General features: G+C 72.2%; 44 protein-coding genes and 6 pseudogenes. 28 read left to right on the top strand and 22 right to left on the bottom strand.

The window, feature by feature from the left end; all coding sequences use genetic code 11:
* Nucleotides 1-107: pseudogene (locus tag ACWFR1_RS32890) on the bottom strand (IS982 family transposase); the annotation flags it as partial.
* A gap of 211 nt (nucleotides 108-318) precedes the next feature.
* On the opposite strand from ACWFR1_RS32890, the gene ACWFR1_RS32885 reads away from it, so the two are divergent.
* The 5 genes from ACWFR1_RS32885 to ACWFR1_RS32865 are packed head-to-tail and all read left to right on the top strand — an operon-like array spanning nucleotide 319 to nucleotide 5,417.
* Entirely contained in the window at nucleotides 319-1,101 is a 783-nt protein-coding gene (locus ACWFR1_RS32885; protein ID WP_453557724.1) for a 2-keto-4-pentenoate hydratase, read from the top strand.
* A gap of 4 nt (nucleotides 1,102-1,105) precedes the next feature.
* Nucleotides 1,106-2,059, top strand: coding sequence for an acetaldehyde dehydrogenase (acetylating) (locus ACWFR1_RS32880; protein ID WP_453557722.1), 954 nt, complete (start codon nucleotides 1,106-1,108; stop codon nucleotides 2,057-2,059).
* Nucleotides 2,060-2,071: 12 nt separating this feature from the next.
* Nucleotides 2,072-3,742 carry an FAD-binding protein gene (locus ACWFR1_RS32875; RefSeq protein ID WP_453557720.1) on the top strand — a complete coding sequence of 557 codons (1,671 nt, stop codon included), beginning with the start codon at nucleotides 2,072-2,074 and terminating at the stop codon, nucleotides 3,740-3,742.
* Nucleotides 3,742-4,506: a glucose 1-dehydrogenase gene (locus tag ACWFR1_RS32870; RefSeq protein WP_453557718.1), complete on the top strand. Its 765-nt coding sequence runs from the start codon at nucleotides 3,742-3,744 to the stop codon at nucleotides 4,504-4,506. The genes ACWFR1_RS32875 and ACWFR1_RS32870 overlap by 1 nt, the downstream gene beginning before the upstream one ends.
* Entirely contained in the window at nucleotides 4,503-5,417 is a 915-nt protein-coding gene (locus ACWFR1_RS32865; protein ID WP_453557717.1) for an alpha/beta hydrolase, read from the top strand. The genes ACWFR1_RS32870 and ACWFR1_RS32865 overlap by 4 nt, the downstream gene beginning before the upstream one ends.
* A gap of 74 nt (nucleotides 5,418-5,491) precedes the next feature.
* On the opposite strand, the gene ACWFR1_RS32860 is transcribed toward ACWFR1_RS32865, so the two are convergent.
* The 5 genes and pseudogenes from ACWFR1_RS32860 to ACWFR1_RS32840 all read right to left on the bottom strand — a co-directional run bounded on the left by ACWFR1_RS32860 (nucleotide 5,492) and on the right by ACWFR1_RS32840 (nucleotide 10,053).
* The gene (locus ACWFR1_RS32860) at nucleotides 5,492-6,733 is read right to left on the bottom strand and encodes a flavin-containing monooxygenase (RefSeq protein WP_453557730.1); all 1,242 of its coding nucleotides are present in this window, start codon (nucleotides 6,731-6,733) and stop codon (nucleotides 5,492-5,494) included.
* A gap of 254 nt (nucleotides 6,734-6,987) precedes the next feature.
* Nucleotides 6,988-7,035, bottom strand: a pseudogene (locus ACWFR1_RS32855) (hypothetical protein); the annotation flags it as partial.
* 82 nt (nucleotides 7,036-7,117) lie between these two features.
* Nucleotides 7,118-8,671, bottom strand: a complete 1,554-nt coding sequence (locus tag ACWFR1_RS32850) for a FadD3 family acyl-CoA ligase (protein ID WP_453557715.1) — start codon at nucleotides 8,669-8,671, stop codon at nucleotides 7,118-7,120.
* A gap of 153 nt (nucleotides 8,672-8,824) precedes the next feature.
* Nucleotides 8,825-9,418, bottom strand: coding sequence for an ankyrin repeat domain-containing protein (locus ACWFR1_RS32845; RefSeq protein WP_453557713.1), 594 nt, complete (start codon nucleotides 9,416-9,418; stop codon nucleotides 8,825-8,827).
* Between the two features lie 80 nt (nucleotides 9,419-9,498).
* Complete coding sequence (locus ACWFR1_RS32840) at nucleotides 9,499-10,053, bottom strand: GlcG/HbpS family heme-binding protein (protein ID WP_453557711.1); 555 nt, start codon at nucleotides 10,051-10,053, stop codon at nucleotides 9,499-9,501.
* 518 nt (nucleotides 10,054-10,571) lie between these two features.
* Between ACWFR1_RS32840 and ACWFR1_RS32835 the strand changes: the two genes are divergently transcribed.
* Nucleotides 10,572-11,189 carry a TOPRIM nucleotidyl transferase/hydrolase domain-containing protein gene (locus ACWFR1_RS32835; RefSeq protein WP_453557709.1) on the top strand — a complete coding sequence of 206 codons (618 nt, stop codon included), beginning with the start codon at nucleotides 10,572-10,574 and terminating at the stop codon, nucleotides 11,187-11,189.
* Between the two features lie 54 nt (nucleotides 11,190-11,243).
* The gene (locus ACWFR1_RS32830; protein ID WP_453557707.1) at nucleotides 11,244-12,014 is read left to right on the top strand and encodes a VOC family protein; all 771 of its coding nucleotides are present in this window, start codon (nucleotides 11,244-11,246) and stop codon (nucleotides 12,012-12,014) included.
* 182 nt (nucleotides 12,015-12,196) lie between these two features.
* Here the strand turns inward: ACWFR1_RS32830 and ACWFR1_RS32825 are convergent, their stop codons facing one another.
* Nucleotides 12,197-14,962, bottom strand: coding sequence for an FAD/NAD(P)-binding protein (locus ACWFR1_RS32825; protein WP_453557705.1), 2,766 nt, complete (start codon nucleotides 14,960-14,962; stop codon nucleotides 12,197-12,199).
* A gap of 214 nt (nucleotides 14,963-15,176) precedes the next feature.
* Between ACWFR1_RS32825 and ACWFR1_RS32820 the strand changes: the two genes are divergently transcribed.
* Nucleotides 15,177-15,638, top strand: coding sequence for an RrF2 family transcriptional regulator (locus ACWFR1_RS32820; protein ID WP_453557703.1), 462 nt, complete (start codon nucleotides 15,177-15,179; stop codon nucleotides 15,636-15,638).
* A 21-nt stretch (nucleotides 15,639-15,659) separates the two neighbouring features.
* On the opposite strand, the gene ACWFR1_RS32815 is transcribed toward ACWFR1_RS32820, so the two are convergent.
* Nucleotides 15,660-16,703, bottom strand: coding sequence for an ArsR/SmtB family transcription factor (locus ACWFR1_RS32815; protein ID WP_453557701.1), 1,044 nt, complete (start codon nucleotides 16,701-16,703; stop codon nucleotides 15,660-15,662).
* A 120-nt stretch (nucleotides 16,704-16,823) separates the two neighbouring features.
* Here ACWFR1_RS32815 and ACWFR1_RS32810 point away from each other — a divergent pair, with 120 nt between their 5' ends.
* From ACWFR1_RS32810 to ACWFR1_RS32800, 3 genes and pseudogenes are all read left to right on the top strand, one after another.
* A complete protein-coding gene (locus ACWFR1_RS32810; RefSeq protein WP_453557699.1) occupies nucleotides 16,824-17,897 on the top strand; it encodes a hypothetical protein in 1,074 nt (357 codons plus the stop codon).
* A gap of 298 nt (nucleotides 17,898-18,195) precedes the next feature.
* Nucleotides 18,196-18,807: pseudogene (locus ACWFR1_RS32805) on the top strand (delta-60 repeat domain-containing protein); the annotation flags it as partial.
* A gap of 110 nt (nucleotides 18,808-18,917) precedes the next feature.
* The gene (locus ACWFR1_RS32800; RefSeq protein WP_453557697.1) at nucleotides 18,918-20,234 is read left to right on the top strand and encodes a hypothetical protein; all 1,317 of its coding nucleotides are present in this window, start codon (nucleotides 18,918-18,920) and stop codon (nucleotides 20,232-20,234) included.
* Nucleotides 20,235-20,347: 113 nt separating this feature from the next.
* Here ACWFR1_RS32800 and ACWFR1_RS32795 read toward each other — a convergent pair whose 3' ends face one another.
* Nucleotides 20,348-21,493, bottom strand: a complete 1,146-nt coding sequence (locus ACWFR1_RS32795; protein WP_453557728.1) for an RNA polymerase sigma factor — start codon at nucleotides 21,491-21,493, stop codon at nucleotides 20,348-20,350.
* A gap of 8 nt (nucleotides 21,494-21,501) precedes the next feature.
* Nucleotides 21,502-21,909, bottom strand: coding sequence for a YciI family protein (locus ACWFR1_RS32790; RefSeq protein ID WP_453557695.1), 408 nt, complete (start codon nucleotides 21,907-21,909; stop codon nucleotides 21,502-21,504).
* 397 nt (nucleotides 21,910-22,306) lie between these two features.
* On the opposite strand from ACWFR1_RS32790, the gene ACWFR1_RS32785 reads away from it, so the two are divergent.
* The 3 genes from ACWFR1_RS32785 to ACWFR1_RS32775 are packed head-to-tail and all read left to right on the top strand — an operon-like array spanning nucleotide 22,307 to nucleotide 23,845.
* Nucleotides 22,307-22,648 carry an MFS transporter gene (locus tag ACWFR1_RS32785; protein WP_453557693.1) on the top strand — a complete coding sequence of 114 codons (342 nt, stop codon included), beginning with the start codon at nucleotides 22,307-22,309 and terminating at the stop codon, nucleotides 22,646-22,648.
* A complete protein-coding gene (locus tag ACWFR1_RS32780; RefSeq protein WP_453557691.1) occupies nucleotides 22,645-23,430 on the top strand; it encodes an MFS transporter in 786 nt (261 codons plus the stop codon). The genes ACWFR1_RS32785 and ACWFR1_RS32780 overlap by 4 nt, the downstream gene beginning before the upstream one ends.
* Before the next feature lie 4 nt (nucleotides 23,431-23,434).
* Nucleotides 23,435-23,845, top strand: coding sequence for a hypothetical protein (locus ACWFR1_RS32775; RefSeq protein WP_453557689.1), 411 nt, complete (start codon nucleotides 23,435-23,437; stop codon nucleotides 23,843-23,845).
* 56 nt (nucleotides 23,846-23,901) lie between these two features.
* Here the strand turns inward: ACWFR1_RS32775 and ACWFR1_RS32770 are convergent.
* A pseudogene (locus ACWFR1_RS32770) lies at nucleotides 23,902-24,142 on the bottom strand (winged helix-turn-helix transcriptional regulator); the annotation flags it as partial.
* A 12-nt stretch (nucleotides 24,143-24,154) separates the two neighbouring features.
* Between ACWFR1_RS32770 and ACWFR1_RS32765 the strand changes: the two are divergent.
* Nucleotides 24,155-25,332: pseudogene (locus ACWFR1_RS32765) on the top strand (MFS transporter).
* A gap of 5 nt (nucleotides 25,333-25,337) precedes the next feature.
* The gene (locus ACWFR1_RS32760) at nucleotides 25,338-26,546 is read left to right on the top strand and encodes a hypothetical protein (protein WP_453557687.1); all 1,209 of its coding nucleotides are present in this window, start codon (nucleotides 25,338-25,340) and stop codon (nucleotides 26,544-26,546) included.
* Nucleotides 26,547-26,583: 37 nt separating this feature from the next.
* Here the strand turns inward: ACWFR1_RS32760 and ACWFR1_RS32755 are convergent, their stop codons facing one another.
* A complete protein-coding gene (locus ACWFR1_RS32755; RefSeq protein WP_453557685.1) occupies nucleotides 26,584-27,117 on the bottom strand; it encodes a GNAT family N-acetyltransferase in 534 nt (177 codons plus the stop codon).
* A gap of 240 nt (nucleotides 27,118-27,357) precedes the next feature.
* On the bottom strand, nucleotides 27,358-27,573 hold the full coding sequence (locus ACWFR1_RS32750) for a DUF6243 family protein (protein WP_453557683.1): 216 nt from the start codon (nucleotides 27,571-27,573) through the stop codon (nucleotides 27,358-27,360).
* A gap of 579 nt (nucleotides 27,574-28,152) precedes the next feature.
* On the opposite strand from ACWFR1_RS32750, the gene ACWFR1_RS32745 reads away from it, so the two are divergent.
* The gene (locus ACWFR1_RS32745; protein WP_453557681.1) at nucleotides 28,153-28,635 is read left to right on the top strand and encodes a DedA family protein; all 483 of its coding nucleotides are present in this window, start codon (nucleotides 28,153-28,155) and stop codon (nucleotides 28,633-28,635) included.
* Nucleotides 28,636-29,130: 495 nt separating this feature from the next.
* Nucleotides 29,131-29,994: an RNA repair domain-containing protein gene (locus ACWFR1_RS32740; RefSeq protein ID WP_453557679.1), complete on the top strand. Its 864-nt coding sequence runs from the start codon at nucleotides 29,131-29,133 to the stop codon at nucleotides 29,992-29,994.
* Here the strand turns inward: ACWFR1_RS32740 and ACWFR1_RS32735 are convergent.
* A complete protein-coding gene (locus ACWFR1_RS32735) occupies nucleotides 29,991-30,119 on the bottom strand; it encodes a hypothetical protein (protein ID WP_453557677.1) in 129 nt (42 codons plus the stop codon). The two genes, ACWFR1_RS32740 and ACWFR1_RS32735, sit on opposite strands and share 4 nt — an antisense overlap.
* A gap of 77 nt (nucleotides 30,120-30,196) precedes the next feature.
* Here ACWFR1_RS32735 and ACWFR1_RS32730 point away from each other — a divergent pair, with 77 nt between their 5' ends.
* Complete coding sequence (locus ACWFR1_RS32730) at nucleotides 30,197-30,544, top strand: GYD domain-containing protein (RefSeq protein ID WP_453557675.1); 348 nt, start codon at nucleotides 30,197-30,199, stop codon at nucleotides 30,542-30,544.
* A gap of 546 nt (nucleotides 30,545-31,090) precedes the next feature.
* Here ACWFR1_RS32730 and ACWFR1_RS32725 read toward each other — a convergent pair.
* The gene (locus tag ACWFR1_RS32725; protein ID WP_453557674.1) at nucleotides 31,091-31,252 is read right to left on the bottom strand and encodes a hypothetical protein; all 162 of its coding nucleotides are present in this window, start codon (nucleotides 31,250-31,252) and stop codon (nucleotides 31,091-31,093) included.
* 128 nt (nucleotides 31,253-31,380) lie between these two features.
* Nucleotides 31,381-31,854, bottom strand: a complete 474-nt coding sequence (locus ACWFR1_RS32720; protein WP_453557672.1) for a hypothetical protein — start codon at nucleotides 31,852-31,854, stop codon at nucleotides 31,381-31,383.
* A gap of 126 nt (nucleotides 31,855-31,980) precedes the next feature.
* Here ACWFR1_RS32720 and ACWFR1_RS32715 point away from each other — a divergent pair.
* Nucleotides 31,981-32,399, top strand: a pseudogene (locus ACWFR1_RS32715) (metalloregulator ArsR/SmtB family transcription factor); the annotation flags it as partial.
* Between the two features lie 22 nt (nucleotides 32,400-32,421).
* Here the strand turns inward: ACWFR1_RS32715 and ACWFR1_RS32710 are convergent.
* From ACWFR1_RS32710 to ACWFR1_RS32690, 5 genes are all read right to left on the bottom strand, one after another.
* Nucleotides 32,422-32,904, bottom strand: a complete 483-nt coding sequence (locus ACWFR1_RS32710) for a hypothetical protein (RefSeq protein ID WP_453557670.1) — start codon at nucleotides 32,902-32,904, stop codon at nucleotides 32,422-32,424.
* 12 nt (nucleotides 32,905-32,916) lie between these two features.
* Entirely contained in the window at nucleotides 32,917-33,285 is a 369-nt protein-coding gene (locus ACWFR1_RS32705) for an ArsR/SmtB family transcription factor (protein WP_453557668.1), read from the bottom strand.
* Nucleotides 33,282-33,728 carry an SRPBCC domain-containing protein gene (locus ACWFR1_RS32700; protein WP_453557666.1) on the bottom strand — a complete coding sequence of 149 codons (447 nt, stop codon included), beginning with the start codon at nucleotides 33,726-33,728 and terminating at the stop codon, nucleotides 33,282-33,284. Before ACWFR1_RS32700 ends, ACWFR1_RS32705 begins: the two co-directional genes overlap by 4 nt.
* A gap of 142 nt (nucleotides 33,729-33,870) precedes the next feature.
* Nucleotides 33,871-34,458, bottom strand: coding sequence for a DinB family protein (locus ACWFR1_RS32695; RefSeq protein ID WP_453557664.1), 588 nt, complete (start codon nucleotides 34,456-34,458; stop codon nucleotides 33,871-33,873).
* A gap of 104 nt (nucleotides 34,459-34,562) precedes the next feature.
* The gene (locus ACWFR1_RS32690; RefSeq protein ID WP_453557662.1) at nucleotides 34,563-35,903 is read right to left on the bottom strand and encodes an MFS transporter; all 1,341 of its coding nucleotides are present in this window, start codon (nucleotides 35,901-35,903) and stop codon (nucleotides 34,563-34,565) included.
* A gap of 89 nt (nucleotides 35,904-35,992) precedes the next feature.
* Here ACWFR1_RS32690 and ACWFR1_RS32685 point away from each other — a divergent pair, with 89 nt between their 5' ends.
* The 6 genes from ACWFR1_RS32685 (at nucleotide 35,993) to ACWFR1_RS32660 (ending at nucleotide 40,222) form a co-directional block, all read left to right on the top strand.
* Complete coding sequence (locus ACWFR1_RS32685) at nucleotides 35,993-36,970, top strand: winged helix-turn-helix domain-containing protein (RefSeq protein ID WP_453557660.1); 978 nt, start codon at nucleotides 35,993-35,995, stop codon at nucleotides 36,968-36,970.
* A gap of 209 nt (nucleotides 36,971-37,179) precedes the next feature.
* The gene (locus ACWFR1_RS32680) at nucleotides 37,180-37,683 is read left to right on the top strand and encodes an N-acetyltransferase (protein WP_453557658.1); all 504 of its coding nucleotides are present in this window, start codon (nucleotides 37,180-37,182) and stop codon (nucleotides 37,681-37,683) included.
* Nucleotides 37,684-37,896: 213 nt separating this feature from the next.
* Complete coding sequence (locus tag ACWFR1_RS32675) at nucleotides 37,897-38,334, top strand: DUF3995 domain-containing protein (RefSeq protein ID WP_453557656.1); 438 nt, start codon at nucleotides 37,897-37,899, stop codon at nucleotides 38,332-38,334.
* Entirely contained in the window at nucleotides 38,321-38,836 is a 516-nt protein-coding gene (locus ACWFR1_RS32670; RefSeq protein ID WP_453557654.1) for an RNA polymerase sigma factor, read from the top strand. The genes ACWFR1_RS32675 and ACWFR1_RS32670 overlap by 14 nt, the downstream gene beginning before the upstream one ends.
* A complete protein-coding gene (locus tag ACWFR1_RS32665; protein WP_453557652.1) occupies nucleotides 38,833-39,270 on the top strand; it encodes a hypothetical protein in 438 nt (145 codons plus the stop codon). The genes ACWFR1_RS32670 and ACWFR1_RS32665 overlap by 4 nt, the downstream gene beginning before the upstream one ends.
* A gap of 295 nt (nucleotides 39,271-39,565) precedes the next feature.
* On the top strand, nucleotides 39,566-40,222 hold the full coding sequence (locus ACWFR1_RS32660) for a hypothetical protein (protein WP_453557651.1): 657 nt from the start codon (nucleotides 39,566-39,568) through the stop codon (nucleotides 40,220-40,222).
* Here ACWFR1_RS32660 and ACWFR1_RS32655 read toward each other — a convergent pair.
* Entirely contained in the window at nucleotides 40,204-41,094 is an 891-nt protein-coding gene (locus tag ACWFR1_RS32655; protein WP_453557649.1) for an alpha/beta fold hydrolase, read from the bottom strand. The genes ACWFR1_RS32660 and ACWFR1_RS32655 overlap by 19 nt on opposite strands.
* Nucleotides 41,095-41,498: 404 nt before the next feature.
* Between ACWFR1_RS32655 and ACWFR1_RS32650 the strand changes: the two genes are divergently transcribed.
* Nucleotides 41,499-42,272, top strand: coding sequence for a GNAT family N-acetyltransferase (locus tag ACWFR1_RS32650; protein ID WP_453557726.1), 774 nt, complete (start codon nucleotides 41,499-41,501; stop codon nucleotides 42,270-42,272).
* 386 nt (nucleotides 42,273-42,658) lie between these two features.
* A partial coding sequence (locus tag ACWFR1_RS32645; RefSeq protein WP_453557647.1) for an ISAs1 family transposase occupies nucleotides 42,659-43,287 on the top strand: 629 nt, incomplete at its 3' end.

Raw genomic sequence — 43,287 nt, 5'->3', positions numbered from 1 at the left:
TCGGAATCCGTCAGCCTCGGCGGTCTGCCCAGCCATCGGGTGCCTCCGATCTCGTCGTCGATCTTCACGTAGAGTGCGGTCAGCAGGGCGTCTAGGTTGTTCGTCACACAACGATCTTGGACGCCCTGTCTGCGTTCCCGAACGCATCGTCAACATTCGGAATGACTCGTCTAGGGTCCGTCTGACAATTCCCGCCGGGTCCGGCCCGCCCGGCACGCACGCTCGCACGCACCGAACGACCCGGCCTTTCCGACGCCAATTGTCAGACAGACCCTGGCCTCGCCGGACAGCCCCGACCGCCCGCAGGAGGGACCCGCCATGCTCACGGACCGCCAGAGACACGAGGCGGCCGAGCTGCTGCGCTCCGCCGAACACGGCGTCACGCCGATCGCCCCGCTGACCTCGGCCTTCCCCGGCATCGACACCGAGGACGCGTACGAGATCCAGCTCGTCAACATCCGCCACCGCCTCGCGGCGGGGGCCCGGGTGCGCGGCCACAAGGTCGGCCTGTCGTCCCCCGTCATGCAGCGGATGATGGGCGTCGACGAACCGGACTACGGCCATCTGCTCCACGACATGGAGCTCCGCCCCGACGTCCCGGTCCCCGTCTCCCGCTACTGCCGGCCGCGCGTCGAGGTCGAGGTCGGCTTCGTCCTCGGCGACGACCTGCCGGGCGAGAACTGCACCGCCGCGGACGTGCTCGCCGCCACCGAACGCGTCGTCCCCGCCCTGGAGCTGATCGACAGCAGGATCCGCGACTGGCGGATCACCATCGCCGACACCATCGCGGACAACGCCTCCTCCGCCGGCTACGTCATCGGAGAGGGCCGCGACCCCCGCGAGCTCGACCTGACGGCGATCGACGCACGGCTGACCGGCGGCGGCGAGCTGCTCGCCGAAGGGCGCAGCGACGCCGTGCTCGGCGACCCCACGCTCTCCGTCGCCTGGCTGGCCCGGACGGTCGCCCGCTTCGGGGTGTCCCTGAAGAAGGGACACGTCGTGCTGCCGGGCTCCTGCACCAGGGCCATCGAAGTGACGGCCGGAACGACCTTCACCGCCGAGTTCACCGGGCTCGGCTCGGTCTCCCTGCCCTTCATCTGAGGTGATGACCATCAACACCGCGACCACCGCGACCACCGCGACCACCAGTCCCGCCGGGGCCAAGGCGACAGCCGCCATCGTCGGATCCGGCAACATCGGCACCGACCTGCTCCACAAGCTGCTCCGCTCCGCACACGTCGAACCCCGCTGGATGATAGGCGTCGACCCCGACAGCGAGGGCCTCGCCCGCGCCCGCCGGGCCGGCCTGGAGGCCAGTCACGAGGGCGTCGACTGGCTGCTCGCCCAGGAGGAGAAGCCCGATATCGTCTTCGAGGCCACCAGCGCCTACGTCCACCGGGCCAACGCCCCGCGCTACGCCGAGCTCGGCATCAGGACGGTCGACCTCACCCCGGCGGCCGTCGGCCCCGCCGTCGTCCCGCCCGCCAACCTCCGCGAGCACCTGGACAAGCCCAACGTCAACATGATCACCTGCGGCGGACAGGCCACCATCCCCATGGTGTACGCCGTCTCCCGCGTCGTCCCCGTGGCGTACGCGGAGATCGTCGCCTCGGTGGCCTCCGTCTCCGCCGGACCCGGAACCCGCGCGAACATCGACGAGTTCACCCGTACCACCTCACGCGGCATCGAGACGATCGGCGGCGCCGCGCGCGGCAAGGCGATCATCATCCTCAACCCCGCGGAACCGCCCGTCATCATGCGGGACACCGTCTTCTGCGCGATACCCGAGGACGCCGACCGCGACGCCATCGCCGTCTCCGTCAAGGAGATCGCCGAGCAGGTCGCCGACTACGTCCCCGGCTACCGTCTGCGCGCCGAACCGCAGTTCGACGACCCCAGCCCCGAGAACGGCGGGATGGCGCGTGTCGCGATCTTCCTGGAGGTCGAGGGCGCGGGCGACTACCTGCCGCCCTACGCCGGAAACCTCGACATCATGACCGCCGCCGCCACCAGGGTCGGTGAGGAGTTCGCCAAGGCGCTCCTCGCGCCTCGCGCGTAAGGAGCCCGCCCCATGCCGTACTCGGACACCCCCTACTCGGACACCCTCGACATCCGGGTCACCGACTCCTCGCTGCGCGACGGCTCGCACGCCAAGCGCCACCAGTTCACCGGCGAGGACGTACGCTCCGTCGTCGCCGCCCTCGACGACGCCGGCGTCCCGGTGATCGAGGTGACGCACGGCGACGGACTCGGCGGATCCTCGTTCAACTACGGCTTCTCGAAGACGCCCGAACAGGAACTGATCAGGATCGCGGCGGAGACCGCGCGGCGGGCGCGGATCGCCTTCCTCATGCTCCCCGGGCTCGGCGTCAAGGACGACATCCTGGCCGCGCAGGACAACGGCGCGAGCATCTGCCGCATCGCCACCCACTGCACCGAGGCCGACATCGCCGTCCAGCACTTCGGACTCGCCCGCGAGCGGGGCCTGGAGAAGCTGGCCCCGGAACAGCGCGCCACCATGCGCCGCGCGGGACTCCCCACGTACGGCCTCACCATCACCTCCAAGGACTTCCGCCGGCTCAACATGGTCGGCCGCACCTGGTCCGGCCGGCGGACCGCCGCCAGGGTCGGCGGCCGGGCCGTCAAGGCCCTGCTCTCCGGGCAGCGACTGCTCTCCCTCGGCGAGGCGCTGATCGCCCGCATGCGGCACTCGCTGGACACCCTCGGCGGCGACCTCTGGCTGTCCGCGCCGCTGACCGGCCTGGTGGAGGAGGACGGGCGGGTCACCGGGGTCCGTGTCGTCCGCGGCGGCCGGGACCTCACGATCCGGGCGACCGGCGGCGTGGTCCTCGCCTCCGGAGGCTTCTCGCACGACCAGCGCCTGCGGGAGAAGCACCTGCCGGCGCCCACCTCCACCGAGTGGAGCGCCGCGGCCGAAGGCCAGACCGGCGACGCCCTGGAACTGGCCACGGCGCTCGGCGCCGGAACCGACCTGATGGACAAGGTGTGGGGCGCGCCGTCGGTCGTGGTGCCCGAAGGCAGACCGTTCTTCCTCGTCGCCGACCGGGGTGTCCCCGGCATGGTGATCGTCGACGGCGCGGGGGACCGGTACGCCAACGAGGCAGCCCCGTACCACGAGTTCGTGGACGCCATGTACGCCCACGACAAGCCCGGGGCGTCCACCGTCCCGTCCTGGCTGATCCTCGACGCCACCGCCAAGTCCCGCTACCTCTTCATGGGACTGTTTCCCGGCCAGCCGTTCCCCAAGGCGTGGCTGGAGACCGGATTCGTCAAGAAGGCCGCCACCGTCGAGGAACTGGCCGTACGGATCGATGTCGCCCCGGAGCGGCTGCGCGCCACGGTCGACCGCTTCAACGGCTTCGCACGCGCCGGCCGCGACGAGGACTTCCACCGCGGCGACAGCGTCTACGACCGCTACTACGGCGACCCGACGCTCCCCAACCCCAACCTGGCGCCCCTGGAGAAGGGGCCCTTCCACGCGATCCCCGTGCACCCGGGCGACATCGGCACCAAGGGCGGCCTCGTCACCGACGCGACGGCCCGCGTTCTCCGCGAGGACGGCACGCCGATCGACGGCCTGTACGCCTCCGGCAACGTCTCGGCGGCGGTCATGGGCGAGACCTACCCGGGGCCCGGCGCGACGATCGGCCCCGCCATGACCTTCAGCTGGCTCGCCGTCAACGACATCGCCCGCACCCGCGCCGACCGGGGGAACCGCTGATGGCCGTCGACCTCACCGGGAAGGTCGCCCTCGTCACCGGCGCGGCCCGCGGCATGGGCGAGGCCACGGCCCGCCTCTTCACCGTCCTCGGCGCGCGGGTCGTCCTCACCGACGTCCTGGAAGAGGAGGGCGGGACGACCGCCGCGTCCCTCGGCCCCGCCGCCCGCTTCGTACGCCACGACGTGACCGACGAGCACTCCTGGGCCGCCGCGGTGGCCACGGCCGTCGAGACCTTCGGCCGCCTGGACGTCCTCGTCAACAACGCCGCGATCTACTCCACCTCACCCATCGTCGACGAGGACCCGGCCCGGCTGGAGGCGATCCTCCGGGTCGACCTCATCGGCCCGTTCCTCGGCATCCGCGCCGCGGCCGGACCGATGCGGGCGAGCGGCGGGGGGTCCATCGTGAACATCTCCTCGCAGGCGGGCCTCCAGGGCATCTGGGGGCACGGCGCCTACGGCGCCGCGAAATGGGGACTGCGCGGCCTGACCAAGACCGCCGCGCTCGAACTCGGCGCGGACGGCATCCGCGTCAACTCCGTCCACCCCGGGGCCATCGCCACCGTGATGACCGCCCACCTCGGCACCACGGTCCACCCGGCGGCGCCGCTCGGCCGCGTGGGCGAGCCCGACGAGGTCGCCCGCCTCGTCGCCTTCCTCGCCTCCGACGAGGCCTCCTACCTCTCCGGCGCCGAACTCGCCGTGGACGGAGGGGCGTCCGCCGGCCGCATGCCGGCCCTGCCCCCGAAGGGAGCGGACGCGTGAACCGGCCCGCACCCGAGGTCCAGGCAGTCATCGACCTGGCGAGCGCCCACTTCCCGCCGCTGGGAACGGAGATGACGGACATCGCCGAGGTACGGGCCTTCTTCGCCGCCCGGCCGAGGTCCGCGGCCACCCCGGTCCCCGTCGCCCGCGTCGCGGACGAGGACGCCGACGGTGTGCCCGTACGCGTCTACGACCCGGCCGTCCAGGACGACGCCCCGGTGATCCTGTTCTGCCACGGCGGCGGCTTCGTCCTCTGCGACCTCGACAGCCACGACCGCTTCTGCCGGGCCATCGCCCTGGGCACGGGCGCCACCGTCGTCGCGGTGGACTACCGCCGCGCCCCCGGGCACCCGTTCCCCGCCGCCCCCGACGACGCCTGGACGGCGCTCCTGTGGGCGGCGAGGACCTTCCCCGGCAGCCGTCTCGCCGTCGCGGGCGACAGCGCGGGCGCCAACCTCGCCACCGGTCTCACCCTGCTCGCCCGTGACCGCGGCGGCCCCCGCATCACCTGCCAGGCGCTCTACTACCCGATGCTCGACCCCACCCGGTCGCAGCCCTCGCACCGCGAGAACGGCCAGGGCTACTTCATCACCGCCGACCATCTGCGCTGGTACTGGGACGGGTACCTGCGCCAGCCCGCGGACCGGACCGACCCCCGGGCGGCTCCGGCCGCCGCCGACCTGTCCGGACTCCCGCCCGCCCACGTCGTCACGGCGGGCTTCGACCCCCTGCGGGACGAGGGCCGTGCGTACGCGGCGGCCCTCGCGGCGGCCGGCGTCACCGTGGAGGCCCACCACTACGCCGGGATGTTCCACGGCTTCCTCTCCATGGCCGCCGACGCCCTGCCGGAGGCGGCCGAGGCCCGCGAGGCCGCGTTCGGCTTCCTGCGCACCGCACTCGACCCGCGCTGACCACCACGCACCGTAACGCCCCCGCCCCCTCCTGGTCCGGAAGGGGCGGGGGCGTTCTCGTCCGCCCGTGAGCCTCAGCCCGTCAGCAGGTCGAACCCCTTGTACCCCGAGTCCGCCACGCCCGCGATGATGTCCCCGTACACCCCGAATCCGCCGATGAACGGCATGAACACCCGTGGCTTCCCCGGGATGTTGGCCCCCAGGTACCAGGAGTTCGCCGCCGGGAACAGCGTGGCGGCCGCCCGGTCGCGGCACTGCGCGACCCACTCCTCCACGGCCTCCGGGCTCGCCTCGATGCCCCGGTAGCCGTACGCGTCGAGGTGGCGGAGACAGTCGCTGAGCCAGTCGCCGTGCTGCTCGGCGCACAGGACCACGTTGGCCATGACGGACGGGCTGCCGGCACCGGTGAGGTTGAAGAGGTTCGGGAAGCCGTCGATCCCGAGACCCAGGTAGGTGCGGGGGCCCTCGCTCCAGACGTCCCTCAGCCTCCGGCCGCCGCGGCCCCGGATGTCGATCCGGTCGATCGCCCCGGTCATCGCGTCGAAGCCGGTCGCGAAGACGATCGCGTCCAGCTCCACCAGTGTGCCGTCCGCCAGGACGACCCCGCCGGCCTCCACCCGCTCGATCGCGTTCTCGCGCAGGCTCACCAGGCGCACGTCGTCGCGGTTGAACGTCTCGTAGTAGTGCGAGTCGGTGACGATCCGCTTCGTGCCGATCGGATGGTCGGTGGGGACGAGCAGGTCCGCCGCGGCGGGGTCGTCGACGAGGGCGCGGACCTTCTCCTCCCAGAACGCGCGCGCCACGTCGTTGGCCGCCCGGTCGGTGAGCTGGTCGGGGAACGTCTTGGAGTACAGGACGCCGCCGAGCTCCCAGCGCTTCTCGAACGCGGCCCGCCGCTCGTCCTCGGACACCTCGAACGTCCGGGACGGGTGCGCCGCATGGGGCGAGCCGCCACCGCTGAGCCGGGACAGCCGCCGCCGCTCGGCGTAGCCGGCCTTCTGCCGACCGCGCGTCTCCTCGTCCAGCGGCGCGTTGCCCGCCGGGATGCTGTAGTTGGCGCTGCGCTGGAAGACGGTCAGGTGCGCCGCCTGCTCGGCGATCAGCGGGATGGCCTGGATGCCGGAGGAACCCGTACCGATCACACCGACCCGCAGGCCGGTGAAGTCCGCGCCCTCGTGCGGCCATGCCCCGGTGTGGAACGTGGCGCCGCCGAAGTCCGCGACGCCCGGGATGTCCGGCACGTGCGTGCTGGAGAGACAGCCGACGGCGTACACACAGAACCGCGCCGAGACCACCTCGCCGCCGTCTGTCCGCACCGTCCAGCGCAACGTCCTCTCGTCGAGCTCGGCCGAGGCACCGAGGTCGCGAAGGTGTAGCTCCGGTGGAGGGCGAAGCGGTCGGCGACATGGCGCAGATAGCGCATGATCTCCGGCTGTGTGGCGTACTTCTCGCTCCAGTCCCACTCCTGCTGGAGGTCCTCGTCGAAGGAGTACGAGTAGTCCACGGACTCCACGTCGCAGCGCGCGCCCGGGTACCGGTTCCAATACCAGACGCCGCCCACGTCGTCCCCGCGCTCGAAGCCGCGCACGCGGTAACCGAGGCCGCGCAGCTTGTGCACGGCGTACAGGCCGGTGACGCCTGCCCCGACGACCACGATGTCGACGGAGTCGGTGATGCTGTCGTTCACGTTCGTACTCTCCTCATCCGGTGGATGTCGTGCGAAGGGTGGTGCGCCGCCGCAGAGCGGCCTTGTCGACCTTCCCGGCGGCGTTGTGCGGGAGCATCGGCACGGAGTGGAAGGCCCGCGGGGCCTTGAAGTTGGCCAGACGTTCGCGCGTGTAGGCGGTCAGGTCAGCGGCGTCGATCCGCGCACCCGCCGCCGGTACGCAGTAGGCGACGCCGACCTCCCCGAGCCGCCCGTCGGGCGCGCCCACGACCGCCGCGTCCAGGACGGTGGGATGGCCGCGCAGCACCTGCTCCACCTCCGCCGGGTACACGTTGAACCCGCCCACGACGAACATGTCCTTGAGGCGGTCGGTGATCCGCAGGAACCCGCGCTCGTCGAGGACGCCGACGTCCCCGGTGTGCAGCCAGCCGTCCGCGTCGACGGCCTCGGCGGTGGCCTCGGGGTCGTCGAGGTAGCCGTGCATGACGTGGTCGCCGCGGGTGAGGATCTCCCCGGGCTCCCCGGGCGGCGCGTCGACCCGCAGCTCGGTGCCCTCCAGGGCCTTTCCTGAGGTGCCGGCCAGGGTCTCGGGGGACTCGTGCGGCGGGCAGATCGCGACCACGCCCGTCGACTCGGTCAGTCCGTACGCGGTGCTGATGTTCCGCGCGCCGATGTCCGTCCTGATCCGCTCGATGAGCGTCGTGGGGATGTTCGCCGCGCCCGTGACGGCCATCCGCATCGAGGAGAGGTCGTACGCCGCGCGCTCGGGGTGATGGACGAGCGAGGTGAAGACGGTCGGCGCGCCGGTGAGGACGGAGATCCGCTCCTCCTGCATGCGCCCGAGGACGGTCCCCGTGTCGAAGACCCGCTCGGGGACGATCGTGGCCCCGTGCAGCAGACAGGCGAGCACCCCCGCCTTGTAGCCGAAGGTGTGGAAGAACGGGTTCACGAGAAGGTAGCGGTCACCGCGCCGGAGGGTGACCGCGCGGGCCCACGCGTCGTACACGCGCAGGTTCTGCGCGTGGGTCGCGGGAACGCCCTTGGGCCGGCCGGTGGTTCCCGAGGTGAAGAGGATGTCGGCGGTGTCCTCGGGACGGACGGCGGCGCCGCGGGCCCGCCGCTCCTCACCGCTCACCCGGTCCGCGTCCGACAGGAACCGGTCCCACTCCGCGGAGTGCAGGGCCACGGTGCCTTCGAGCAGCGGGAGTTCCTCGCCCGAGGCCGTGAGCATCGCCCGGTAGTCCGTACCGAGGAAGTCCTGCTCGGTGAAGAGGAGCCGGGCGCGGGAGCGGCGCAGGATGTCGGCGGCCTCGGCGGCCTTGTAGCGGGTGTTCACCGGGACGAGCACCCCGCCCGCCGCCACCGCGCCCAGCGCGGCCACCACCCAGCGGGCGCTGTTGGGCGCCCACACGGCGACGGAGTCGCCGGTCCGCACCCCTCGCGCGATCACCGCGCGTGCCACCCGGTCGACCCGGTCCCGCAGCTCCGCGAACGTCCACCGGTCCTCGCCGAAGACGAGGGCCTCCTCGTCCCCGTACCTCTGCGCGGCCCAGTCCGCGAGCCGGGCGACCGTCTGCGCGCCTGTCATGATCCGTCACGTCCTCCCTGCCGCCCGGCCCCTCGTCGGGGTCGCGGGCCCGGAACCACAGCGGCCCGGAGCCTGGCAGGGAGAGGCGGGCGGGCGCAGGAGCCGGTTCCCGCTCACCGGGAAGGTGACGAAGGTTCTTCCCTCCGACGCATGTCAGGCCTCGGCGAGCAGCGCCGCGATCGCGTCGAAGCCACGGCGCCGCGCGTGCCGCAGGGGGGTGACACCGTCGGCGTCCGCGAGTTCCGGGTCGGCGCCGGCGGCGAGGAGGAGCGCGACGACCTCCTGGTGGGGGCGCCCGCCGTCGCCGAGGATCACGGCTTCGAGGAGGGCTGTCCAACCGAGGTCGTTGACGTGGTCGACGGCGATGTCGGTCTCCCGCAGCACGGCCCGTACGTAGGCGACGTGGCCGCGCTCGCTGGCGGGTATCAGCGCGATCCCGCCGAACCGGTTGCGCAGCGTCAGGTCCGGTCCCGCGGGCAGCAGGGCGCGCATCATCGTGACGTTCCCGGTCGCGCCGGTGACGAGCCAGGCACTGTCGTGGCGGCGGTCCTGGGCGTTCGGATCGGCCCCGGCCGCGACGAGCGCACGGGCCGCCTCGACATGGTCTCCGAGCGCGGCGAGCAGCAGCGGCGAGCGCAGCTCCTCGTCGCGGGCCTCCACCCGGGCTCCCGCGTCCAGGGCGGCGCGGACCTCGTCGGCGTCGCCCCGGCGGGCGGCCGTCAGCAGTCGGCGGTTGCGGTCGTCCATCGCGTTCCTCCAGGTCGGTACGGAGAAGTAGCCGGCGGCACACGGACGGGGGGCCGGGTGCCGCCGGAGCCACCCGGGGGTTACTTGGCGAGTGTGGCGACGCCGGCCTGGGCGAACTTCTCGTCGAGGTCGCCGGAGGGGGCGCCGGCGACGCCGATGCCGGCGATGGGGGCGCCCTTGGTGGTGACGGGGGCGCCGCCGCCGAGGAAGAGGGTGCCGGGGATGTCCTTGAGGGTGGGGGTGTTGGTGAGGCGCTTGGCGAGTTCGGAGGTGGGGGCGTTCCAGGAGACGGCGGTGTAGGCCTTCTTCTGGGCGGCTTCGTAGGACTGCGGTCCCGCGCCGTCGCCGCGGAGGGTGACGAGGGTGTTGCCGTTGCGGTCGACGACGGCGACGGAGACGCGCTGGTTCTCCTTCTCGGCGGCGTCCAGGGTGGCCTGGGCGGCCTTGGTCGCGGCCTCGATCGTGAGGTGCGTCGACTCCGTCGTGTTCTTGTTCTTCGCGTCGGCGGTGACCGCGGCGGGGGCGGCGGCCGGGGTGGCGGCGTTGGCGGAGACCGCACCGAAGGTTCCGGCGGCCAGCGCGGCGGCGGCGACGGTACCGGTGAGGACACGGGTGCGCAGCGACAGCTTCTTCACGATCTTCAGCTCCTTGGGGTGCGACCCCTGGGGGTCTCGGCATTCGCCCCCTGGGGGGACTCGGGAAGCTCTGCGTTCCCGCTCTGCACTCCATCCTGGTGCCGCACCGGCCCGCGGACGGTCGGCCTACGGGCTGCCTCCGGCGCACCCTGCGGAGGACCCGCGGGTCAACCGATCGGCTGATACGGAATGGATCTTTCCGGATGGCCTGGCCCTGGGGGAAGCGGTCGCGACGAGGAGCGAGGCAGTGCGGACGAACGAACGGTCACCTCTCGGCGCGGAGACGGCCGACCCCGACGCCGGCTGGCTCGCGACCGTCATGCACGTGGCGTTCTTCGTCCTCCTGTGCTCGTCCCTCACGCGGTACCTGATCGTCCACCCCGGCGCCCGCACCACTCCGCTGGTGATCGTCCTGGCCGTCGTCCTCCGCCGTCCCCCTCCCGTCCTGAGGGACCCGCTCCGGGGCCGGCCCGCGAAAATCCCGTGCCGTACCGACGGCGGAGGTACAGACTCACCGCATGGCGGAGATCGAGGCGTTCCGAGAAGCGGTCGGCGACTGGGCGAGCGGCGGCCCCGACGGGCCGGCGCGTGAGCTGGCGGAGCGACTGGGCCTGCGTACAGCGGTACTGCTGGAAGGGCTGAGCGACCTCGCGGCCGTCGAGGCCCTCGTCGCACGGCGGGGCCGGGACCTCGCTGCCGAGGGAGTGTGCGTGGTGTCGATGGGCGGGGCGATGAACATCGGCCGCTACGCCGCCCTCCTCGGCCCGCCCGGCCTCGGCCTCCGCCTGGCGGGACTGTGCGACGAGCGCGAGCGGTCCTTCTACGACCGGGGCCTGACGCGGGCCCGGGCGTCGGAGCGGGACGTCTTCGTGTGCGCGGCGGACCTGGAGGACGAGCTGATCCGCGCGCTGGGGACGGAGCGGGTCGAGGAGATCGTCCGGGACGAGGGCGACCTCCGCCCCTGGCAGACCTTCCTGCACCAGCCCGCGCAGCACGGCCGCCCGCGGCACCAGCAGTTGCGCCGTTTCCTCGGTACGAAGAAGGGCCGCAAGATCCGTTACGGCACGCTCCTCGTCGAGGCCCTCGGCCCGGGACAGGTGCCGGCGCCGCTCGACGACCTCCTCGCGAGCGTGTGACCGCGAGGCGATAACGGGTTGATCGTTCGATGCCGTTCGGGCAGGCTCCGGCGGATGACGTCCCACCTCCACGCGCTCGGCTTCGACGCGAACGACCCCTCCCTTCTCGCACGCTTCTGGGCCGGTGTCCTGGGCTGGGAGGTGAGCGACGCCCCCGGCGGCGGACCTGACGGCGACTCCGCCGGCGACTCCGCCGGAGACCCCGACGGCGGCATCCTGCTCCTCCCGGGCGACGACACCGGATTCCGGATCCGTTTCCTCCCCCGCGAGGACAAGAAGACCGTCCCGAACCAGCTGCACTTCGACCTGACGAGCACGTCCCTCGACGACCAGCGGGAGACCGTGGCCAGGGCGCTCGCGCTCGGCGCACGGCACATCGACGTCGGCCAGACCCCGGAGGACGGGCACGTCGTGCTCGCCGACCCCGAGGGCAACGAGTTCTGCGTGATCGAGCCGGGCAACAACTTCCTGGCCGACTGCGGATTCATCGGGGCGCTCTCGTGCGACGGTTCGCAGGCCGTCGGATACTTCTGGAGCAAGGCACTCGGCTGGCCCCTGGTCTGGGACCAGGACCAGGAGACCGCGATCCGCTCGCCGCACGGCGGATCGAAGGTCACCTGGGGCGGGCCGCCCCTGAACCCGAGGGACGGCAGGAACCGGGTGCGCTTCGAACTCGCTCCGCCCGCCGGCGGCGACCAGCGGGCGGAGGTCGACCGGCTCGTCTCGCTCGGGGCGACGCACGTCGGGACGGCCCCGGACGGGACCGGCCGGGTGACGATGGCCGACCCCGACGGCAATGAGTTCAGCGTGCTGACTCCCCGCTGAGGACGGCGAGCCGGAGCACCACCCGAGGCACCAGCGGCGGGTTCCTTCCCGCCGCCGACGCCCGTCGGCCGCCGTTACGTCCTGCCGTTGGCCGCTGGCCGCCGGCCGCCGACACGCCCCCGCGCCGCCATCTCTGGCCGCAGGCGCTTCCCGTCAGGCGCGCACCCCGGTCGGACTTCCCGTCAGGCGCGCACCCCGGCCAGTCCGGCCGACCCGGCGAGCCCGGCAAGGCCGGCCAGCCTGCGCCGGTCGAGCGGGGACGCGCGCCGGTCGAGGCGCTGTTCGAGGAGGTCACGGGCGGTGTCGCTGTGTCCCGCCTCGACCAGCGCGTACAGCAGGGTCTCCTCGATGACCTCGCGCTGGGCCGCGCTGCCGCCCACCCGGCGCAGCGAGGGCAGGAGCCCCCGCAGCTCCCGTACCGCCGTCGCCCACTCCTCCTCCAGCACCGCTTCCAGCGCGGCGCACAGCGGGACGATCACCTCGCGCTGCACCGGGTCCGCGCCTGCCGCGTGCGCGCTCAGCCGGCGGAGCGCGGGAAGATCGCCCGCGGCGGTCAGCGCGACGGCGCTGTGCAGGGCCGTGAACGCGGTCGCCGGACGCTCGACCAGGTCGCGGGCGACCGCGTCGAGCACCCCGTCGACGGGCACGCGGCCGGTCCAGTTCCGGGACATCCGGGCCCGCCACAGCAGCGACCCGGAGTCGACGAGCGCCCGCACCCCGTTCACCTGGCCAGGGGCGAGCTGGGCGAACCACCGGCGGCGCACGGCCGCGGAGTCGTCGAGGGCTAGCTCGTGGAGCGCCACGTGCCACGAGAAGTGCGCCCGGTGCACGGCGCCCCGCCCGTGACCGCCGATCCAGCCGTCGAGCCAGTCCCGGCCGGCGTGGTGGTCGCCGGACTCGTAGTGGACGTGGGCGAGGGCGTGCACGGCGTGGCCGGAAGCGGGCTCCGCGGCGAGTGCCGCCCGCGCGAGCTCGCCCGCCTCCTCGATCAGGCCCTGCTCCTGCCGGACGAAGGAGAGCAGCGAGGTGTGGAACCAGTGCCCGTCGTAGGCGGCCGCGGTCCGCTCCACCAGCCCCAGGGCCAGGCTCCCGTCGAGGTCCGCGACGCCCGAGAAGGCGATGGTCGGCACGGCGATGCCGAGCGCGAACGCGTCGTCGGGGAAGCGGTCGAGGTGGGCGACGAGCGCCCTGTCACCGTCGCCCGTCCCCTCACCCGCGCCGCGGCCCGGGCCGGCTCCGTGCGCCTCGTGCTCCGTCACGCGGCGGGTGACGACGTCGACGAACGACCGTTCCCGCTCGTCGCCGCGCTCCCGCACGCTGCGCTGGGCGTCCGCGAGCTCCCGGGCGACGTCGACGTCCGCTCCGGACTCGTGCCCGAGGAGGGCGAGCGCGGCGTGCCCCAGCGCGAACCCCGGGTCCAGCTCGGTGGCGCGTGTGAAGGCCTCGGCCGCCTTCGCGCGCACGGTGATCACCCGCCCGAGTCCGCACCGGAACGCCGCCGCGGCCGCGGCGTGCGTGGACAGCGGCAGCCCGAACTGGTCGGTGGGCCGGCGGCGTGCCGACCGGGGAGCGCGGGTCAGCGGGGCGAGGACGGCCTCGGCGACCTCCTTGGCCTGGGTACGGATCTCCGGGATCGCGGTCGTCTCCCACAACTCGCCCCGCCGGGACGCCCCCAGCGTGAACAGCGGCCGCTCGGCCAGGCCCCCGCCGTCGAGGAGGCGCCCACGGGCGGTGGACACCCCGATGCCGAGCGGCCCCGGAACGGCGAGGCCGTCGGCGAGCAGACCGCTCCACAGCGGATCGCCACCGGCGTCGGCCCGCAGCCCCGGCCCCGTACAGTCCACGACCCAGGCCACGCGCAACTCCCGCCCGCCGTCCAGGGAGACGACGAGACCGCCGTCCGCCCCCGGTGCCGCGGAGGCGACCCGGCCGGCGTGCACGCGGAACCTGCGGGCGGCGCGGGCCCGGGCGACCGTCTCGGCGGTGGACGGTGCCATACGGTGCCGGTGCACGTTCCACGGGGTCGCGTCACGGCCGAGGAACTCCGTCCGCTCGTCGTCGGTGAGCCCCTGCCAGAGCCGTACGATCTCGGGCCGCAGCCCGTCGAACGCGGGCCGCCAGTCGCCGTGGATACGCCGGGTGGCGGCGAGGTGCCGGGTCAACTCCCGGCGGAGACTGTGGAATGGAAGACCCACGAGGCCCGGCGGCGGAGGTACGGCAGGCAGCGGGGCGACCGCGTGCGGCTGGGGGAGCAGCCCGCTGCGGGACACGGCGTGCACCGTACGACCGGGACGGTCGAGTACGAGCGCGAGGTCGACGGCGGTGAGGCCGCTGCCGACGAGAAGCACGTCGTCCGACGCCCCGACCGCGTCCAGCGCGCCCGGGGCCCAGGGGCGGGAGACGAACCGGTCCGAGGCGACGAGCTCGGCCGGGGCCCAGCCCGCCCGGCCCGCCGCCGGACCGGTCGCGAGGACCACGCTGTCCGCCGTCACCGTGCCGCCGTCGGCCAGCCGGAGCTCCAGCCGCCCGCCGGCAGCGTCGGCGCACCCCGTCGCCCGGGTGCGCAGCCGCCGTACGGAGACCGTGCCGTGCGCGGCGATGACCGCGCGCCCGAGCGTGTCGGCGAGGTACGAGCCGTAGCGGTAGCGGGAGGCGAAGTCCGCGGCGGTGACGGTGGATTCGCCGTGCCTGCAGAGCCAGCGGCGGAAGTGGCCCGGGTCGTCCGGGTAGCAGCTCATGCCGCCGACGGGCACGTTGAGCCGGTGCTCGGGGACCTCGGTGGCGTACGCCGTGCCCCGGCCCGCCTCCGGCGCGGGGTCGACGAGGACGAGATCGAGCGCGATGCGCCGCCGGGCCGCCGCCTCGCACAACTGGACGGCGACGAGCGCACCGGCCGCACCCGCGCCGACGACGGCCACGACGGGCCGCGCGGGGGCGGACTCGGACACCACAGACACCTCGGACACCACGGAGACCTCCGAACCAGGGGGCGGGACTGGACGACCAATGTTCACTATGTCGATGAACAAAGTGCAGTGGCAACGCCGCTTCCGGACAACAAAGCGGCGTGGACAGGCCCGTTGACGCGCCGGCACGAGCCCCGCACGATCCCGGCACGAGGCGCCCAGGTCAGGAGCCCGCCACTCGTGAGACATTGAGTCCGTGAGGATCTCAGCGCGAACGGACTACGCCGTCCGGGCCATGGCCGAGCTGGCCGGCTCCCCGGACCGCCCCCTCAAGGCCGAGGACATCGCGGGCCGCCAGGGCATCCCGGTCCGCTTCCTCTTCGTCGTGCTCGGCGACCTGAGGCAGGCGCGGCTGGTACGGAGCGTGCGCGGCCCCGACGGCGGATACGCCCTCACGCGCCCGCCCGAGGAGATCACCCTCGCCGACGTCCTCCGCGCGATGGACGGACCCCTGGTCAGCGTGCGCGACCTGAAGCTGACGGGTCTGGAGTACCAGGGCGCGGCCGCGCCCATGCCGGACGTGTGGCGTGCCGTGCGGACGAGCCTGCGCCAGGTCCTGGAGAGCACCACCCTCGCGGACCTGGCGACCGGCATGCTGCCCGAGGTCGTCCGGGAACGGGCCCGGGACTACGACGACGACGTCCGCACCTACCCGTAGCGACGACGGCCGTCCCGCGCCTCACATCCCGGCGAGGAGGCTGTGCCCGAGGGGTGTGAGGGTGTGGAGGACGGCGACACCGGTCCGTGTGGTGTCGACGAGACCGGCCTCGCGCAGGACCCGTGTGTGCCGGCTCGCCGCCGGGAGGGAGATGGCGGCGCGTTCGGCCAGGGCGGTGGTGGTGGCGGGCGTGCGCAGGAGCGCGAGGAGGTGCGCGCGGGTGCGGCCGAGAAGTGCGCCGAGCGCCTCCGTACCGGCGTCGGTTCCGCCAGCGGAGGCGTCGGAGTCGTCCTGTAGGGGGTAGACGAGCACGGTCGCCGCCCCCGGCCGGTACATCACCAGCGGGCCGGTCGCGAACCAGGAGGGAACGAGGAGCAGTCCGCGACCGCACAGTGGGATGTCGTACGCCGACGCGGACGGCAGATGGAGCGTCGGCGGCTGCCACTTCCAGGTCGGCGCCAGGGTGGTCAGCAGGGCGTCGACGCCTCCGCGCAGCAGCATCTCGGAGCGCAGCGCGCGATCGGTGAGGGCGCCGCCGTGGATCCGGGGCCAGAGCGGTTCGACCGAGGTGTGGAAGTACCGGCGGGTGTCGGCGACCAGCGTGCGGGTCGCGCCGGGCGAGCCCTCGGCGAGTTCCCGGAGCCAGGGCCCGGGGCGGCTCAGCCGGCCGTTCCTCCCCGGGCCCCGGGGGATCCCGAGGTCGAGCGCGAGCCGCTCCGCCGGCGTCGCGGCGGCCGCCTCCAGCGCGTCGCCGAAGTCGTTCAGCGACGGCTGGAGCAGGAAGTCCGGCATGAAGCCGTCCTCGGTGACGAGTTCGGCCAGCACACCGGCCCTGGCGCTCGCGGTCCCGCGAAGGGACTGGTGCCATCGCCGGGCGGCGGGACGCGCCCGGTCCCACGTTCCGTACCCTCGACCGTCACCGCCACCACCGCCGTTCCCGAGGGCGCCGCCTGCCCGCAGACGCAGGCTGAGCCGCAGGCTCAGGGCGGTCTCGGACAGCGCGTTGGCCGCCGGGGCGAGGGTGATCCGGCACAGATCGGCGGGCGTGAAGTGAAGGCGGATCATACGAGCCGATTATCGGTGGGGCGGACCCTTTTACCCAGAGGGGAAAGGCGATGCGTTCCGGCCGACTCTGTCGCACGCTCCGGGTGTCCATGTCGTCGATCCTCGCCGGAGGCCGTACCGATGCGTCGCATCCCCACCCGCGGAACCGCTCGTGGTGCCACCCCAGTTCCCCACCGGACCTCTGCAGCCCGCACCCCCTTCCGAACCACGGCGGCCCGCACCGCCGTCCGCGCCCCCGCGGCCCGCACCGCCGTCCGCCTCACCGCCGCCACGCTCCTCCTCACGGCGCTCGCCGCCGTGCCCGGCCCCGCGGCCCTCGCCCGTGACCTGCCCGATTCCTATGTCGTCTCCCGGGCACCCGGGGTGCTCCCGGAGGGCATCGCGATCACCCCGGACGGCACCATGTACGTGTCCTCGGACGGTACGGGAGCCCTCTACCGCGGCCGCGTCGGCCGCCCCGACCTGGAACCCTTCCCGGCGCGCGGCCTGGAGGACCGCCCCAGCACCCTGGGCGTCCACACCGACCGTCGCGGCCGCGTCCTGTCGGTGGGCGGCGCGACGCTGACCGTCCACGACCGTCAGGGACGGCTGCTGGCCACCCGTACCGCCCCCGCCGGACCCCTCGGCCCGCCCGACCTGAACGACCTGGCCGTGACGGAGGACGCCGTGTACGTGACCGACTGGGCCAACCCCGTCGTCCTCCGGGCGAAGATCCGGAACGGCGTCCTCGGCCCACTCGAACCCTGGCTCGACATCCGCTCCGCGTTCCCGGGGTTCCCCGCGCGGTACTGGCTGTTGAACGGCATCGTCGCGAACGAATCGGGCACGGCCCTGCTGGTCGCGTCCAACGGCACGGAGGCCGTCTGGCGGATCGGCACGGCCGACGGGGACGTCAGCCGGCTCGACCTCGGCGAGGAGTCCTTCGGCCCCGACGGCATGGTGCTCCGCGGCACGACCCTGTACGCCGTACTGAACTACGGTGCCCCGCACGGGGTGTACATCGCCCGCCTGGACGAGGAGCTGCGGACGGGCACGGTGACCCATCGCCTCACGGACGGCCCCTTCGACCTGCCGACCACGCTCGCGCGCCACGGCTGCCGCCTGTACGTGGTCAACAGCCAGCTCGACGACCCGCCGGGCCGGCCCCCGTACACGGTCAGCGCCATCCCGGACCCGACGTGCGGCACCGCGTGAAGCCGGGGGAGTAGGAGCCGGTACGGGAGGGGGGACGCCGGTACGGAGGAGGGGACGCCGCTACGGGCGGACGGGCGCTGCCTCGGGCGGGGCGTCGCCGCTCCGGGCGAGGGGGCCACGGCGGTGACGGTTCGCCCGTCCGGCGGGCGGGCGGCCGCTCCGCGCGCTCCCTCGCCGGGGTGGTTCGAGGGGGCCGGTGGGCGCAGTACGGCGCTGCCCGCGGCCCGCGGTCGGGGTTCGGTCACCAAGCTGTGGCCGCTGCTGTCCGCACCCGCTCGACGACGGAGGCTGAACACCCATGACCCCTACACATCCGAGACCCGCGCGGTGGCGCCGAAGGCCACGGGGGAGGGCTGGCGCCTCGGCCGTGTTCGCCGCGGCACTCGTGCTCGCGCTGCCCGGTGCGGCGCTGGCCGCGCCCGGGGATCCGGATCCGACGTTCGGTCCGGACGGCCGCGTGGTCACGCCCTTCCCGGGATACGCGGAGGGCCACGACATCGCGCGGCAGTCGGACGGCAAGCTGGTCGTGGCGGGTCTGAGCGAGGGCGGGTTCGCGCTCGCCCGCTACCTAACCGGCGGAGGACTCGACCCCGCCTTCGGCACGGGCGGTCTGGTGACCAGCGCCTTCGGCGGCGGCGCGCACACGGCGAACGCGGTCGCGATCCAGCCGGCCGACGGGAAGATCGTCGTGGCGGGAACCACCGAGGTGTCTGCGGAGGAGGGGGGAGGCTGCTGCTTCTTCTCCGTGGCCCGCTACCTGCCCGACGGCACCCTGGACCCGGAGTTCGGCGACGGCGGTCGCGTACGGGTCGAGGAGTTCGGCGGATCCGCGGACGGCGCGGACGTGGCCGTGCAGAGCGACGGCCGGATCGTCGCCGCGGGCAAGGGCGCCGGCGGCGGGTTCGCGCTGGTCCGCCTCGACAGCGCAGGCAACCTGGATCCGAGCCTGGGCGGTGACGGCGCGGTCGTCGCCGCTTCACGCCCGGCTCGCCCCAGGAGGCCGGCGGCATCGCCCGGAGCATGGCCCTCCAGCCGGACGGCAAGATCGTCTCGGTCGGGTACGTGGGCAACACCGCCTTCGACATCGGCATCGCCCGCTACCTCCCCGACGGCAGCCTCGACCCCGGCTTCGGCGGTGGCGACGGCATGGTCAGCGCGGACTTCGGCGGCACCGAGTTCGGCAACGCCGTCGCCGTGCAGCCGGACGGCAAGATCCTCGCCGCGGGTTCCGGCGGCGCGGGCTTCGCGCTTCTGCGCTACCACGCCGACGGCAGCCCCGACGCCGGATTCGGCACCGGCGGCCGCACCTCGGTGGCCTTCCCCGGGGACGGCGGGATCGCGTACGCGATGGCCCTGCAGCAGAACGGGAAGATCGTCCTCGCCGGCCGGGCCGACGACCCGAACAGCTCCGAGGCCAACGACTTCGGCCTGACCCGCTTCCACCCCAACGGCACCGTGGACACCGATTTCGGCGGCGACGGCTTCGTGGTCACCGGATTCGGGGACTTCGACGAGGCCCGAGCGGTCCTCGTCCAGCCGGACGGCAGGATCGTCGCGGCCGGCTTCGGCGCGGGCTACGCCTTCGCCCTCGCCCGCTACGAGGGAGGCGACGCCACGACGCCACCGCCGCCGCACGCGGACCTGTCGGTGACGACGAGCACCACGCCCTCCGTGAGCATCGGCGACCGCGTCTCGTACACGGTGACCGTCGCCAACCGGTCGACCTCCACCGCCACCGCGACCGGCGTCACCCTCACGGACACGTTCACGGGCGCCGGCGCGACCCTCGTCTCCGCCACGCCCCAGGGCACGTGCACGACGACCACGACCAGGGCGACCTGCGCCCTCGGCTCGCTGGCCCCGGGCGCGAGCAGGACGGTCACGCTCACGGCCGAACCCCGCTCCGCCGGCACCCTCACGCACACGGCGACCGTCACGGCCACCCAATCCGACCCCACCGCGTCCGACAACACCGCCACCACGAGCACCTCGGTGAACAACGCCCGTGGCTGTACTGTCATCGGCACCAGCGGCCCGGACACCCTGAACGGCGGCTACTCCAACGACGTGATCTGCGGCCTCGGCGGCAACGACATCGTGCGCGCGAGCTACGGCCACGACACCGTCCACGGCGGCTACGGCAACGACAACCTCGACGGCTCCTTCGGTGACGACACGCTCAACGGCGGCCCGGGCAGCGACACCCTGACGGGCTCCTACGGCAACGACCGCCTGACGACCACCGACGGCGTCCTCGCCAACGACACCGCCAACGGCGGCTACGGCACCGACACCTGCACCACCGACCCGGGCGACGCCCGCATCAGCTGCCCCTGACTCACCGTCACCCTCACCACCCCAGGAGCCGACGCCGCCCCACGGCGCCGGCTCCCGCCGTGTTCCCGTCCCGCCGGATCCCTAGCGCGCTCGCCCACAGGCCCTGACGGGCCTCAGCGGGGGCGGTGGGCGTTGAGGCGGGCGGCCTGGCGCGTGAGGTGATCGCGCTCCGCGAGGTTGGGTGCCTGATGTGCGGCCTCGGCGTAGAGCCGCGCCGCCGTCGCCAGGTCGCCGTCGCGTTCGTGGAGGTACGCCGCCACCGCGGCGTACCGGGGGAGTGAGCCGTCCAGGGCCGCGAGCGCCGCGAGACCGGCGCGCGGACCGTCGGCCTCGCCGACCGCGACCGCGCGGTTGAGCCGGACGACCGGGCTGTCGGTCAGGCTGACGAGCTCGTCGTACCACTCCACGACCTGGACCCAGTCGGTCTCCCCTGCGGTGGGCGCGTCGGCGTGGAGTGCGGCGATGGCGGCCTGGGCCTGGTACTCGCCCAGCCGGTCGCGGGCCAGGGCCGTCTGCAGGATCTCGACGCCCTCGCCGATGGCGGCGGTGTCCCATCGGGTCCGGTCCTGCGCGGCGAGCGGGACCAGGCTGCCGTCGGGCGCGGTCCGGGCGGCGCGCCGGGCATGGTGGAGCAGCATGAGGGCGAGCAGGCCCGCGACCTCGGGATGGTCGATGGCAGCCGCCAGCTGCCGGGTGAGCCGGATGGCCTCTCCGGCGAGGTCGACGTCGCCCGAGTAGCCCTCGTTGAAGACCAGATAGAGCACGCGCAGCACGGTGGCGACGTCGCCGGGCTGGTCGAACCGGACGCCGGAGACGGTGCGCTTGGCCCGGCTGATGCGCTGCGCCATGGTCGCCTCGGGGACGAGATAGGCCTGGGCGATCTGGCGGGTGGTGAGCCCGCCGACGGCGCGCAACGTGAGCGCGACCGCCGACGAGGGCGTCAGCGAGGGGTGGGCGCACAGGAAGTAGAGCTGGAGCGTGTCGTCGTCGGTGGCCGAGGGCCCGGGCGGCGGCTCCTGGTCGAGACGGTCCTCGCGCCGACGGCGGGCGGTGTCCGCACGGGCGGCGTCCAGGAACTTGCGCCAGGCCACCGTGACCAGCCAGCCCTTGGGGTCCCGCGGCGGGCCCTCCGGCCAGGTGCGGACGGCTTCGACGAGGGCGTCCTGCACGGCGTCCTCGGCCGCCGCGAAGTCGGCTCCGCGGCGGACGAGAACGGCGAGGACGCTCGGCGCGAGGGTGCGCACCAGGGCGTCGTCCATGTCCGAGGTCACTCGGTGATGGTGGGCGGCGCGGTCAGGAACGGGCGGAGCTCGAGCCACTCGTGGATCGGCTTCCCGCCTGCTCCGGGGGCGGCGGACAGTTCGCCGGCCAGCTCGACGGCGCGCTCGTAGCTGTCGACGTCGATCACCATCCACCCGGCGATCAGGTCCTTCGTCTCGGCGAACGGGCCGTCGGTGACCGGCGGGCGCCCCTCGCCGTCGTACCGGACGAAGGTCCCCTCGGGGGCGAGCGCCTGGCCGTCGACGAACTCACCGGTCTTCTCGAGCCGGGCCGCGAAGTCGTGCATGTACTGCATGTGGGCCGAGATCTCCTCCGGCGTCCACCGGTCCATGGGCACGTCGTTGACGGAGGCCGGGGCGCCTCGGTAGTGCTTCAGCAGCAGGTACTTGGCCATGACGTCTCTCCTTGCTCTGGTGCGGCCCATTCTGGCCGCCTTCACTACGGGGACGGAGCAGGCCACGGCTTCTCGACATCCCCGCCCAAACTTTTTTGGCTAGCCCAGCCCGTCCAGCCCGTCCAGCCCGTCCAGCCCGTCCAGCCCGTCCAGCCCGTCCGGCTCGCCCGGTCGTCCGGGCCGTCGCGATCGGTACCCCTGGAGTGCCTGGGTGACTTCAAAGTGCGTTCTTCCGCGCCTTCCGCCGACGCCGCATGATTCCAGTGGTGACAACAGGGAGCCCGAACCGGCGCGCATTCTGTTGCGAATTCCCACCCGTTCCCCCTGGATATTCTTTCGCGTGCAAGGAGAAATGCTGTGTCCACACTGCAATCACCCTCGGGCAGGCACCGACCGCATGAGCGGGCGCGACTGGGGCGTGCTGTTCGTGCTGTGCGGTGCGATCTTCCTCGAGGGCATCGACGTGGCCATGCTCAATGTGGCCCTGCCCTCGATCCGTGAGGACCTGGACATGTCCACCGGCATGCTCCAGTGGGTGATGAGTGCCTACGTACTCGGTTACGGCGGTTTCATGCTGCTGGGCGGCCGGGCCGCCGACCTGTTCGGACGCCGCCAGATGTTCGTGTTCTGGCTCGTGGTGTTCCTGCTCTTCTCCGGCCTCGGCGGGTTCGCCACGGAGGGCTGGATGCTGATCGTGGCCCGCTTCGTGACCGGCGTCGCGTCGCCGCCGCCTTCATGACCCCCGCGGGCCTGTCCATCATCACCACCGGCTTCGAGGAAGGACCGCAGCGCAACAAGGCCCTCCTGGTCTACTCCGGCACCGCCGCCGGAGGCTTCTCCATCGGCCTGGTGGTCGGCGGTCTGCTGGCCGCGGTCGACTGGCGCTGGGTGTTCTTCGCCCCTGTCGTCCTCACTTCCCTCATCCTCGTCGCCGCGCTCGCCCTCTTCCGAAGTCGCCGCGCCCCCACCGCGCCGGCCAGGGCGTCGACCTCGCCGGGGCGCTCAGTGTCACGGGCGCGATCCTGCTCCTCGTCTTCGGCGTCGAGCGCGCCGCGCACGCCTCGGTGGCCTCGACGACCCTCACGATCGCGGCGGGCCTGGTCCTCTTCCTCGTGTTCGTCGCCGTCGAGCGCCGGTCTGCCTCGCCGCTGGTACGCCTGGGCCTCTTCCGCAGGGCCTCGCTCGTCCGGGCCAACCTGGCCGGCAGCGATCACGATCACCCACAACGCCAGCACCCCCCAGCCTACGATCCTCTTGCGCCTTTCCATCGGGCCTCCCTCCGCAGATCCCCATCAGGTCGATCCCAGACTCCCACCCCCCGAAGGGGCTTTCGTCAGGGCGAAGTTCGAGCCGAGGGCTACTGCCGAGGGCGGCGCACCGCGCCCACTACTCCGCGCGGAGTACGGACGCACCGCCGCCGGTTGCACACGCCGCACGGGTTCCGCTTCCGGAGGTCGTCCTACTCGGGCGGAACTGAGTACCCGCGCTCTGACGCGGGTCCGACCGCGGGCGGAACACTGAGGCCATGAGCGAAGGACAGAGGAAAACGGCTTCCCAGGTGGTGACCGCCGTGGTGCTGGGCGGGGTGGCGATGGCGGCATGGGCTGCCTGGCTGGGCTGGGACCAGCAGCGTGACGTGCATCCCGACGGCTCGACGACGGGCCCGTACGAGGCGTGGCAGGTGATCGGGCTCGGGCTGACCCTGCTGGCTCCGGTGTGCTGGGCGGCCTACCGGGCGGGCGTCGCGGCGGCGGTGCTCGGCACCACCGCCGCACTGACCGTGGCCACCGCCTACGACTGGTCGGACGACGCGAGCGGCCTCTTCGCGCTCGGGGTGGGCATGGTGATGTGCGGAACCCTGGCCGTCACCAGTGCCCTCTCGCTCGTCGTCGTCTCCGTAAGGCGCAAGCGCGAAGCTCGCCGCCCAGGCCGCTGACCCCCGAATCCGAGACGAAGCGGAACACCCCCCACGGGGGGCGAACCCGATCCGTATCAAAGCTTCTGTACGTGGGTGGTGTCGGCGTCGAGGAGGGTGCCGTCGGCGCCGGAGGGCACGACCTCCGGCACCGGCGTGCCGTGCTGGTCGAGAAGGACGAAATGGGCCTTCGCCCGGGGCGAAGGCGTGCTGTTCCCCCCACTGCCGGAGGGTGACGATGACGGGGAACAGGGCGTGCCCGGCGTCGGTGAGCACGTACTCCTGGCGGCGGCCCGACGACGCGGTGCGCTGGGTGAGCTCCTGCTGGCGGTGGTGTGCGGAGTAGCTGTGGCGAGCGTCTACGCCGCACAGCCGGTCCTGGAACCGATGGGACGCTACCTCGGCGTGCCGGCACGGCTCACCGGATGGATCGTCGCGACCGGCCAGTTCGGCTACCTGGCCGGCCTCCTCCTGCTGGTGCCGCTCGGTGACGTGACCGACAGGCGCCGGCTCATCGCGGCGCACCTGGCGGTCATCGCGATGGCCCTGGTCCTGACGGCCTCGGCGTCGGCCGCGCGGGCGGCGTTCGCGGGGATCGCGACGGCCGGGATCTTCGCGGTCGTGGTGCAGACCACGGTGGCCTACGCGGCGTCGGTCTCGCCGCCCGCCGAACGAGGGCGGAACATCGGCGTCGTGACCTCGGGCGTCGTGGTGGGCATCCTCGGTGCCCGCGCCGTCACCGGGGCACTCTCCGACGTATGGGGCTGGCGAAGCGTGTACGCCGTGCTCGCGGCGCTGTCCCTCGGCCTCGCGGTCCTCGTCCTCGCCGCACTCCCACCGGAACGGCGCCCCGGCCCGCCGGTGACGTACAAGCAGGCCGTCACCTCCCAAGGCGAACTGTTCCGGAAGCGCACCTTCCTGACGCGCGGACTCATTGCGTTCTTCCTGTTCGCGTCGTTCGGAACCCTCTGGAGCGGACTGGCCATGTCATTGGCGGACAGGCCATGGGAGCTGACCGAGAGCCAGATCGGACTGCTCGGCATCGCCGGACTCGCCGGCGCCCTCGGCGCGGCGCGCGCGGGCCGGTGGGCGGACGCGGGACGCACGACCCCGGTCACCGGGACCGCGCTCACCCTGCTCATCCTCTCGTGGGCGGCGATCGCCCAGCTGCTGCGATCGCTATGGGTCCTCGTCGCCGGAATCGTGGTCCTCGACTTCGCGGTCCAAGCCGTACACGTAAGCAACCAGCACACCCTCACCGCCGCGCATCCGGCCCGCGTCAGCGGCGTCATCGGCAGCTGCATGGTCTTCTACTCCCTGGGCTCGGCCCTGGGCGCGGCCGCGACCACGGCCGTCCACACCACCCACGGCTGGGCGGGTCCAGCCTCCTCGGCGCAGGATTCGCGGCCTGTGCGCTGGCCGTCTGGGCGGCCGATGCGACTTCGCGTCGGAACGTCATCGCGGCTCGTCGCGACCGCGGCGCGTGCCATGCCACGAGTGAGGCGTAACGCGGGTGAAGGCCCGCAGCCCAAGCTCGCGGGGCACGGATCGTCACCGACGGCTCGAGCGGCTGCGCACAGGGCTGTCGTGTACCCGGCCGCGATTTACTGACGGCTCATCGGATGAAAGGCTGCCCATCATGCTGATCTATGCCTTTCGTGACACCCGCGGCACCTGGCACGGAGATCCGGACGCCGTCATCCATGACATGTCCCCGGGGCGCGGTGTCCTCACCCTCCCAACTGCCGCTCCGGGGCAGGCCCCTGGCTTGTTCGACGGGCAGCGGGTCGAGGTCCTCTACGCGACATGTGACTTAGAAGCGAGTCAGGTGAGTTACCGACTCGAAGACGGCGGCAGCTACCTTGCCTCCTGGCACGTCCACGAGCTGCTGTCTCCGGCCTACCACCCTGCGGACACGGCCCCCGCGACGACTCAGGACACGACAACCGTGAAGGTAGAGATCGCCGGCCCGGACCGCCGCTACAACGTGCACATCGACTTCCTGGCAGAGGGACGTGCCGAGATCGCCGTCGTCGTCTGCACCGCCGACGGAGTGATCCACGGCGAACTCGCCGGGGAAGTCGATGCCCGCGATCTCGGCGAGATCAGCCGCCTTCTGGCAGCCGCCGCGAGGACCGCCCCGGTATCCGCCGTGACGACCGCCTCGGCATCCGCCCTGACGACCGCCTCGGCATCCGCCCTGACGACCGCCCCGGCATCCGCCCTGACGACCGCCCCGGCATCCGCCGTGAAGACCGCCCCGGCAATCGCTGACGCTCCGTCTGGAGTGAAGGCCACCCACCGCGGCCAGGCATGGACCCCGCAAGCCGTCGCTCAACTCCAAGAGCGTCATCGAGCGGGCAAAAGCCCGGAACAACTGGCCGAGGAACTCGGGCGCAGCGAGAACTCCATCCGCTGGAAGCTCTACGGTCTCAAACTCGCGCCGTACCCCGGCGACCTCGTCCCTGCCCCGCGTCCCCCCGCCGAACCGGAAGAGCCCAAGGCGTACACCGTGGAGGAAAAGCGACAGCTGTATCCCCACGCGTACAAGCCCTGGAAGCCGGAGGACGAGGAACGGCTCGCGGAACGCTGCGCCCAAGGTGCTTCTCTGCCCGAACTGGCACGGGAATTCGGCCGCAACGAGGGAGCCATCGCCTCCCGGCTCCTGAAGATCCGAGCTGAAGGGCCGGCCATGGAGGAAGCCTGGGAGTACGGCGGATAGACCGGGCAACGCACTGCCGCCGGCCAGATGCCTGGGTTCAGCTGGAGCCGGCGGCTGATTGGGCCTCGCGGGTCATCGGCAGGGTGGGCAGTCTCCCTCGCCAGAGGTAACGCTCGCCTCCGATCTCGAAGCCGTGGCGTCGGTAGAACCGGAGCGCCCCTTCGTTGTAGTCGGCGACCCCCAGGCGGATCCGTGCAGGTCCTGCCCAGGTGAGGAAGTCAGTCATCATGGCGCCACCGAGCCCGTGCCCCTGGGCGCGGTCCAGCAAGTACATCGGTCCGAGGGTGACCGATTCCGATTCGTCCTCGTGGCCGCAGAGGTAGCCGACGATCTCCGTCTCGGACCGGACGACACGACAGAAGTGCGGGGCGGGGTGCTGGTTCGCCACCTCGATGAACTCTCGCCACTGCGCGATGCCTTCCGCAGTGGCGGACGAACCGCGGTGCTCACGGATCCAGGCTTCATCGACCCCAGCGTCTGCGTTGACGTAGCTTTCCAGCCAGTTCCGCAGATGCAAGGGTCCCAGTACCGCGGCGTCGTCAGGGTGAGCGGCGGTGATCACATAGGCCATGTCAGATGATACTCGCGCCCTGGTCAGCGACATGGCAGTGCGGCTGAATGAGGCGATCGACGATGTCCGCCGCTCCGACACTGCTCTCCGTCGTGGGCTGTCCGGACGGTCGGCCGGGCTGAGCGGGGCCGGCCGTGCCCTGTACGGCGGCGTGGCCCGGATGTGGTGGTACGGCCCGGGCCGCGTGTCGCGGTCCGGGCCCTGCGCCTCGTGAGTGCTGTCCCGGGGTGGTGTGGCGTGTCAGCTCTGGGTGGTGTCGTCGTCCGCCTGTCCGGCGTTCGTGGTCGTGCCCGTCTTCTCGCGCATCTTGCGGACCAGCTCCGCCTTGCGGTCGGCCGCGCTCTGGCGGTCGAGGTTGCGGTGCGGGCCGTTGTTCTGCCGCTCGGCGCGGGACTGCTTCTTGCGCTGGCCGCCGCCCTGGCCCACGGGGTTGTTGATGTTCTTGCTGTCGGTCACGGGTTCTCCCGGTGGTGAGGTGGAGTGATCTGGGGATTCATCGGTGGGGCGGCGTCGGAAAACGTCAGCGGACGCCCGTCACGCTCCGGCGTCTGGAAGCGTCTGGAAGAACGCGGCAACCGTTTCCTTCCGAGATCCCTGCGCCGCCTGCGCCTGCCAGTGGTTGCTGCCCTGTCCGGGGATGGGTCCGGGGGTGTTACTGGGCCGCGGCGGATGGTGTCGGTGGTCGCGAGCGCCTTGACGCTGTTGAGGGATCATCTCACTTGTGTCCCGCTGCTACGGGACGGCCTTCAGGCGGCCGGATCCATCGACCGCGCCCGCCGTGGCTTGGGTGACGGGGCGCCCTGTACCCGCCGTATGCACGTTCGGTTAGGCTGGCCTTGCCTGGCGGCGGACCAGAACGTGCGGGTTTGGGTTCCGGCACCGTAAACGGGTACCCAGCGGACGGATACGGCAGAGGCGGGGCACAGGTGAGAGACGGTGACCGGGCTTGTGCGTGTCGTGCGCCCGATGGGGCGGGAGCACCCACACGGGTGACGCGGACGTCGGGCTTCGGCCCGGTGCCCCGGACGGGGCGTCGTGGATAAGATCCTCCTCACGGCCGGGGCCCTGTACGTCATCGTCCTGCTTCGCGCCGGAGGAACGTTCGCCGTCGGATGGCTCACCGGCGCCGGTGCCCGGCGCAGCAGGTTCGCCGAACGGATCTCTTCGGCGAAGTTCCGGCGTGCCGAGCGGGCGATCCAACGGTGGGGCGCACCTGTGGTGGCCGTCTCCTTCCTGACCGTCGGTTTCCAGACAGCCGCCAACTTCCTCGCGGGCACCATGCGCATGCCGTTGCCGCGCTACCTCCCCGCCCTTTTCTTGGGCGGAGCGGCCTGGGCACTGATCTACGCGACCGCGGGCCTCGGCGTCCTCGAAGTGCTGGGAAGGCTCTTCGCCGAGCGGACGGCCCTCGGGGTGTCCGCCGTGGCCGTACTCCTTCTCGCGGTGTGCTGGGCGGTGGTGTACCGCAGAAGAAGGACGGTCCGATCCTCCGTTGACACGGCGGCCGGCGAATCGTGACCCTTTCCCGCGAGTGCGGATGCCGAGCCAGGCGGGATGTACATACGGCCCCACCTCTCCTCGGACGAGATCTGCGGGACGAGGCCGAGAGCGAGGCCCCGAGGCCCTACGCGAGGTCCCCGATGCTCGACCGGCCCTCCTGCGCCTCGCCCCCTAGGAGACCCGGTCGGCCACCGAGGCGCTCGCCGACCGGGTCGGCGGCCAGAGCCGCTGCCCGCCCTGCCTGACCACCCGCTGCCGCCGGTGTCATCCGGCCTCCGCCCCGCGCAGACGACGGACGGTTCGTGCCGCTGGTTTGCCCGACACCTCCAGGGGCAAGGGCAGGCAGGGCCGGGGCAAGGCAGGCTGCGCCGGCCGTGCCCTTGCGACATCCTTCGGGCGGAACAAGGTCGCCGCCGGATCGCCGCACCACCCGCTGCTCCCTGGAGGGCCGACCACTGCATTGCGGGGCCGACGGGGCGTGCGCCACCCTGGTAGTCGAGGGCAGGTGCTGACGTGCACACCAGCGACGAGATCTATCACCGGGTGCTCTGGGACCCGCGCTTCGACCCCGAGCGGTTCGTCATGGGGATCGCCGAGCGTGGGGCCCCGCCGAAGCGGGTCCTGTTCGGCGACTTCGTACCGGGCGGGGAGATTCCCTGGCACCGGGTGGTGTTCTTCGAGGCGGACGGCCAGGTCGTCTGGGACCGCGCCTCCGGCATCGACCGGCTCGGCGAGACCCTCGTCGGGCAGGTCGGCCCTGGGCCGGCCCTGGCACCTGGCGACGTCCTCGCCGTCCCGCCGACGAACCGCACCGCCGTCGCCTGGCTGCCGCCGGCGGAGTTGTGGTCGCCGATCCAGCACATTCGCCGCGAACACGACCGGCAGATCCGCCGCTGGCCGCCGCACGTCAACGTGCTCTTCGGTTTCGTCCCCGAGGCCGAGTTCCCCCGGGCGACGCCACTGGTCGCCGCGGCGCTCGCCGAGACGCCGCCGTTCACCGCCCGGCTGGCGGGCATCCACTGGTTCGGGCACCGCGAGGACGCCACCGTCTGGCTCGACCCGACCGCCGCGGGCCATGAGCCCTGGGCGCGACTGCGGGAGTCCCTGGAGCTCCGCTTCCCGCTCTGCGGAACGCACTCGCAGGGCTTCACCCCGCACCTGTCCCTCGGCCGTACCCCGGACCCGCACCCCCTTGTCCGGAAGGCGGAGGCCCTCCTCGGCCCTATGACGGCTCGGGTCGACGAGCTGGTCCTGCTCTCCCGGCGCGGCGACGAGCCGATGCGGGTCCGGACCCGCGTCCTGCTCGGCAGCGGCGACGTACGTCACCCGGAGAATCCGGCCCTTCCGGGCGGCCCTCCGTCGTCACCGCACGTCTAGTCGGACGCGGCCGGCAGCACCGGCCGGCTGCCCATCAGGGCGGAGATCCGGTCGACGTCGCGCTGGAGGCCGTCCGCGACCTGGTCGGGGACGTGGCCGGTGACCGGACATCCCTTGTGGGCCATGGCGGTCGACGTCCCCCGCTGTTCGGGGGAACTGTGATCCGACCGGGCCGTGCTCCCACCTGACGAGGGCATCGTGGATGAAACGAAAGAGAGACACGATGCCGCTCTATCTGTCGAAGTTCAGCTACACGCCGGAGACCTGGGCGAGGCTGATCGGCCACCCTGAGGACCGCGCGAAGGCCGCTCAGTCGTACATCGAGTCCGTCGGTGGGAAACTGCACGGCTTCTGGTACGCCTTCGGCACGCACGACGGCTACAACCTCTGGGAAGCGCCGGACAACGTGTCCATGGCCGCGGTCGCGCTGGCGATCAGCGGAGGCGGCGCGCTCAGCTCGTTCGAGACGACCGTTCTCCTGAGCGTCGATGAAACGCTGGACGCCCTGCGCAGGGCCGAGCAGATCCAGTATCGGGCTCCTGGCACATAGCAGCCCGTGAGCCGGCCTGTGGCGGCCGCCGCGCGGGCGCGCGCCACCCCGCTCCAGTCACCGAGGTGGACGAAGGCCGCCCACGTGCCGGGCGAGGCGGCCCGACGCCATAGCGCCGTCGCCTCGCTCGCATCCGTGGAACGTCCGTCACGCCGCACGAGGAGGGTGGCGAGGGTGTGGAGCAGCCGTGGCAGGTCGGAGTGGTGGTCCGGAGCGGTGTCGACCGCCGAGCGCGCATGGTCGACGGCCTCGTCGAGATCGTCGGCGGAGGGGCGTACGGAGTGGCGCTCGGCGTGGCGCAACGAGAGGGGGAGCGCGAGATTCCCCCGCGCGGCGTGCCAGTACGGGCTGTCGCTCACCTCGTCGGTGATCTGACTCAGGGTGTCGGTGACGCGACCGAGGGAGACGGCCTCGTTCAGGTCGGCCGGATTGCCGTGGAGCCTGAAGCGTTGGCTCAGGGCCCGGGCGAGATTGGCGACCATGTCGAGGCCCGGCCCGGCTGCGAGGGCGAACGCTTCGCGTCCGTGGGCGACGGCCGCATGCGCGTCATCGGCCGAGCCCGTCGCATATGCCAGCGAGGTCGGGCGCGTCGTCAGGGAGGGCGTCCAGGGCCGACTCGGCGCGTGCGACGGAGCGGTCCAGTCGAGTCCGGTCGTCGGTGAGCTGGTAGAGCTCCCATTCGTGCATGCTGAGGCCGGAGGCGAGCACGGAAAGTTCCTCGCCCCGGACGTCGGCCGAGGAGCCGGGACAACGTGAACAGGACAATCCGCTCGACCTGTTCGGGAACTACCCCTTCCACGGGAGCCTGCGGTGCAGGGTGCGCTGGTCACCGGCGGTCAGAGCTTCAGCAGGCGGGGCCGCCATGTCCACCCGGCGCCGAGGACCGCTTCGCGGAGGGCGTTCGTCATGTCCCGGGTGTCGAACGTCTTGACCCTGCGGCGGCGGCCGTCGGGGCCTCGCTCGTACGTCCATTCCACCGAGTACCCAGCCCCGCGGCCGTACTCGCGCGACGCCGACAGCCGGCCCCGGGTGCTCGACCGCCGTTCCTGGAGGGCCCGCACCTCGCGCCGGTGAGGGTCCAGCCGCATGCGGATGCTCAGACGCAGGTCGACGTCCTCGCCGAATGAGCGGTGCTGGATCCGCCAGTCCGCTATCAGGTCGGCCTGCTCCGAAGGGCCGGCGAGGCGCACCAGGTAGGGCGCCTCCGGACCGCTCACCGCGAGGATGGCGTCGCGGACCGAGGCCGCGGTGAGCGGTGTCACGCCGCCTGCCGGGCGCCTGGTGCCGTTCAGTCGTTCGAAGAACCCCATCGGGTCAGCCTACGGCGGTGCCAAACGCTGAGCCGCGTTCCCTGATCCTTTTCGGTGGCGACGGCGACGGCGGAGGCGGAGAGGAGCGTCGCGGTGGCGAGGCTGCCCCAGAGGGCGGCCGGGCTGTGCAAGCTGCAGGACAAGGCGACCGCCGCCCACGGCAACGGCGTCACCTTCCTCCCCAGCGTCTTCGGCCGCCCGCACCTGGTGGCGGTCCACGCGCCCGGGCGGCGGCCGGTGGTGCAGTACCCCGTGCCCGAGTCGAGTCCACCGGAGCCGGTCCCGCTGGAAACGGTCACGCTACGGCTGGAGGCACTCGCGCACCCCGTACGGCTGCTGCCACCCTGGCCCGCGGCCCGCACACCACCGGCGAGCTGGCCCACGCCTGGGAACTCTCACCCCCGGAGGTGTCCCGCCACCTCGCTGACCTGCGCCGCGCGGGCCTGCTCACGGCCCGGCGGCAGGGCCGCTACGTCCGGTACACCGTGAATCTGCCCGATCTGACGACGCTGGGGACCGACCTGCTGGCGGCCGTACTGCGCTGAGCAGCCGCTCGTTCGCCGCCTTTCAGGCGGGTCCAGGGACGGCGACGCGAAGAGCGAGGAGCTGTTGCGTATGCGCGGGCACGTGGTCCTTGCCGAGGCCATCGATCAGGCTCGCCAGCGGAATCGGCTGGTCCAACACGAGTGCGTCGTTGGACAGGAGGAGCGACGGCACCAGGACTGAGGCGGCTTCCTCGTTGAGCCGATCGGCGATGTCGCACAGGGCGTCGGCCTGACTCCGGACATGGTCGATCAGGTCCGCTCGGCCCGAGTGCTCGGCGATGATGCGGTCGAGATTCCAGCCGTCGAGGCAGATCCGATTGTCGAATGTGGGCCGCGAGCCGGCGACAACGCTCAGGGCAACCGCTCCGATCGAGGCGTCGACGCTGAGGAGGTGAGCCAATATCTGGTCGGCGTTCCATCCGCCGTCGTCCGCCTCGCCGAGGTCGGGGACGGCCGCCGCATCGAGAAGCGTCTCGTAGGCGGTGCGAAGTGTTGACGTGTCCATAGCGTGCTTCCTTCAGTTGGCGCGCGTCGAATCCGAATCCCGCTCCGCTGCCTCGGCGACGCGTTTGATGTTCGCCAGCCGCCGGTCCCAGTCGGTCGCGAGCGAGGCCATCCACCGTGCTGTCGTGTCCAGCGCCGCGGGCCGCACCGCGTACCGCACCTCGCGTCCGACCCGGCCGCCGGAAACCAGCCCGGCGGCGTCCAGGACGGCGAGGTGCTTGACCACTGCCTGCCGCGAGACGGGAAGTCGCTCGGCGAGCGTCGTGGCAGTGGCCTCACCCTGTGCGGCGAGCAGATCAAGCAGGTGACGTCGTGTCGGGTCGGCCAGCGCACCGAGGACGCTGTCGACGACCTCGGCGGTGCCGGCATGTTCTTCCGTCACGTGGAGGGCTTTTCGGCGCGTGTCTTGAGCGCCTGGAGCTCCAGGGGCCAGCCTTGGCTGTGGTCCTTCAGGTTCTGACTGCGCAGGTCCTCGGACCCGGCCAGCGCCGCGAACCCGCTCTCGACGACGCGGAGCCGCGTCTGGTCGCCTTCCTGGGTCAACGTGAACTCCACGAGGGTGCTGTTGCTCTCGCGCAGCTCTTCTCCGGGGAACGCGCTGGTCCAGCGGTATGCCAGGTACGTCGGCGGCTCGACCTTCTCCACGCGCACGGGGAAATCGCCGTGCTCGGGGTGCTTCGCCACCATCGACTCGCCCTCCCTGGCCACGGTGCCGGGCAAACCGGCCTTGTCGGCCACCCAGAACCCGGGTTGGGCCACCAGCGACCAGACCCGCTCCAGGGGTGCCGCGATCAGGGTTTCGCGTTCGATCCGGTCCTCGCTCATGAGGGACTCCTTCAGCGCGACGAAAGGATGCAACCCCAGAGTTGCACCTCGACCGCTAAGGCGCAACTCGAAAGTTGCGCCTTGCTTGGTGTTCACTGCCTCGGGCCTGGCCAGCCGGCGCCCGCTGAACGACTCGGACGTGCTAGAGCTGGACGAATGCGGCCGACCTGGCGGCCGCCTGCTCGATCTTCGCGCGGTAGGCGGTACGGGCTTCCTCGTCGATCTGCTTCTCTTGTTCGGCGCGCAGCCCGGTCCGGCCGTCGAGGCCCTCGCGCAGGATGTCGGCGTGCCCGGCATGCCGGATGGTCTCGCCGAGGACGTGGACCATGACGGCGAACAGGTTCGGGTTGAGGTAGGGCTCCGGCCACCACGGCACGTGGCCCGGGGCGTCGAGGGGAAGCTCGTTGATCGTCGCGTCCGAGTGTTCCCACGTGCGCCGGTAGAACCCGATGATCTGATCGCGGGTCTCGTCCTCGGTCGCCCACTGATCGCTGCCGTCGGAGTCCTGCCACCGGCACAGCGGTTCCGGGGAAGGGCGGTCGAAGACCTCGCCGAAATACCTGGCCTCGACGGTGGCCACGTGCTTGACCAGGCCGAGGAGGTTGGTCCCGGTCGCCGTCAAAGGCCGGCGGGCGTCGTACTCGGACAAGCCGTCGAGTTTCCAGAGCAGCGCCTCGCGGTCCCGCCGCAGTCTCCCGTGCAGGTTGTCCTTCGCGAATTCATCGATCATGTGGCAGGAGCCTTCCCTAGGCTGTTCGTGGTCTCAAGATCCCATACGTACGTGGTCCGCAATGGCCGGGCAGAGCCGAGGCGCAGGACTCCTCACATGATGAGCTACCGGCTATGACGGTCTGTCAGAGAGGCATGGGGGGCAGGGTGGGGTGCGTGGCGGCCGTCGTTCTCTGATCCCGTTGAGCGGTTCGGGACGGGGGCCGGGGACGTGGGCGGCTGCCAGGTGAGAATCCAGCCGGCGGTGAGCGCCGCCGCGCCGCCTGCCACGGCGATTGCGCCGCCTGTTCCGATGCCTGCGGCAACCGCACCGAAGCAAGCCGGCCCGACGCCCTGAAGCGTCATGCCGCCGGAGCCGAGCAGGCCGAAGGCCTGGCCGTGGCGATCCTGCGGCAGGGCGTCCAGGAACGGCCGTTGGAGGCCGAGACCGTAGGCGAATCCGAAGCCGCTGAACAGCAGCAGACAGGACGAGACGCCCACTCCGGGCTCGGCGGCGAAGCCGACCAGCGGCAGTCCCATCAGCGCGATCAACGGGACCACCAGTCGCTCCCGGGTGGGCGGCCGTAGCAGTCGCCCCACCAGCAGGTCACCGACCAGCATGCCGACCGGCAGACAGCCCATCAGCACCGCATACCAGCCCGGCGCGAAGTGGCGGCCTCCCGCGTAGGCGACGATCAGGCCTTCCGCGCCCGCCACGAACGCGGGCGGTAGCCACTGGGCCAGTATCAGTCGTCGCACCCTGTGTCCGCGCAACAGCAGGCCGGCCCCGTGCAGGCTTGCCCAGACGGCCCCGCCATCGCCCTGAGCGCTGCCGGGTGTGCCGCCGAACTCTCCCGGCCGCAGCCGGGGTAGCCGGATGCGGACAGCGAGCGCGCAGGCGAGGTAGAGGGCGGCGCTTACCGCGAGCGCCTGGCGCGGGCCGAGTGCCGCGACGGCCGCACCTCCCAGCGCCAGACCGAACAATTGCGCGCCGGCGCCGGCGATGTTGTTCAGTGAACGGCCCAGTACGTAGGCGTCACCCTCCAGAGACTGCGCGACCAGCCGACTCGACGCGCCGCTGAACACCGGTGTGGCGAGGGCGACCAGCGCCACGACAGCGAGGCTCGCCGCGATCGGCATCCGCACCAGGGCGAGCAGCAGGGCGGCGGCGCACGACACGGCGTAGCCGCCGGCGATGAGCGTGCGGGGCGGCAGCCGGTCGGCCAGTGAGCCCAGCATCAGCGAGCCGAACAGCTGCGGGACGAAGCCGATGCCGAAGGCCAGTGCGCTCAGCGGCGCGGAGCCGGTGGCCGAGAAGACCAGCACCGAGAACGTGGTGATCCGCAGAGCGTCCGCAGTGATCGCGACGGTGCGGGTCGAGAAGAGGAGCCGGAATCGCGGCTCGGCCAGCACTTCCCGGTAGGTGGCACGGTGGTTGCCCTGCGCGGGTTCGGCGGTTGGGATCATGACGCCCACCCTCGCCGTGCCTCCAGGTCGCTCACCAATGATTCGTCGCTGGACGAATCGAACCAGACGTGCCGGGATAGCATGGCAAGGTGTTGCGCTTCGAAGTCTCCGTCGAGGACCTGCTGCGCAGCCGCTTCGCGCTGTCGCCCGCGCTGGACCTCTGTTTGCTGCTGCGCTCGCTCGCCGGCCAAGGCCAGCCGCTGCCGCGAGCCTGGGCCGCCCGGCTCATGCCGGCTTTTGAACGGCTTCGCCGCGAGACCGAGCTGGACGCCGCCCTCGCCTTGCAGGCCCCGCAGGGCGGACCGAACTTCGTCGCCCCGCCTCCGCGCGGCCTCAGCCAGACCTGGGCTGACGACCTGGCCATGATCCGGGCCACACCGCTGGAAGCGGCCCGCCACGAGTTCGCCGCCACCGCGACCGGCCCGTCCGCCCGTGATCCCCGCGTACGCGCGGTGCTGGATTCGCCGGACGCCGTCTCCAGGATCGCCGAGGCGATGGACCAGGCGTGGCACGAGCTGCTCGCCGCGGACTGGCCGCAACTGCGCGCGGTCTGCGAGCGTGATGTCGTGCACCGGGTGGGCGTGATCGGCGAACACGGATGGGCCGCAACCATCGAGAGCCTGCACCCGGGCGTCACCTGGCAAGCCGGCGGTATCGAGATCGGCTTCTTCCGAGGCGGAACAGTCCACCTCTCCGGCGACGGGCTCCTGCTGATCCCTTCGGCCGTCGTCGGGCATATCGCCGCCCACGTGGAAGACCCCTGGCCCAGGACCTTGGTCTACCCTGCCCGCGGCACCGCTGCCCTGTGGAGCGAACAGGAGACCGTCCCCCAACCGGACCCGCTGACCGCTCTGGTCGGCCGGGCCCGAGCCCGGCTGCTGTTGGCGTTGGACGCCCCGGCCAGTACCAGCCATCTCGCCCGAAGCCTTGCCATGGCACCCGGCGCGGTAGGAGACCACCTCGCCATCCTGCGAGGAGCGGGGCTGCTCGTCCGCGCCCGATCCGGACGTTCGGTGCTCTACCGGCGCACCCCGCTCGGCGAGGCACTGGTCGCCGGTTCGGGCTGAGGGCGCAGACCAGCACTGCTCTTTGAGGCGCCGCCGGCAGATGAACGCGCAGCCGAGGGTGGGGAAGGCCTGGTGGACGTCGGCGCGGATCCCCCATCGGATCGGATACGCAGTCGGGGGAACCAGCGCAGAAGTGCGAGGGCCGCTGCGACGACCCAGCGGTAGATATGCAAGGGAGCGGACGGCCGCGCGCTGCTACGGTCGGCGGCATGAGCTGGCTTCCCGACGACTTCGTCCACCCCGTCTTGGTACCGCTGCCGGGCGGTGGTCATCACCTGCGGCCGATCCGGGAGGCGGACACCCCGCTGGACTATCCGGCTGTGATGGGTTCGCGTGAGCGACTGTGGACCATCTTCGGCCCGGCCTGGGGCTGGCCCGCGGCCACCATGACCTACGAGGCCGATCAGACCGACCTGTTGCGGCACGAGAAGGAGATCGCCGCACACCAGTCCTTCAACTACGCGCTGTTCGACGCGGCGGAGACAGCTCTGCTCGGCTGTGTCTACATCGACCCACCGGAGCGGGCCGGCGCGGACGGCGAGATCGCCTGGTGGGTGGTGGACGAGCTGGTGGGCAGCAAGGTCGAGCAGGCCTTCGACGCGCTGGTGCCGGAGTGGATCGCCGCCGACTGGCCGTTCGAGCAGCCGCGCTTCCTCGGCCGCGAGATCTCCTGGTCGGACTGGCTCGCCCTGCCGGAGCATTCCGACGCGTAAGTGGTCGGTGCCCGTACCGATCTCGAAGGCTGCCGATCGAACGGGAGTCGCGATCGGGTGACCGCGGCGGCATAGGTGATGTGGTGACAGTCGCCGCCGAGTTCGGCGCGGACCCTGGCTCCGCTGTGAGGCGGCTCACAGGGAACCTTTGGGTGCTTCGGCTCCTCCTTCGGGTGCCGGCTCTCGACACCGGCTCGACTCGGAGGGGGACCCATGGCGGTCATCGACATTCAGCGGCCTCGCACGGCCACCGGCGCGCGCGCCGTCTCGGCCCTGCTCGCCGCCCTCGCTCTGGTGCACGTCTATTGGGCCACCGGCTTGACGTGGCCGGCCCACGACGAGAGGAGCCTCTCGCTCGCGGTCCTCGGCAGTGCCGTCTCCTTCGGCGCGTCTGTCGTGCTGCCGCTCGCCGCGCTGGAAGGCCTCGCTGCCTTGGCCGTGTTCGCCCGGGTGCGTGAGCGCGGCGGCAGGACCACACGTCTGGTCACGGCGGCCGTCGCCGCCGGGATGCTGCTGCGTGCCACGGCCGGGCTGGTGTGGATCGTGACCGGCCGCGACGGGTCCGGTGCGGCGTTCCCGTGGCTGAACACGTTCCTGTACACGCCCTTGTGTCTGGTCTTCGGATGGGCGGCGCTGCGTGCCGCCCGCTGACGATGCCTCCAGGAGTGCCGACCGGGGCGTCACGCTCGCCAGGGCCGCCCGGCGGGGCGACACGCTGGCCCTGCACGACCACCTCACCCTGTACATCGCCCGAACCTGCCGCTCGATGGCGCTGGACGACGGCCCCGACGCCACCCAGGAGGCACTGATCGCCGTGTTCACGTCGCTGCGGTCGCTGCGGGACCCGGAGGCGCTGTACGGGTGGGTGCGGGGCATCTCCGTACGCGAGGCGGTCCGCGTCGCCAAGCGGGCGGCCCGGGCGCGGCCGGCCGAGCTGGCCGACGTCCCGGAGCGGGGTGATCCGCAACTGGCCGCCGACATCGACGACGTGCTCGCGCGACTGTCCCCCCAGCATCGCGCCGTCCTCGTACTGCGCGATGTCGAAGGCCTGGACGAGGAGTCCGCGGCGGCCGTACTCGGCGTTCCGGCCGGCACCGCGAAGTCGCGGTTGCACCGTGCCCGGCAGAGTTTCCGAAAGGCGTGGAACGGATGACACAGAGCAATGTGGGACGGCTGCGCGTGATGGGGGCCGCGATCCGGGGGGCGCACATCGTCGAACAGGTGCTGCCCGCGGCGTTCGACGAGGTGTGGGGCGTGATGGGCGACCTCGAAGGGGGCTTCGGGGAATTCCAGCCCGACATGCGGTCCGCGCGGGTCCTGCGGGTCGACGGTGACCGCGTCGAGGCCCTGGCCCGCAGCCGGTACGGTCTGCGCGCCCACTTCCACGGCGTCCTGCGCCCCGGCTGGGGCTGGCTGCAGAGCCGGTTCCTGGTGGTCGGTATGGCGGCCGACGCGCTGGGCGACGGACGGACGAGGGTCGCCCTCACGGGAGGCGTACGCGTCCCCGGGCGGCCCGCCCTCGTCCCGATCGGGACGCGCGGGGAACTGGAACGAGCTATGGAGCGGCTGGGGGAGCGCGTCGCCTGAAGCGTGTTGCAGAAGCTCGCAACCGGGAAGGTCGGGGCCGGGTCGGTGGCCGGTCTGGTCATGTGGCGAGGGTGAGGTTGTGCCTCCAACGCTGCCCGCGGGCCCCGATGGGCACTGCAAACAATGTTTGGACGCACGAACTAGTCGGCCGCGCCCCGGTTCGGGCACCATGAGCCGGTCGAGGCCCCCCGGGCCGTATGCGCGGCCGGGGGACCGTTGTGCGAGAACTGGGGGAGTGGTCGTGGGCAGGTTCGGACGGGGTGGGCCGACGATCGATGCGGACGCTCAACGGCGGGTGCGGCGTAGCCCGTTGCTCTTCACGGCGCCGATCGTGCTGCTCGTCCTGCTGACGGCGGTGCTCGGCTGGGAGGTCGTCCGGGCCAACATGACGGAGGCGGCCCGGACCGAATGGCCCTGGCGGTTGGAGCTGCTCGACATGGAGCCGCTCGGGAGTCTGCTCGCGGTCGCGGCCGGCGCGGTTCTCGCCAGGGCCCAGTACGCCCGCACCGTACGGCCCATGCTGGGCTGGCGCGCCGACTGGACGACCGGGCACCTGCGGGGCGGCGTACCCGAATGGCAGGTCGGACTGCTCAACGGAGGCTCACACGCCGTGGTGATAGAGGCCTACGAGTGCCGGGCCGTCCTGCGCGGCGAGGACCCGCGGCACGCCGCCCCGTGGACCGACGTCCAAGGCGTGGCGGAGGTGCTGACGGGGGCCGGGCTCACTGCCGGGGAGGACTTCCAGCTGGTCACCATGGGGAAGTTTCCGCTGGTGGGCGCCGCCTCCTACGAGACGACGATGCTCGGCGCCTTCTCCCAGCGCTTCGTCGACGGGGTCGAGGCGCTCCACATCAGGGTCCGTGTCGGCGATGTCGTCGGGGACAGCCACGAGCGGATCCTCGACGCCTTGAAGGGCGCCCGCTCGACCTCGTATCAGCGCCCCGGGCCCTGACCGTCCAGCCAGCGCAGCACGTCGGGCAGTGCCAGCTGGGCGGCGAAATGACCGGTACGTACGAGCACGAGCTCGGCGCCGGGGATCCGACCGGCCAACCAACGGGTGTGCGCCACGGGTGAGAACGCGTCGTCGAGGCCGTGCCACAGCAGCACGGGAGAAGTGACGGAGGAGACGTCGAAGCCCCACGGGCGGACGAAGGCCAGGCAGTCGTCGAGCCAGCCGTGGTGCGAGCCCCTCAGGGCTTCCTGGTAGGTGCGCAGCAGCACCGCGCGCACCCGGGGGTCCTCGACGACCGGGAGGTCATGGGGGGAGAGGTCGGCACGCAGGTCGTCGAGGAGGCGTGCCGGGTCCCGCCGGATGGCTACGGCCCGGGCGGCCAGGTCCCGCTCGAGCCCGCCGGGGTCCCGCCCTTCCAGATGGGCGCGGGCCAGGCCGTACTCGTGCACGTTGAACGGGGTCATGCCCGCGTGCCAGTCGAGACCGACCGCGTCCGGCGGTGCGAGCCCGACCAGTACGGCTGCCGCCCGGACCCGATCCGGCAGCAGCGCCACGCACGCGAGTGCGTGCGGGCCCCCGCCGGACCGGCCGACCACCGCGAACCGCTCGACGCCGAAGGCGTCGACGACGGCCGCCGCATCCCCGGCCGCGTCGGCGACCCGGCGACCCGGGGCGCGCTGCGACTCCCCGTAGCCGGGACGGTCGTAGGCGAGAAACCGGAAGCCGGGGTGCCGCGCGGCGAGCCCGGGCAGCAGGGTGCCGAGACGGGAACCGGGCGTCCCGTGAAGGAGAAGCACCGGGGTACCCGAAGGATTGCCCCATTCCTCGGCCACCAGGAGCCGCCCGTCGCCGGTGCGCACAGGGAGTCCCATGAGAGGGAGCCTAGGCCGGAAGGGCGATGATGCGCACCACCGGCTGCAACGACATCGATCCCGACGGCGACGACCAGCTCCCGTGGCTCTGAACGGCAGCCCGGTTCATTTCACCGGAAGGCCTTGTGTGTACGGCGTATGAAATCGCCGCACGCTTTCGCGAGTACCGATATCGGGGCCGTTGACAGCGCTTCTCCGGGCTGCCTAGCTTGCGTCGCGGATAACGACATCAGCGGCCTCTTCATCTGATCGGGAACGGCCGGTGCACGCGCGCAGCCGCTCGCCGTCGGAAACCTGTCCGACGAGGCCGTCATCACCTCGGAGGTCGACCCGCCGGGCCGGCCGGTAACCCCTTCCGGAATCCCCGGCCTCCGGGCCGCCCCATGGACGGAGAAGCCCGCCGCCTGACCACGAACGCAGCTCCGAGCACGCGTACGAGCCCGGGTGACTTCGTGTCCCCGCACGTCCTGGACAATCCAGCCTGGGCCTCGCTGTCCGGCCCGCACGCCGCCTTCGCCGAGCAGGCGGCCCGCCCCGGGACCGGCCTCTTCCCCTCCCGGGCCGCCCGCTATCCGTCGGACGTCTCGCCGTTCGCCGCCCTTGCGGACCAGGCCGACCCGGGCTCCTGGGCCGACCTGCACAAGGTGGTCGGCCACGGTGGGATCGCCACGCTCTCCGGCGTGCCGGCCCCGCCCGACAGTTGGGAGGCCATCGGTTCCGTCCTGGGCGACCAGCTCGCCGACACCTCGCTGCGCGCCGAACCCGCCCCCGAAGCGGTGCGGCTCGGACCCGGCGACGTACCCGAGATCCTCGGTCTGATCGGGCTCACGAAGCCCGGTCCGTTCCTGCCCCGCACCGTCGAGCTGGGCGCGTACCTCGGCATCCGGCATCAGGGCAGGCTGATCGCGATGGCCGGGGAGCGGCTGCGGCCGCCCAGCTGGACCGAGATCAGCGCGGTGTGCACCCATCCCGAACACCGGGGCAGGGGGCTGGCGACACGACTGGTCCGCGCCGTCGCCGCCGGCATCCGGGAGCGCGGCGACGTCCCGTTCCTCCACACCGCCGCGAGCAACACGACAGCGATCCGACTGTACGAGTCGATCGGCTTCACCCTGCGCCACCGCCCGTCCTTCACGGCGGTCCGCGCGCCCGGCAAGACCCTTGCCAAGTCCTTTTAATACTCCGGTCATTGTATGGCGCTGCACTCGATCGTAGCGTTCGGAAAAGTAATTGATGAAGGGGCCCTTCTCGTCCTCTCATATGCCCTTACATTCGCGACGCGCATCGGCCTCCTTATCAGGGCTGTTGCAAAGTCGTGTGATCTTGTGAACGTGCTGGTCGGCGGGCTGTCTGATGAGAGCCGTGTCGCACGCAACGAAGCTCCGTTGGAGCGAGTGACCTTGCCAAGTCGCTTGCACCCAACGGAGCTTCGATGTGCCGTCAGTCTGCCACGCCCTGTCTTGTGAAGTCCCTGCCTCTGGGCGGCCTCCACGCCCTGCCGGTGACGGAGCGGCTGGTCAGGCTGCCCGACCCGCGACGGCGACGCGGGGTGCGTCACCCGTTCGTGAGCGTGCTGCTGGTCGCCGCCTGTGCGGTGCTGACCGGTGCCCGTTCCTATGCGGCAATAGGACAGTGGGCGGCCGAGGCCCCACAGGAGACGCTTGCCCGGCTCGGCGCCCGCGTGACCAGTGTCTTCGCCGTGCGCATTGCGCCGAGCACCGCGACGATCCGGCGCATGATCAGCGCGGTGTGCCCCGGAGGCCTGGCCGACCTGCTGGGCGGCGATCCCACTGGTGCGGACACGCTCGCCGTGGATGGCAAGGCCGCGCGCGGCTCACGCCACGATTCCGTCGCGGCCGTGCACCTGCTGGCCGCGTTGACCAACACCGGGCAGACCGTCAGTCAGCTGCGGGTACCGGACAAGACCAACGAAATCACCGGCTGCACACGCCTGTTGGCACCGTTCGACCTGCGAGGGATTACGGTGACCGCTGACGCGCTGCACACACAGCGTGAGCACGTCCGCTTCCTCCTGGAGGACAAGAAGGCGCACTTCCTGTTGGTCGTCAAGGGCAACCAGCCCTCGCTGTACAGAACCTTGCGCTCGCTTCCCTGGAAGGACGTCACCGCCCGTCACGCCGAGCGCGACAGCGGACACGGCCGGCGTGAACTGCGGGTGGTCAAGGCGCTGAC

Source organism: Streptomyces sp. NPDC055103, assembly GCF_053607625.1.
The sequence above is the reverse complement of the archived record's forward strand: the minus strand, read 5'-3'. Positions and strand labels throughout refer to the sequence as shown.

Excerpts from the sequence above, each read along its gene's own strand:
- ACWFR1_RS32885 (WP_453557724.1), top strand. The coding sequence starts at position 319 with ATGCTCACGGACCGCCAGAGACACGAGGCGGCCGAGCTGCTGCGCTCC.
- ACWFR1_RS32880 (WP_453557722.1), top strand. The coding sequence starts at position 1,106 with ATGACCATCAACACCGCGACCACCGCGACCACCGCGACCACCAGTCCC.
- ACWFR1_RS32875 (WP_453557720.1), top strand. The coding sequence starts at position 2,072 with ATGCCGTACTCGGACACCCCCTACTCGGACACCCTCGACATCCGGGTC.
- ACWFR1_RS32870 (WP_453557718.1), top strand. The coding sequence starts at position 3,742 with ATGGCCGTCGACCTCACCGGGAAGGTCGCCCTCGTCACCGGCGCGGCC.
- ACWFR1_RS32850 (WP_453557715.1), bottom strand. The coding sequence starts at position 8,671 with ATGACAGGCGCGCAGACGGTCGCCCGGCTCGCGGACTGGGCCGCGCAG.
- ACWFR1_RS32845 (WP_453557713.1), bottom strand. The coding sequence starts at position 9,418 with ATGGACGACCGCAACCGCCGACTGCTGACGGCCGCCCGCCGGGGCGAC.
- ACWFR1_RS32835 (WP_453557709.1), top strand. The coding sequence starts at position 10,572 with ATGGCGGAGATCGAGGCGTTCCGAGAAGCGGTCGGCGACTGGGCGAGC.
- ACWFR1_RS32830 (WP_453557707.1), top strand. The coding sequence starts at position 11,244 with ATGACGTCCCACCTCCACGCGCTCGGCTTCGACGCGAACGACCCCTCC.
- ACWFR1_RS32815 (WP_453557701.1), bottom strand. The coding sequence starts at position 16,703 with ATGATCCGCCTTCACTTCACGCCCGCCGATCTGTGCCGGATCACCCTC.
- ACWFR1_RS32810 (WP_453557699.1), top strand. The coding sequence starts at position 16,824 with ATGCGTCGCATCCCCACCCGCGGAACCGCTCGTGGTGCCACCCCAGTT.
- ACWFR1_RS32800 (WP_453557697.1), top strand. The coding sequence starts at position 18,918 with ATGGCCCTCCAGCCGGACGGCAAGATCGTCTCGGTCGGGTACGTGGGC.
- ACWFR1_RS32795 (WP_453557728.1), bottom strand. The coding sequence starts at position 21,493 with ATGGACGACGCCCTGGTGCGCACCCTCGCGCCGAGCGTCCTCGCCGTT.
- ACWFR1_RS32790 (WP_453557695.1), bottom strand. The coding sequence starts at position 21,909 with ATGGCCAAGTACCTGCTGCTGAAGCACTACCGAGGCGCCCCGGCCTCC.
- ACWFR1_RS32785 (WP_453557693.1), top strand. The coding sequence starts at position 22,307 with ATGAGCGGGCGCGACTGGGGCGTGCTGTTCGTGCTGTGCGGTGCGATC.
- ACWFR1_RS32780 (WP_453557691.1), top strand. The coding sequence starts at position 22,645 with ATGACCCCCGCGGGCCTGTCCATCATCACCACCGGCTTCGAGGAAGGA.
- ACWFR1_RS32775 (WP_453557689.1), top strand. The coding sequence starts at position 23,435 with ATGAGCGAAGGACAGAGGAAAACGGCTTCCCAGGTGGTGACCGCCGTG.
- ACWFR1_RS32755 (WP_453557685.1), bottom strand. The coding sequence starts at position 27,117 with ATGGCCTATGTGATCACCGCCGCTCACCCTGACGACGCCGCGGTACTG.
- ACWFR1_RS32735 (WP_453557677.1), bottom strand. The coding sequence starts at position 30,119 with ATGGCCCACAAGGGATGTCCGGTCACCGGCCACGTCCCCGACCAGGTC.
- ACWFR1_RS32730 (WP_453557675.1), top strand. The coding sequence starts at position 30,197 with ATGAAACGAAAGAGAGACACGATGCCGCTCTATCTGTCGAAGTTCAGC.
- ACWFR1_RS32720 (WP_453557672.1), bottom strand. The coding sequence starts at position 31,854 with ATGGGGTTCTTCGAACGACTGAACGGCACCAGGCGCCCGGCAGGCGGC.
- ACWFR1_RS32710 (WP_453557670.1), bottom strand. The coding sequence starts at position 32,904 with ATGGACACGTCAACACTTCGCACCGCCTACGAGACGCTTCTCGATGCG.
- ACWFR1_RS32700 (WP_453557666.1), bottom strand. The coding sequence starts at position 33,728 with ATGAGCGAGGACCGGATCGAACGCGAAACCCTGATCGCGGCACCCCTG.
- ACWFR1_RS32695 (WP_453557664.1), bottom strand. The coding sequence starts at position 34,458 with ATGATCGATGAATTCGCGAAGGACAACCTGCACGGGAGACTGCGGCGG.
- ACWFR1_RS32690 (WP_453557662.1), bottom strand. The coding sequence starts at position 35,903 with ATGATCCCAACCGCCGAACCCGCGCAGGGCAACCACCGTGCCACCTAC.
- ACWFR1_RS32680 (WP_453557658.1), top strand. The coding sequence starts at position 37,180 with ATGAGCTGGCTTCCCGACGACTTCGTCCACCCCGTCTTGGTACCGCTG.
- ACWFR1_RS32675 (WP_453557656.1), top strand. The coding sequence starts at position 37,897 with ATGGCGGTCATCGACATTCAGCGGCCTCGCACGGCCACCGGCGCGCGC.
- ACWFR1_RS32665 (WP_453557652.1), top strand. The coding sequence starts at position 38,833 with ATGACACAGAGCAATGTGGGACGGCTGCGCGTGATGGGGGCCGCGATC.
- ACWFR1_RS32655 (WP_453557649.1), bottom strand. The coding sequence starts at position 41,094 with ATGGGACTCCCTGTGCGCACCGGCGACGGGCGGCTCCTGGTGGCCGAG.